This window comes from Clostridium budayi (assembly GCF_055396605.1).
On sequence record NZ_AP042456.1, the window covers coordinates 1,047,057 to 1,104,727 of the forward strand.

Sequence of the window (57,671 nt, forward strand, 5' to 3'; positions counted from 1 at the left end):
CACAATTATTATCCCAAGGGAAATTGTTTAGAAAAATTAAATCAGGATGAGCTAAAAATGAAAATAATTTAGTATCTAATGCTTCGCTTACTGCATTTGCATATATTAAATATTCATCTGTATTATTTAATTCAAAACTATTTATAAATGGATTAGTAGAGGTTTTACATACATGTTGACCTAAAACTAAATAATCAAATTTTTCTGAAAGTTTTTTATAGTAATCTATTTGATTTCTATCATATTCTATTTCTAATCCAATTTTTATATTTATTTTATCTTTATATTTTTCTTTTAATGAGTTTATAGAATTAAAATAGTCATCTAATTCATTATATTGCATTCTAAGTCCATATCTATTGTCTTCATAAGGTGCATGATCGCTAAAACCTAATGTATGTAATCCGTTTTCTATTGCGGAAACAACATAATCTTCATCCGTTCCTACTGCGTGCAAACATCTAGTTGTATGTGTATGATAATTTACTTTTTTCATAAAATCTCCCCCTTTTTAAAAAATGGATTTTATTATATGATATACCAAAAATAGTATAAAAACAATTAATATTTAAAATATATAACTTAAAAAAAAGACATATATATTTTATAAAATCATGAAAATATATAATGGAAGGTATTGAATTTATTAACATATAAGCATATAATATAGAAAATGATCAATGTAAATTGATGATTAGAAATAGTGTAGCCTTCATCCATTTGTGACTGAAGGTATTTTTGTACAAAAAATTAATAAACTTATGGTATATAGGAGGTATTAATATGGATGAGATTCTTAATGTATTAGAGAAAAATAGCAGATATAGTGACGAAGAAATTGCAGTAATGACAGGTAAGACAGTTGAAGAAGTTAGAGATGCAATAAGAGATTATGAAGAAAAAAATATAATTGCTGGATATACTACTTTAATAAATTGGGAAAATACAGGAAAAGAAACTGTTACAGCATTAATTGAAGTAAAAATTACGCCACAAAGAGGACAAGGGTTTGATAAGGTTGCTGAAAGAATATACAAATTTTCAAACGTTAAAGCATGCTATTTAATGAGTTCTGGTGGATTTGATTTAACTGTAATTGTAGAAGGTAAGACAATGAAAGAAGTTGCTATGTTTGTATCAGAGAAATTAGCAGTACAAGAGTATGTACAAGGAACTGCAACTCATTTTGTTCTAAAGAAATATAAAGATCATGGAACTGTTTTTAAAGATAAAAAGATACAAGATAGGGAGGCTATATTTATATGATAATGGAAAATATGATTTTAGATAAAGTAAAAAATATGCCTCCATCAGGAATAAGAAAATATTTTGATCTTATAAATGAAATGGAGAATGTTATATCTCTTGGAGTTGGAGAACCTGACTTTGTTACACCATGGAACGTTGTTGAAGCTGGAATATACTCCTTAGAAAAAGGACACACTCATTATTCTTCTAATGCAGGATTTATAGAGCTTAGAGAAGAGATTTCAAATTATTTATGTAGAAAAATACATATATCTTATGATGCAAAAGATGAAATTTTAGTAACTGTTGGGGGAAGTGAAGCAATAGATTTAGCACTTAGAGCTTTAGTTTCTGAAGGTGATGAAGTTATAATCCCAGAACCAAGCTTTGTAGCTTATAAAGGATGTACTGCATTTACTGGAGCAACACCTAAAATTATAAATCTTAAAGCAGAGGATGATTTTAAACTTATGCCAGAGGATTTAGAAAAGGCAATAACAGATAAAACAAAAGTTTTAATATTACCTTTCCCAAATAATCCAACTGGTGCAATAATGACTAAAGAAGAACTTCAAAAGATAGTTGATGTTGTAAAAGATAAAGATATAGTAATTTTATCTGATGAAATATATGGAGAATTATCTTATGATGAAGAACATGTTTCAATTGCATCATTTAAAGAAGTTAAAGATAAAACATTAATAATAAATGGATTTTCTAAAGCATACGCAATGACAGGATGGAGACTTGGATATGCTGCAGGAAATAAAGTTTTAATTGATGCTATGAAAAAAATACATCAATATGGAATTATGTGTTCACCAACAACTGCACAATACGCAGCAATAGAAGCACTTAAAAATGGTGATGATAGTGTTAAGGAAATGGCATCTGAGTATAATCGAAGAAGAAGAGTATTAGTTAATGGATTTAGAGAAATTGGTCTTGAGTGCTTTGAACCTTTAGGGGCGTTATACGTATTTCCATCAGTTAAATCAACAGGCATGACTTCAGATGAATTTTGCGAAAAACTTCTAATAGAAGAAAAGGTTTTAGCAGTTCCAGGTAATGCTTTTGGTGAATGTGGTGAAGGCTTTATAAGAGCATGTTATGCTGCATCTATGGAAGATTTAATTGAGGCTATTAAAAGAATTGGAAAATTTGTAGAAAGACATAAGAAAAATATTTAAATTTAAGAGACTTAAAATTAAGGAGTGAAATTTTGATATTATGAAAAATAAAGAGATAAATTTAGGGGAAGGAAAGGTTTCGAGCCTATTATTTAAACTAGCACTACCGGCAATTATAGCTCAGCTAGTTAATGTTTTATACAATATTGTAGATAGAATATTTATAGGTAGAATTCCAAATGGTGAAATTGCAATGGCAGGTGTTGGCGTTGCATTTCCTATTATAATGATAGTATCTGCGTTTAGTGCACTTATTGGAATGGGTGGTGCACCAATTGCTGCTATAAAGATGGGGGCTAAAGATAATGATGAAGCAGAAAAGATAATGAGTAATAGTTTCTCAATGCTTATTATTATAGGTGCTATATTAACGGTTATATTTTTAATATTTAAAGAGCCTATTTTATATGCTTTTGGTGCTAGTGATAAAACTATTAATTATGCAATAGATTATCTAACTCTTTATTTAATTGGTACAATTTTTGTTCAGATAGCCCTTGGAATGAATCCATTTGTAAATACTCAAGGATTTGCTAAAATTGGTATGTTAACTGTTATGATAGGAGCTGTTATAAATATAGTTTTAGATCCTATATTTATATTTGTATTTAATATGGGGGTTAAGGGAGCTGCTCTAGCAACTGTATGTGGACAGTTAGTTTCAGCACTTTGGGTATTAAAATTCTTATTTGGAAAAACAAGTGTTTTAAAAATAAGAAAGAAATATTTAGTTCCAAAATTAAATGTAATATTGCCTGTAATTGCTCTTGGAGTATCTCCTTTTATAATGCAAGGAACAGAGAGTCTTGTAATTATAATTATGAATAACCAGTTATCTACATATGGCGGGGATTTAGCAATTGGTGCTATGACTATAATGAGTAGTATAATGCAAATAGTTATGCTTCCTTTAATGGGGCTTTCACAAGGAGCACAACCTATTATTAGTTATAATTATGGAGCAAAGAAGATAGACAGAATAAAATCCACTTTTAAACTTCTTTTGATAAGTTGTTTAGTTTATACTGGAGTTATGTGGGCGCTTCTTATGATAGTTCCTAAAATGTTTGTATTAATATTTAATAGTAATCCTGATCTTGTAGAAATAACAGCTTGGAGTATAAAAATTTATTTTGCTGGAGTTATAATGTTTGGTGCACAAATTGCATGTCAGCAAACTTTCTTAGCATTAGGACAAGCAAAGACATCATTAATATTAGCTCTTTTAAGAAAGATAATATTATTAATTCCATTAGCATTTATACTTCCTAACTTATTTGAAGAAGGACTTAAAGGTGTTCTTATGGCAGAACCAGTTGCAGATATATTAGCAGCAACAATTACAGTAATATGCTTTATTATTTTCTATAAGAAGAAATTAAATATAAATGAAGCTTTAAATTAACGCATTATTAATTAAAGGGAAACTTTAAATAGTTTCTCTTTTTTTGTGGTAAAATATAAATATGTTTTTTATAGGAGGATTTTATATGAGAGAATTAATAGATTTACATACACATACAATATCAAGTGGTCATGCATATAGTACAATAAAAGAAAATATAGATAGTGGTAGTTATAGAGGATTAAAATATCTTGGAATATCAGACCACGCACCTAATATGCCAGGAGGCCCTCATGTATTTCATTTTCACAATTTAAGAATTGTACCAAAGATGGTAAATGGGGTTATAACATTAATAGGATCAGAAGTTAATATTATAGATTATGATGGTAGAGTAGACTTATCAGATGAAGATCTAGAATCACTAGATTATGCTATAGTGAGTCTTCATATGCCTTGTATAAAACCAGGAACAGTAGAAGAAAATACGAATGCAGTGATTAAAGCAATGGATAGACCAAAGGTTAAAATTATAGGACATTTAGATGATGATAGATATCCTGTTAATTATGAAAAAGTAGTACTTAAAGCTAAAGAAAAAAATATATTATTAGAACTTAACAATTCATCATTAAATCCAAATGGATTTAGAAAAGGTGCATTAGAAAATGATACAAAAATGCTAAAACTTTGTATGAAACATAATGTTAAAATAATTTTTGGAAGTGATGCTCATATATGTTATGATGTTGCAAACTTTGAAAATTGCAAAAAATTAGTTGAAGATTTAAATTTCCCAGTTGAATTAATAGTAAATTATAATGAAGAGGATATTAAAGAAATATTCTTTTAGTAGGGGATAGCTTTCATGGGGGAAAATAAAAAGATAAAAGTATTATATAATGGGAAAAATATAGATAAAATATTAGATAAGTTAGTAAATCTAGAAGAAGTAAATAAAGATTTTAAAATTTTTAATAATAAAAATGTAAGTAGTTTTTATTATAAGTATAAAATTAATTTAATTTTTATGATTATAGAGTTTATTAATATATCTAAAATAGATAATAGTATATTAGAGTATGTAATTAAAGAAGAACTTGAGAATAAAGATGAGTTATTAGTTTTAGTTAATTTAAATGATGATTTTCATTTAAAATTAAATGAAAATTCTTATATAAAGACGAATTTATCTAATGAACTATTAGAAAGAATAGAATGTGTGGATTCAAAAATTTTATTAAATTATATAATAAAAGATTATTTTAAAAATTTATATATAGAAAATAATGCTTTAAAATATAATATTTATATAACAGAAAAAATAAATATAAAAGATTTAGGTATAGGAATAATGCAAGTTTTAAAAGAATATAAAAACTTGGATATTCAAAAAGAAATACACTTAAATATAATAAGTGGTGAAAATTTGTATTTAGATACATTATCCCTTATAAGTGATCCGATTTTAGAATATACAGGGGAAGGATCTAAGGTTACTATTAATAATGTAATTCAAGAAAACTTAAAAGATGAATTTATGATAAATATATTAGGAGCTTTTTAAAGTTCCTAATTTTTTTATGTAAATATTGTCTAATATTTAACAAATAAATGGTTATTTAACTTATTTAAGTTTAAAAAATATAGGCAAAAGACTTAATTAAGTTAAATAACTCTTTAGAAATTTAAAAATGATTGAGTGGAATTCGTTAATGTTATAACATAACTGTGAAAGAAATAACGAAATATAAATACGAAAAAACGGAGGAGTTATAAGTGGATATTTTAAGCATTTTATTAAAAACTATAACAGATAATGCAATTATTGGCGCAATATTTTCATCAATAGCAATTATTTTCTTAGGATTTTATTTAAGAAAGAAAAACATAATAAAAGATGCAGCATCACAAATACTAACTAAGGTTGTATTATCAGTTGCAATTCCAGCGCTTGCTTTAAAATCATTCTTAGTAGATATAGACAAAAAAAGCATGCATGAAGGAATAAATCTTCTAATTTGGGGATTCGTAATATACATATTACTTATATTTATAACTAAATTACTTTATTCAAGATACAAAGGGGACAAGCAAGATGCTCTTAGAGTATTAACTGTATTTGGATCAACTACATTCTTTGGAACACCAATAGTACAAGCTGTTTACGGAGCAGTAGGAGTTATGTACTCATCAATATTTAACATTGCATATAGAGTATTCCTTTATTCATACGGATATGTAAAAATGTCTGGTATAAAAATGGACAAGGATAACTTCAAAGAAAAAGCAAAAGAAATGTTCTTAAACCCAGTTATTATTGCAACATTCTTAGGATTATTCATATGGTTATTCCAAGATTCAATGCCACAAGTTGCAGTTCAAACAAAAGAAGGTATTAAAAATTATGCTTTCTTAAGAATTGACCAAACAGTACCATGGCTTTACAAACCATTAACTTACTTAAGTTCATTATGTTCACCACTTGCATGGCTTGCAATAGGAGCTAAACTTGCAACAATTCCATTTAAGGAAGCAATGGCATCAAAAGATTCATGGTTATACAGTATACAAAAAGTAATATTAGTACCATTTATCAATATCGTATTACTATACATCTTAAATGTAACAGGAATATTACCAGTTTCATATGTAGGACTAGCTACAGTAGTAATAATGATGGCAACACCAACTGCAACAGTTGCAGCAGCTTATGCAATAAGTTTTGATAAAGAGTCATTACTTTCATCAAATTGTTCATTACTATCAACAATAGTAGCTGTAGTAGCTATGCCATGTTGGATAGTTGTATTAGAAGTAATTAAAAACTTAGGAATATTCGCATAAACTTTATATATAAGAGGGAGATGGCTAAATTATGTCAATCAAATTAGTTTGCTACGGAGTAAGAAAAACAGAAGTTGAATTTTTCAATAAACTAAACATATATGGTTATGATTTAAAACTTGTAGAAAAAGGATTAAATCATGAAAATGTTAAAGAAGCTATAGGGGCTGAGGCTATAATGGTTAGAGGTAACTGTATGGCTGACAGACAAAACTTAGAATTATTAAGTAAACATGGATTAAAATATGTTTTAACAAGAACAGTAGGATTTGATCATGTTGATTTAGAAGCAGTTAAAGAATTAGGATTAAAATCAGCTAGAGTTCCAGGATACTCACCAAATGCAATATCAGAACTTGCAGTTACTTTAGGAATGATGCTTTTAAGACATACTGCATATACAGTAAATAGAACTAGCAATGGAGACTTTACAATTGACGCTACTATGTTCAGTAAAGAAGTTAGAAATTGTACAGTTGGAATAATAGGAGCTGGAAAAATCGGTCTTACAACAGCTAAACTATTTAAAGGACTTGGTGCTAAAGTTATAGCTTATGATGTATTCCAAAGTGATGCAGCAAAAGAAGTTGTTGAATTTGTAAGTCAAGAAGAATTATTAAATAGATCAGATATAATATCAGTTCATATGCCTTACATAAAAGGAGTTAACTATCATTTCATAAACGATGATTTCATATCAAAGATGAAAGATGGAGCAATACTTATAAACACTGCTAGAGGAGAACTTCAAGATGTTGAAGCAATTGTTAGAGGTCTTGAAAGCGGAAAGATAGGAGGCTTTGGTGCTGACGTACTTGAAGGAGAAAAGAAATACTTCTTTAAGAATATAAGCGGTGAAGAAATTGAAGATAAAAATGTAGAAAAGCTTATGAACATGTACCCAAGAGTATTATTAACACCTCATATGGGATCATATACTGATGAAGCTTTAACAAACATGATAAGTATATCTTATGATAATATGAATGAATACTTAACAAAGAACGAATGTAAAAATGCAATAGCATAATAGATTAAAAGTATCCCACAAAGTTTTTACAATAAACTTTGTGGGATTATTTAAGTTAAAGGAGATTTTTAGAATTTATAAAATAGAATTGTAGAAAATAATATTTAAGATATAATATATATTTAACGGAGGTATTAATATGAGTTTTAAGAGAAGAATAAGAAAAAGAAGTATATTAATTGCCGCTATTCCATTAATATTATCTTGGACATTTTTCTTAAAGATAAGAGTTGATGATATAAATGATAGAATAAAACAAGATTTAAAACAAACATCATTTGTTGTATCAAGTACTCCAACTGTTCAAGAGAAACTTAAAGATAGAAAAAATGATTTTACAATTCAAAATTACGTAAAAAAATATATGAATACATTTGAAAATGTTGACATAGTAGTAGTTGGAGATATGACTGAAGAAAAATACTCACATCTTGATGAATCACAAATAGGCAAAAAATATGTAAATAGTGATGCTAAGAGAGTAGTTAAAACTGGTGAAAGCTATTATTCAACTATGAAAGGCTCAATGGGGGTTACTTTAAGGTATTTTGAACCTGTATATTATAAAGGCAAACAAGTCGGCTTTGTAATGGTCGGTAAATATTTAAAAGATGTTGAAGCTGTAACTAATAGAATTATATATATTGGACTATTTAGCCTTGTTGTAGTAATGATAATAACAATTTTTTTATCTGAAAGTTTTGCAAGAAAAATAAAAAAAGAGATGCTTGGAATGGAGCCAGATGAAATAGCAAGACTTTATAATGAAAAGAAAGTAATATTAAATACAATATCAGAAGGAATCATAGCTATAGATAAAAACAAAAAAATATTAGAAATAAATGATAATTGCTTAAAGATATTTGAAAACTTAAATATAGATGAGCTAATAGAAAAGCTTTCTTATTACATTGATAAAAAAGAATCTATTGACATGAAAGAATTTAATATATCAGGAGAAAAAACATTTATAACACTTGATTTTATAAAGGATGAAGATAGGGAACTTGGAGCTTTAATTACATTAGTTAAAAGTGAAGATATAAATAGAGTAGCTAGAGAAATTACTGGGATGGATGAACTTCTTAAAAATATAAGAGCAAACGTACATGAATTTAAAAACAAGCTTCATGTAATACTTGGTCTTATAAATATAGAAGAATATGAAGAAGCTAAAAAATATATAGCAGAGTGTCAAGAAGAAGTTTTAAAATCCTCAACTAGAGTAGCAAATATAAATGATAATTTTATAAGTGCAATGTTAATTAGTAAAAGACTTATAGCAAATGAAAATAATATATCATTTAAAATAAATGAAAAATCATATATGAAAGAAACTCACGGTAATATATCTTCAGTAGATTTAATAACTATACTTGGAAATCTTATTGAAAATGCATTTGATGCATGCCGAGAAAAACAAGGTCAAGGTCAAGTAGATGTATTTATTGATGAAGATGAAGAAAATGTAATAATCGAAGTGAGTGATAACGGAAAAAAGATAGATGAAGGAATTAAAGATGATATATTTAAAAATGGTGTAAGTTCTAAGGGGACAGGAAGAGGTATTGGTTTATCAACTATTAAAGGAAGAGTAGATTTATACGGAGGAAATATTGAGATAAAAGAATTTAGAAAACAAAAGAAATTTAGAATTACTATAAAAAGGAGAGAGTAGCTTATGAAAAAAGTTATTATAGTAGAAGACGACCCAATGGTAGCTCTAATAAATAAAAGATACGTTGAAATGATACAAGGGTTTAAAGTTATTAATACCGTATCAACTAAGGAAGATTTAATTAAAATTTTAAATGAAGAAGATATAGATCTTATATTGATGGATGTATATCTACCAAATGATAATGGAATAAATATATTAAAAGGAATTAGAGATCTTGGATTCGTTACAGAAGTAATAATGATGACAGCTGCTGATAGCTCTAATGATATAAGGAAAGCATTTGCATATGGAGCTATAGATTATTTAATAAAACCATTTGAATTTGAAAGATTTAAAGAAGCTATAGATAAATACATTAAGAAGATACAATTATTAGGTGCTGAAAAGATTGCCCAAACAGATTTAGATAAGCTTTATGTTAAAGAAGAAATAGTTCAAAGTAATACTGAACATTTACCTAAGGGCATAAATAAAAAGACGTTAAATAAAATTTATGAAGTTATAGAAAATGATAAAAGAGAATATTGGACTATAAGACAAATATCAGAAAAAACAGGTGTAAGTAATGTAACAATAAAAAAATATGTTGATTATTTAGAAAGTATAGATAAGGCTATAGTTACAATAGATTATGGCAATATTGGAAGACCTGAATATAAGTATACATTTAATTAACAATTAGGTAATACTTAGAAATTAATCCTAAATTTATATATAATATAAGTAAAGATATTTTTAGGAGGTATTTTCTATGGATTATCACAAGCGCAAATATATAGGACTTTTAGGTTTATTATCTTTAATTGGACTTAAAGGATTTACAGCTAATGAACCTATATATTATATATTTTTTATAAACATATTATGGTTTACTTATTTTTATGAAAATAGTATAGTATATAAAAAATTAAAGAATTCGTAATTATTTAATAAACAAATTAAAATATTATGCACAAATTTAGAATATTGAAATTTACTTTAGTCTAGATTTGTGCAATAATAATGTTTATTGTAAAAATTAAATTAAATAATTAAAGGAGTAGTTATGAAAGTAGGATTTGATCACAAAAAATATTTAGAAGAACAATCTAAATACATATTAGAAAGAGTTAACGATTATGATAAGTTATATTTAGAATTTGGAGGAAAGTTACTTCAAGATCTTCATGCTAAGAGAGTTTTACCAGGTTTTGATGAAAATGCAAAAATAAAATTATTACACAAGTTAAAAGAAAAAGTTGAAATGGTAATATGTGTTTATGCAGGGGATATAGAAAGAAATAAAATAAGAGGAGATTTTGGTATAACATATGATCTAGATGTTTTAAGATTAATAGATGAATTAAGATCATACGAATTAGATGTTAATAGTGTTGTTATAACAAGATACGATGATCAACCTGCTACAAATATATTTATAAACAAACTTGAAAGAAGAGGAATTAAAGTTTATAAACATAGAGCTACAAAAGGATATCCAACAGATGTTGATACAATAGTTAGTGATGAGGGGTATGGTAAGAACCCATACATTGAAACTACAAAACCAATAGTAGTAGTTACTGCACCAGGTCCAGGAAGTGGAAAACTTGCAACATGTTTAAGCCAACTTTATCATGAATATAAAAAAGGAAGAGTTGCAGGGTATTCAAAATTTGAAACATTCCCAGTTTGGAATGTTCCATTAAAGCATCCTCTTAATATAGCATATGAAGCAGCAACAGTAGATTTAAAGGACGTAAATATGATAGATTCATTCCATATGGATGCATATAATAAAGTGGCTGTAAATTATAATAGAGACATTGAAAGTTTCCCAGTTCTTAAGAGAATAATAGAAAAGATAACTGGTGAAGAATCAGTTTATAAATCACCAACAGACATGGGTGTTAATAGAGTAGGATTTGGAATAGTTGACGATGAAGTTGTAAAAGAAGCTTCAAGACAAGAAATTATTAGAAGATACTTTAAAACAGCAGTAGAATACAAAAAAGGATATGCTGATAAAGAAACATTCCAAAGAGTAAGTCTTATAATGAGTGAATTAAACCTTGAAGAAAAGGACAGAAAAGTAGTTACTAAAGCAAGAGAAAAAGCAGAAGCACTTAAAAATGAAAAAGATGATAATGAAATATGTTCAGCAGTAGCTATAGAATTAGAAGACGGAACAATACTTACAGGTAAAACTTCTAATTTAATGGATGGAACAGCAGCTGTTATAATAAATGCAATAAAGCATTTTGCAAATATTTCTGATGAAATGCATTTAATTTCTCCAGTAATATTAGAACCAATTATAAACTTAAAGGCAAAAACACTTGCTTCAAAGAGACCAGCGCTTAATTCAGAAGATGTACTTATGGCACTTAGCATATGTGCAGCAACAAATCCAATGGCACAAGTTGCATTAGAAAAGCTTCCTATGCTTAAAGGAGCTCAAGCTCACTCAACTACTATAATAAGTAATAATGATGAGCAAACATTCAGAAAGCTTGGAATAGATATAACTTCTGATGCAGAATATCCAACTCAAAATTTATATTACTAATATATATTTATTAGAGAAGATCAAATTTTATTTGGTCTTCTTTTTTATAAGAAAAATAAAAAAAATATTTTAAAAAGGGTTTACAATGGATAATTATTATTATATAATAATAAATGTAGACAGGAACAAAACAATAAAGCGACAAAATAATAAAAGAATTTAAATAAATGAATTAATAAATGTGTGTATAAATTAGGAGGAAATTAATTATGAAAAAATTTGTATGTCAAGTATGTGGATATGTATATGAAGGAGAAACTGCACCAGAAAAATGCCCAGTATGTGGAGTAGGTGCTGATAAATTTGTAGAACAAGTTGGAGAAATGGCTTGGGCTGACGAACATAGAATCGGAGTAGCTAAAGATGTAGATCCAAGAATCATAGAAGGATTACAAGCAAACTTCATGGGAGAATGTACAGAAGTTGGAATGTATCTTGCAATGTCAAGACAAGCTGATAGAGAAGGATTCCCAGAAGTTGCAGAAGCTTATAAGAGAATAGCATTTGAAGAAGCAGAACACGCTGCAAAATTTGCAGAACTTTTAGGAGAAGTTGTAGATGCTGATACAAAAGTAAACTTACAAAAGAGAGTAGACGCTGAATATGGAGCTTGCCAAGGAAAGAAAGATTTAGCAACTTTAGCTAAACAATTAAACTTAGATGCAATCCATGATACAGTACATGAAATGTGTAAAGATGAAGCTAGACATGGAAAAGCTTTCAAAGGATTATTAGACAGATACTTTGCTTAATATAAAACAAAAATCTCCCATAGCAATTAGCTATGGGAGATTTTTTTGTATAGTAATTTAAAAATATAGTAATACTTATAGAGTATAGAAAAATCGTGAAAATGTTTACAAGTTTTAAGAAAATTAACCTTGTATTAAATTTAGGTTAAAAATAATAACAATAAGTTAACAAAGTAAGTAAAGCATTTAAATAAAAAATTCTAGATATTATACTATTAAAGGAATGACATGTAATGTCGTAGTTGTTATTAAGGAGTGAAATAAATGTTCAATTTAAATCCAAAAGAAGATAAATTTTTTGTATTGTTTGTAGATGAAGCAAAGAACATTCATGAAGCAGCAAAGCTACTAAAGAAAGGATTTGTTGAATTACAAACCAAGGAGGAATGTTCTAAAGAGATAGGTCACTTAGAACATAAAGGGGATAAGATGGTTCATGATAGTATAGTTGAATTAGATAATGCCTTTATAACACCGCTAGATAGAGAGGACATATATAGTCTTATTAAAAAGATGGACAATATACTAGATCTAATTGACTCAGCAGGAAGTAGATTAATTATGTATGATTTAGTCGAAGTTAAAAAGGAAGCTACTGTTATGTGTGATATGATAGTAGAAGCTACTGAAGAAATTGTATTATTAATGGAAGAACTTAAAAAGATAGGTAAAAAGAATAATAGAATAATAGAAAAAATTAAGAAAATTAACTCTATAGAACATAAAGGGGACTTATTATATAGAGAAAATATTAGAGATTTATTTAAAAGTGGAGATGACGTTTTAGATATAATAAAATGGAAAGATGTTTTAATACTTTTAGAAAACACATTAGATGCTTGTGAACAAATTGCAACTATTGTTGAAGGAGTTGTAATGAAGAATGCATAGCGCAACACTTATAGTAACTATATTAATAGTAATATTATGTTTATCATTTGACTTTATTAATGGATTTCATGATACAGCAACAGCTGTTGCAACTACTATAACAACAAGAGCTCTACACCCTAAAACTGCAATATTACTTTGTGCAGTATTTAATTTTGTTGGAGCTTTTATGGGGACAGCAGTAGCAAAGACTGTTGGAGATAATATAGTTAGTCATGAATTTATACCACAATGGGCAATTGTAGGTGTTCTTATTTCATGTATAATATGGAATCTAATAACATGGTATTTTGGAATTCCAAGTAGTTCATCTCATGCTTTAATAGGAGCACTTATTGGAGGAGGTATAGCATGTAATCATACTATACATGTTGTACAATGGGCTAATGTATTTGATGATGTAATAGTTTGGCTTATAGTAGGACCATTAATTGGATTCGTATTAGGATATATAATAATGGTAGCTCTTAATTGGATATTAAAGCCGTTTAAACCAAGATTAGTACATAGAATATTCCAAAAACTACAAATAGTAGCTTCAGCATTTATGGCTCTTAACCATGGTGGTAATGATGCTCAAAAATCAATGGGGATTATTACAATGGCACTTTTAAGTGGTGGACTTATAAGTGAATTTGAAGTACCAACTTGGGTTATAGGAGCTTGTGCACTTGCTATGGCGCTTGGAACTTCAGTTGGAGGAAAGAAAATTATTAAAACAATGGGTAGTGGAATGGCAAAACTTACACCAGTTGGTGGTTTTGCAGCACAAATGGGTGCAGCTACATCAATACTTGGAGCAACATTATTTGATGCGCCTGTAAGCACAACTCAAGTTATTACAACTACAATAATGGGAGTTGGTGCTTCTAAGAATATTAAATCAGTAAAATGGGGCGTGGCTAAAAATATTATATGGGCTTGGGTATTAACAATTCCTTTAAGTGCATTAATATCAGGAGCTGTAATAGAAATAATGAGAATATTTATATAAATTATATTATAAAGATGGATGTGAATTTTTTTGCATCTTTCTTTTTTATATAAAATATACTAAATTTAACAAACAAAAGGTAGATTTTTTGTGGGAAAAATTATAAAATAGAGAATGTTACAAAAAGAATTATGTAATATAGAAGAGGAGAGATGTAATGTACATTATTAATTTTATAAGAGGGTTTTGTATGGCATTAGCAGATAGTGTCCCTGGAGTATCAGGAGGTACTATTGCATTTATTTTAGGTTTTTATGATAAATTCATAAATTCATTAAATAATGTAGTTGTTGGAAGTAAGGAAGAAAGAAAAGAAGCAATAAAATTCTTAATTAAATTAGGAATTGGTTGGGTAACTGGATTTATATTATCAGTTTTATTTATAACATCAGTTTTTGAGAGTCATATTTATGAAATAAGCTCAATGTTTTTAGGATTTATTATTGTTGCAATTCCAATAATATATAAAGAAGAAAAGGAAAGTATTTCTGGAAAATATAAAAATATTATTTTTTTAATTATAGGTATAGCAATTGTTGCAGGTATTACATATTTTAATCCAGCTACAGCGGGTGGTACTGGTGTTGATGTTTCAGTAGATAAGTTAACATTTAGTCTTGGAATATATGTATTTATTTCAGCTATGATTGCGATATCAGCTATGGTTTTACCAGGAATATCAGGATCAACAATACTTTTAATATTTGGACTTTATTCTCCAGTACTTAGTGCAATAAAAGAATTATTAAAGTTTAACTTTAAGTATCTTCCAGTAGTTATGATATTTGGTTTTGGAGTTTTAGCCGGAATAGCGATTACTATTAAAGGTGTTAAATATTCTCTTGCAAACTATAGATCACAAACTATATATTGCATATTAGGACTTATGATTGGTTCATTATATGCAGTTGTTATGGGACCTACATCATTAAAAACTGCTCAAGATCCAATGACATTTAATACTTTTAGTATTGTTTACTTTATAATAGGTGGGCTTATAATAATTGGTCTTGAAAGATTAAAAGTTCAACTTGAAAAAAGAAAATCAAATTAATTAAAGATTATTATAATCTCTAAAGTGAATTTTAAATTTACTTTAGGGATTTTTTATGTTAAAAATTAAAGGGAAAAATAAAGTAATAAAGAATATATTTAAATTAATAAGATTTATATTTAATAGTTAAATATAAGAATCTGTTAAGTTGTTATGAAAAAATAGCTTAATAAATCATAGATTTTCTCGTTCTTTGAAAATTATATAAGTTTGACTATATTTGCGCATGGCAAATAAACCTGCAAAATATAATTTTTCAAGCAGGTTAATCAAAGATATTCTTAATAAATTAAGCAGCTATAAACCAAGATTGCCTAGATAAATTATCACTAGAGAAGCCAGCGACTTCAGCGGGAGTAAGGTTATTTAACGACCCATGAATTCTTATAAAATTATAGTGAAATATAAACATAAAAATAAGATTATTAGCTTTTTCAAATGAGTTAAATCCTTTTTTGGACTTATACCAAGCTTTAAAAGTCTTATTAAAAGATTCTATAAGATTATTATTTATATCACTAGACATTGGCTTAACTGGTACATGTTTTGTTTCCGGTAATAGCGTAGCTATCGCTTCGTTATAAGCTGGCCATCTATCTGTAATTAGGTTAGAGGGTGAACCATATTTTTTAGCTTCATTGATCAGAGAAAAAGCAGAGCTTTCATTTCTATATCTACTTAAATGAAAAGATATTATAAATCGCGTTTCAGAGTCTATAACTAACCATAAATAATGTTTTACTCCGTTAATAAAAACAACAGTCTCATCAGCGTGCCAATCGTCAGATTGCAAATCTACTTGTTGTTTAAAGTTATCTGCTTTGAGTTTAAAGTATGGAGCAAATTTATTGCTCCAGTTAGCGATAGTTACATGAGACACTTTTATATTAAAGGTGTTCATAAGAAATTGAGATATAGCTCTAGTTGATGTATTGTTCAAGTAATATAATGTTAGTGCTGTAATAATAATTTGTAATGGGAATCGCATTCCTTTCATAGAAAGGGCCCCGGTAATAGCTTCGCTAGATGGTGAATCAATATTAAAATTATGATGTTGCACAATAATATGATTACATTTTTTATTATTACATTTATATCTATTATAGTGTTTGTAAGAATGATGTAAATAAGTTCCTTTATCACACTTTGGACACTTAGGATACTTCATTTTAGGAACTCCATCACCATCGCTAGCGATGAATTGGCGCTTACATTTTTTACATTGATATTTTTGATTAGCCTGTTTGTCAAAACCAAATTTATATAGTTTATTAGAGTGACAACGAGGGCATCTAATATTTGTTTTGTTCATTGTTTTCTCTCTCCTTTTCTAGGGGGTAATTTAGTCTTTGCAAACTTATTGTATTTCCTAAGGTTGAGAGAATCAATGTTCATATAACTTAACAGATCGAAATATAATATGGGGGGAATATTATGGGGATATATAAAGTAGGGATTAAACTAATGAAAGCCCAAAGGAAAGATAATATATTTTATATGATAACTATATTAGTATCCACTGCCTTAATATTTAATATGATAAATATATTAAATATTGAGGGAAGTGGATTTAATAATATTATTGAAAGAACAATATTATCTATGCCTATTTTAATTATAATTTTACTAATATGTTTTTTAATATTTTATACAAATAATTATTTAAGCAAATTAAAAGCTAAAGAAATAGCTATACAAATATTAAGTGGAGTTAATGTATTTAAGCTTGGTATTTCTTTAGCGATGCAAACTTCAATACTTACAGGTGTTTCATATGTTTTAGGTTTAATAATTGGACTTTTACTAGTTCCTATATTTTGTTTATTAGCAAAATCAGATGGAATTTACTTATTATCAAGGGAGGCATTTATTTATAGCTTATTGATTATGATTGTAGAATTTTTATTCATTAGTGTAATAAATATAGGCTATGGGTACAGAAATAGCATTACAGATCTTATAAATGATGAAGAAAGGGATTCTTATATTAGAGATAGTAGCAAGAAGAAAGGCTTATCTATAAAGGATTTTAGATTTTTTATATATACATTTCTTTCTTTAATATTTTTATTTATACCACAAGATAAAATGGAAGAGAACTCAACTTATGTACTACTTATATTTTTTATAACTATATATGGTTCGCTTCAAATAATAAATGTATTTATTCCAAAGTATGTAGATAAAATAAAAAATAAATATTTTAATAATAAAATAAAGATAATAGCAATTAATAATGTAAAAACAAAGATTATTAAGAATAAAATAATATCATTTCTAATTTTTTCAACATCAGTTTCAGTGATTTTTTCAATGCAAGTAGTTAGTAGTTTTGAAAAATTTAATTTATATAATAGAATAACTTTCATAATAAATATAGTCTTAATTGCTTTTATGATTATATATAGAGGGCTATATGATGCAACTAATGAAAAAAATACTTTAAATAGTTTAATATTAATTGGATATAAAAAAAGTGAAATAAAAGATATTATAAAAACTGAATTTAAATATTTTTATATTGCTTTTCTAGGTGTTCCTTTTTTTATGATATTTATGTATTTAATGATTCTTTTAATAAAAGGAATATTAGATATTATGTTTGTTTTTAGTTATATAGTGATATATATAGTCATAATGTCTATAACAGTATTCCTTACTTATTTTTTCACAATAAAAATAATTCAAAATAATAGTGTGGAGGGGTAAAAGAATGTATGCCATAGAAGCTAAAAATGTAACTAAAAAATATTATAGAAATTTTCAAGGAATAAAAATTCCTGCTATACATGATAAACAAGAGGAATATGTAACTACAGCATTAAATAGTGTTAGCTTAAATATTAAAGACGGAGAATTTGTTGTTATTATGGGGCCGTCTGGTGCAGGTAAGTCTACATTTTTAAATATGATATCTACAGTTGACTTTCAAACATCTGGGGTTGTTAAAATAAATGGTCAAAATATAAAAAAGATGAGTGAAAATTCAATAAGTGAATTTAGGTATAATAATTTAGGATTTATATTTCAAAATTGTAATACTTTAAGTAATTTAACAATCAAAGAAAATATAGTACTTCCTCTTACACTTGCAGGAACTTCTATAGAAGAGGCTAATAAAAGAGTTGAAAATATAAGCATAAGATTAGATATAAATGATATTTTAGAAAAATATCCAGATGAATGCTCTGGAGGACAAATACAAAGGGTTTCAGCTGCAAGAGCACTTATAAATAATCCAAGTATTATAATAGCAGATGAGCCTACTGGAAATTTAGATTCTAAAAATTCTTATGAATTATTATCATTTTTAAAAGAACTAAATGAGAAAGATAAAAAGACTATAGTAATGGTTACTCATGATGCTATGGTTGCAAGTTATAGCAATAGAATAATATATATTAGAGACGGAATTATAGAAAAAGAACTTATTAGAAATGATAAAGAACAAAAAGAATTTTTCTATGAAATTATCGAATATATTTCTAAAGAATCAGGATATTTTTTTAATAAATGAATAAATAAAAAGAGCCTATATTAGGTTCTTTTTTTATGTTAAAAAATAAAACTAGTAGAAAAACAGAGTTGCGACTATTAAATATATATATGAATTAGGTCTATTTTACTTATAAAGGCTAATAGTGCGGAAAATCCTATAACATGCCCGAAAATAGCGTTGATTTACCACAAAATGGGAGTATAATTCAATACATAATTTGTTTTGAAAGGGGAATTTGTTTATGGAGATAATAGCTATTTTATTATTAATTCTATTATTCATTATATCTACAATTTATATTGGAAAATATATGTATAGTATATTATTTAATACTAAATCATTTGTAGATCCGGTGATGGATAAGATTGATAATGGAATTTATAAAATATGTGGGGTAAAAGGAAAGGATATGAACTGGAAACAATACATAATAGCACTTTTAGTTACAAATGTAATTATGTTAGTTGTTGGGTTCATATTATTGATGACTCAAAATTATATTGTAGGATCAAGTAGTGAACTTTTAGATATGAATTGGCATACGGCATTTAATACTGCTATAAGTTTTATTACAAATACAAATCTTCAGGATTATGTAGGCGAATTGAATTTAACTAATATATCTCAAATGATTGTAATAACAATGTATATGTTCACTTCAGCTGCAACAGGGTTTGCTATATGTGGAGCATTTATTAAAGGCTTAACAGGACATAAATTTGGAAATTTCTATAGAGACTTAATAAGAATAATAACAAGGTTACTTTTACCAATATCAATAATTGCAGCAATAATCTTAATATCAGAAGGAGTCCCACAGACATTAGAATCCCATAGGGTTGTACAAACACTTGAGGGAGAAGCACAAACCTTAAGTTATGGACCAGTTGCTTCTTTAGAAAGTATAAAGCATTTAGGAACAAACGGAGGAGGGTTTTTTGGAGCAAATTCAAGCCATCCTTTTGAAAATCCGACGCCTTTAACTAATTTTATAGAAATGCTTCTAATGATGTTAACTCCAGGTGCATATTGTTATGTTTTTGGAAAAGCCTGTAGGAATAAAAAACAAGGACGAGCTATTTTTATAGCTGCATTACTTCTATTCTTAGTAGTAATTCCAGTTATATATTTTGCAGAAGCAAAAGGAAATCCTGTAATGAATGAGCTAGGTATAACTAATACTATTGGGAATATGGAAGGTAAGGAAGTTAGGAATGGAATATTTGATTCATCCTTATTTTCAGTAATTACAACATCATTTACAACAGGATCAGTAAATAATATGCATGATTCGCTAACTCCTATAGGTGGAGCCGTACCAATGTGGAATATGATGCTTAATTGTGTTTTTGGAGGTAAAGGTGTAGGATTTATTAATTTGTTATTGTATGCAATGCTTGGAGTATTTATATGTGGGCTTATGGTTGGAAGAACTCCAGAGTTTTTAAGAAAAAAAATAGAAGGAAAAGAAATGAAATTAATAGCCATAGTTATATTAATTCATCCAATATTAATTTTAATTCCATCTGCAATAGCAACAATGTTTGGACAAGAATCCTTAAGTGGATATCATGGTTTATCAGAGATAATATATCAATTTACTACATCAGCTGCAAATAATGGTTCTGGATTTGAAGGACTTAATGACACTACGGTATTTTGGAATGTATCAACAGGTATAGTAATGCTAATTGGAAGATATTTATCAATGATACTATTATTAAAACTTGCATCATTAATGAAGGAAAAAGCTCTTGTCCCTGAAAGTTCAGTGGCGTTTAGAACAGACACACCATTATTTGTTGGTGTATTAATAGTTACAATAATAATAATTGGTGCACTAACATTTATGCCAGTGTTAGTTCTTGGACCTGGGGCTGAATTCTTAAGCTTATAAATTTACAGTGGGGGATTTTAAAATGAAAGAAAAAAATAATGGAATAATTACTAAAAAGATAGCAAAAGAAGCTATATTACAATCATTTAAAAAATTAAATCCAAAAGATATGATAAAAAATCCTGTTATGTTTGTAGCATATGTTGGGATGATTATAACTGCAATTTTAACTGTAATACCCAATAGTAGTACATCTTATGAGGGAAGAATATACAATGGAATAGTTACTATTATTTTATTTTTCACTATATTATTTGCTAATTTTGCTGAAAGTATTGCAGAAGGAAGAGGAAAGGCTCAAGCGGATTCTTTAAAATCTAGTAAAAGAGATACTAAGGCAAAATTATTATTAAGCAATGGGAAATATAAAATAGTAGATGCAGTAGAACTAAAAAAAGGAGATATTGTTTTAGTTGAATGTGGAGATATGATTCCAAATGATGGTGAGGTTATTGATGGAATAGCATCTGTAAATGAATCTGCAATTACTGGTGAATCTGCACCTGTAATTAAAGAAAAAGGAGGAGATTTCTCTTCAGTTACTGGAGGAACTACTGTAGTTTCTGACTGGATAAAAATAAAGATAACTTCAGAACCTGGAGAATCATTTTTGGATAAGATGATTTCATTAGTAGAAGGAGCTTCAAGACAAAAAACACCAAATGAAGTAGCACTATCAACTCTTTTAATAGCACTTACTGTAATATTTTTAGTAGTTATAGTAACTCTATATCCCATAGCTAGTTTTGTTGGAGTAAAATTAGAGATTTCAACATTAATAGCATTACTAGTATGTTTAATACCAACTACTATTGGAGGGCTTCTGTCTTCAATTGGAATTGCAGGAATGGATAGAGTTACAAGATTTAATGTAATTGCAATGAGTGGAAAAGCTGTTGAGGCGTGTGGTGATGTTGATGTAATGATACTAGATAAAACTGGTACGATAACATTTGGAAATAGACTTGCAGCAGATTTTAGAGAAGTAGAAGGAGTTTCAAAAGAAGAGTTAATTAAATATGCATTAATTACATCTATAAATGATACTACTCCAGAGGGAAAATCTACAGTTGAACTTTGCGAAAAGCTTGGAATGAAAATAGAAAAAGAAAATTATAAAGATGCTGAATTTATAGAATTTAAGGCTCAAACAAAGAGTAGTGGTGTAAATTTAAAGGATGGAACGAGAATAAGAAAAGGAGCATTCTCTGCAATTACTGAGTTTGTTAAAGAGAATGGAGGAAAAGTTCCAAAAGATTTAGAAGAGATTGTAAATGGTATTTCTAAAATAGGAGGAACACCTTTAGTGGTTGCAAAAGAGGATAAAATATATGGAGCTATTTACCTTAAAGACACAGTTAAACCTGGCTTAGTAGAGAGATTTAGGAAATTACGAGAAATGGGTATAAAAACAATTATGTGTACAGGAGATAATGAGCTTACAGCTAAAACTATAGCAGAGGAAGCTGGTGTAGATGGATTTATCGCAGAATGTAAACCAGAAGATAAAATAGAAGCAATAAAAAATGAACAATTACAAGGAAAGATAGTTGCTATGACAGGTGATGGAACAAATGATGCACCGGCTCTTGCTCAAGCAAATGTAGGACTTGCTATGAATTCTGGTACAATTGCAGCAAAAGAGGCAGCTAATATGGTCGATTTAGATTCAGATCCAACTAAAATTTTAGATGTTGTAGGGATAGGAAAGCAACTTTTAATTACTAGAGGAGCACTTACTACTTTTTCGATAGCTAATGATATAGCTAAATATTTTGCTATAATTCCAGCTATGTTTACAATAGCAATTCCTCAAATGGAAATACTTAATATTATGGGACTTGGTAGTCCAAAATCAGCAATAATATCAGCACTTGTATTTAATGCTATTATAATTCCACTTCTAATTCCAATAGCACTTAAGGGGGTTAAATACACTCCTATGAGTCCAGAAAAAATTTTAAAAAGAAATATAACTATATACGGGATAGGTGGAATAATAGCTCCATTTATAGGTATAAAAATTATAGATGTTTTTATATCAAAATTATTGCTTATAGTTGGTATATAAGGGGAGAGAATAAATATATGGAATATTTAAAAAAGGGATTAAAAATAACTGTTAGTATGATTATTATTTGTGGAATAATGTATCCACTATTGATTACAGGAATAGGTCAATTATTTTTTAATTATGAAGCAAACGGAAGTGTTATGAAAGTAGACGGAAAAGAAGTAGGGTCAGAATTAATAGGTCAAAATTATACTGATGAGAAGTATTTTAATGGAAGAATATCAGCAGTTAATTATAACATTTCAGATAATGGAAAAGAAATAGATTCAACATCAGGATCACAAAATTTAGGTCCAACAAGTGATGTATTAAGAGAAAGGGCAAATAAAGATATAGAAAACTTTTTAAAGAAAAATCCTACTGTATCAAAGGATGAAATAACTGAAGAGCTTATATCACAATCAGGCTCAGGATTAGATCCACATATAACAGTTAGAGGTGCTGAAATTCAAATAGATAGAATATCTAAAGCTACAGGAATATCAAAAGATAAATTGAAAACATTAATAGAAGAAAATAAAGAAGGAAAGTTGCTTGGACTTTATGGAAGTGAAAGAGTTAATGTTTTAAAATTAAACATTGGAGTAGATAAACTATTAAAGGAAAAATAAAATATTAGATATTAAAAAATAGGATAAGCAAAATTACTTATCCTATTTTTAATCATATGGTACAACTATAATTTCAATATTCTTAGAACCTTCAAGTAATTTATTGACAGTCGATCCTCTGAAAAACTTTTGAAGTCTTGTACGTTTTGAATGTCCGATTATAAGTTTAGTAATATTTTTTTCTTTAGAAAATTTAATAAGCTCACTAGAAATAGATTTACCTTTAAGAGTTACAATTGTTGCATCAAATTTTTTAGCAAGAGTAATATTTTCATCTAATGTTTTTAAGATTTCTGGATTATCTTTTGGATAAATACTATGTGTACAATTAACATAAACTACATATAGAGGACATTTATACTTTTTTGCAATCCTAGCACCAAATCTAATTAATCTTTTACTTTTAGGATTAGAAGAAATTGATACCATAACTTTTTCAGCAGTGTGCCAGTTATCATGTATATTATGAATTTCTTTATATTCGTTTAAAGTACAATCAACTTCGTCTGCAATTTGTCTTAATGTAAGTTCTCTAAGAGCATTAAGATTTCCAATTCTAAAAAAATTTTTTAATGCTCTTTGAATTAAATCAGTTTTATATACATTTCCTCTTTTTAGTCTCTTTCTTAAAGAATCTGGTGGAATATCAATAACTACAACTTCAGCAGTAGCTATTATACTATCAGGTATAGTTTCTTGTACTATTACTCCAGTTATTTGACTTATAACATCATTTAAACTTTCTAGGTGTTGAATATTAACTGTTGCATATACATTAATACCAGCATTTAATATTTCTATAACATCTTCATAACGTTTTTTATTTTTAGATCCAGGAGCATTTGTATGCGCTAATTCATCCACAAGAACTAGTTTGGGATTTCTTTCAATTATTAATGGGACGTTAAGTTCTTTGAAAGTAATAGAATTATAAGAAATCTCCTTTAAAGGAAGTTCTGGAAGTGATTTAATTTGATTAATTGTATCTAATCTTCCATGACTTTCAAAATATCCAATTACAACATCTTCTCCACGATTATATCTTCTATTTGCTTCATTTAACATAGTATAAGTTTTTCCAACACCAGGAGCATACCCTAAAAATATTTTTAGTTTTCCTTTTTCTTCTGTAGCACAAATTTTTAATGCATCATCTGGACTTATTCTATCTTTAATCATAACATCACCTAACTTAGATTAATTTATGTTAGAAAGATCTTTTGAGAATTTTTTAAATAATATACCTTTCTCTGTGTCACCTAATTGAATTAATATATCTCCAAGTTCATTATATGTTTCTGGAATCATTGGATCTTTAAAAAGTTTTTCTTTTATTTCTTCAATAGGAAAATCAATAGAAACATTATTTTCAATTTTTTTAACATATGAAGATTTATCTTCAAAAAATAATTCAGTTAAGGTCTTCTTTATAGTATTTGCAGTAAATGGTTTTTGAAGATAAGCCTTTGCACCTAGTTTAGTTGTAGTTACTGCATTATTAACAGTACCAAATGCAGTCATTATAACAACTGGAAATGAGTAACCTTTAGAGCGGATAGTTTTAAGAAGTGATGTTCCGCTCATATTTGGCATTTTTATATCTATAAAAGCTATATCAAAGCTATTATTGTAGATTAAATCTAAAGCATCCATAGCATTGGAAGCTTGAATAACATTAAAATTTTCTTTTTCTAAACATTTTGATAATAGTAATCTTATATTCTTAGTGTCATCAACAACTAAAGCTTGTCTCATCTAAAATTCTCCTTTTTATAATAAAAATCTATATTTAACAATATTAACTCATATTAACTAAAATGACAATTTTATATACTTAAAGAATACAAGATTATTATTTATTAATTGTAAGAAAAAAGGAGAAGAATTAATGTAATTGGTTTTAATAGAAAGGATAATTTTTCTAAAAGGATAGTAATAGATTAGCTTAAATATATCACATATATTATAATTTTGTTAATAAATAGGATGGGGTGAAGTATGGGTGATAAAAACTATAAAAACAAAGATATTTCTTATTCTCTCGGTATTTTTGATATTTACTACGCTTAATTGTTTAGTATCTATAAATTATTTTAAAAAGCTTCAGAATTCAATTGATTCTATTATGAATGCAAATTACGATAGTGTAGTTGTAGCTCAGAATATGATAGAAGTTTTAGAGAGACAAGATAGTTTAGCATTATCAGTTATATTTAATGAGAATTTTGTATTTGAAAAATCTTTTGAGGAAAATAATATAAAATTTTTAGAATGGTTATATAAGGGAAAGGGGAATATAACTGAAATAGGTGAAAAAGATGTATTAACTAACATTGAAAAAATATATATAGATTATAAAAATAAAATTCAAATATTTCAACGAGTTAAAGATAAAGAGGGTAGTGAAAAGGTAAAAAGTTATTACTATAATGAGATACTTCCGTTATTTACAAAACTTAAAGAAGAATGTACTAATCTTTTAAATATCAATCAAGATTCTATGGTTAGTATGAAAGAAGAATCAAAAACTCTTGCCAATAATGCAAAAAATTATGTGCTTATTACTTCATTAATTGTATTACTTATAGGATTAAGCATAATAGGATATTTACTAAGGAAAATAATTCATCCTATAGAAGATTTAACGGTTGGAATAAAGAAAGTATCAGAAGGAGATTATGATTATAAAATACCGTTAAATAGGGAAAAAGAAATAAATTATGTTTTAGAAGAATTTAATCATATGGTAATGGAACTTAAAGACTATGAACGACTTAATATTAATGAGATATTAATGCAAAAACAAAAAACAGAAGCAATAATAGAAAGTATAAACTCTCCAATTATTGTTACTGATTATAACAATAAGGTTAATATGATTAACAAGTCAGCTGAAAGAATATTAGATGTAAAAGAGAAGAATGTAATTGATAGACACTTTTTAGAAATAATAGAAGAAAGAAAAATATTCAATATAATAAATAAATGTAAGGAGCGAGGATTCGGTTTTAGAAAATGTGAAGATATAGAATTAAATCAAAATAATGAAAAAGTTTATTATAGAGTTACTTCAACGCCTATAATATTTCATCATAGTGAAAATATAGGTACAGTAACAATTCTTCAAGACATAACTAAATTTAAAGAAGTAGAAAAAATGAAATCCGAATTTATTGCAGCTATATCGCATGAGCTTAGGACACCATTAACATCTATATCAATGGCTGTTTCAATGCTTATCGAAAATCAAAATAATTTTAAAGAAGATGATATAGAACTTATAGATATTATTAAAAGTGATAGTGAAAGACTAAATAGTCTTGTATTAGAATTACTAGATTTAAACAGAATAGAATCTGGAAAAATGAAAATGGAAATTAATGAAGTTAATATTAAGGATATAATAGATAAAATAAGCAATATGTTTAAAATACAATTAAATCAAAAAAATGCTAATTTAATAGTAGATATAAGTGGAGTATATAGAACAGTAAAGGCAGATATAACGAAAATATCATGGGTAATAGTAAATCTTATATCAAATGCTATAAGATATATTAAGGATGATGGAAATGGAATAATAGAAATAAAAGCTAGGGAAGTAAATAATGAAATGCTAATTTCTATTAAAGATAATGGAGAAGGAATATCAATAGAGAATCAAGATAAAATATTTGAAAAATTTGTTCAATTAAAAGATGAAAATGGACAGATAACTGGAACATCTGGACTTGGACTTGCTATATGTAAGGAAATCGTTAAAGAACATTGTGGTAACATATGGGTAAATAGCACGGTAGGGGAGGGAAGCATATTTTACTTTACCTTGAAATTAGGAGGTGTAATAAATGGGAAAAATATTAATAGTTGATGATGAAAAGAATATAAGGATAGCTTTGTGTAGATGTTTAAAAAATGAAGGATATAATATTACTTTAGCTAAAGATGGCCTTGAAGCACTTAATACAATTGAAAAACAAGATTTTGATTTAATATTAATAGATTATCAAATGCCAAAGAAAAATGGTATCGAAGTATTAAGAGAACTTAGGGAAAAAAATATAAAAACTAATGCTATAATTATGACTGCGTATGGTACTATTGATATAGCAGTTGATACAATGAAATTAGGAGCTGTTGATTTTATAAGTAAGCCTTTTGAATTAGAAAAAATAAAAATTATAGTTAAAAATAATATAAATAATTCAACTAAAAATAATAAAACATTAGATGAATATATATTAGAAGCTAAAGATTTAATAAAAAAAGGAGAATTAGAAAAGGCTAGAAACTGCTTAAAGGAAGCAATTTTAATAGATACAAGTAGTGCGAAAATCCAAAATCTTTTAGGAGTAGTTGAAGAAAAGATGCATAATAAGTTATTAGCACAAAAGTATTATAGAGCAGCTCTTTCACTAGATGCAACTTATACTCCAGCAGATAACAATTTAAAGAGAACTGTTCTATACTCATACAGTTTAAAAAATATAGATTTAGGATAAATAAAAAATAAGTACCAACTCACTTTAGCTGGTACTTATTTTTTTTATTTATGAGAAGTGATCATTTTATTACGACCTAATTTTTTGGCTGAATACAGATTACTATCAGCTGAGTGAACTATATTTTCCATAGTACTAGTTTTACAATCTTTAGCAGTAACTGTATATACTCCTAAACTACAAGTTAATTTAAGTGAAATATCATCATATTTAAATAAGTGATTTTCAACACTAGTTAGTATAGTCTTTCCAAGAGTTTTTATTTTATCTATATCATCATGTTTTAAAATAAGTATAAATTCTTCACCACCAAAACGACCAAACAATGCATTTTCATCTTTGATGCATGAAGATATGATTTTAACAAAGTCTTTAAGAACTTTATCACCTAATAAATGTCCATATGTATCATTAATTCTTTTAAAGAAATCTATATCAATCATCATTACTGAAAGAAATGAATAAGATTTATATGTAGTAGCAAGTTCTTTAGTTAAGGAGTCATACATAAATTTTTTCGTATAAACTCCAGTTAAATCATCTTTATGTAATAAATCACTAATTATATTAAACATATTTTTTAATGAATCATCATAATCATTATCTTTAAAGTATCCACTTTTAGTAATGTTTTTAATAAGTTCTACAACGTAAGTAGTATCATTAATTTCAAATGGTGATGATATAACCATATAAAGTTCATTATCCTTTACTTCAACTTTATAAAATGTATTATTTTCTATGTATGCATTTAAAGAAGTACAGTTTTCACATGGTTCATCTTTACTCCAAAATTTATAACAGGTTAGACTTTTATTATCTTCAATTAAATTATTTGGATAACTATTTATAACTTTGTTGTTTATTGGGTCTACAAGTCGTATTACATCGTATAAATTTTTAAATGGAAATAGTCTCTCGCTAATATCTTTTAGTATATTCATAAATCTCATCACCTTAATTCTTAAACCGTTATTATATTTAATATATTATAAAAAGTAATTTAGGTAAACATATATTTTAATTTTGATATTTATTAATAAAATTTATAATATAAAACTAATTAATAGACAAGGTTTTTTTAACCGACTATAATAAAGTTAAACGAGTGATATAAAGGAGAAAAATATGATTATAGAATTAAAAGATAAGAAAATAGAAGAATCATTAAAGCACTTAAGAAAAGCAATTGAAATAGTTGGAGGAAATGAATATTTAGAAAATATAACAAGTGATGAACAATTAATTGAAGAGCTTTTAAGATATGTTTTTTATAAAGGAGAAGCTACTATAACTATAGATGGAAGAAATTATACAGTTATGGAGTTATGTACATTAAAAACTGAGTTTGAAAAATACTTCTTAAAAAATAAATTAAAAGTAATAAATAGAATAGTTACTAAGATTAAAAAATATAATACTGAACTAGAAGGAAAAATAAGAAAGTTTAAGAAAAGTAATTCAATAGAAGAGTTTAAAGAAATTGTAGAAGAAATAGAAGAAAGATATAAATGGGAATTCGATAATTTCTTATTAAATTATATAGATAATATGGATGATGATAAAAATTACTATGGAGAATATTTAAAAGAAAAGAGAAAACAAATTATAGATAGCATTTTAATGAAATTAGGTATATAAAATTTCGGCAAAATATATTATAATTGGAAGGTAAGTTCAATTTTAAAGAGAGATATCTTTTTAAATTTGTTCATTTAAGCACTTTATAAATAATCTAACAGAAAAGAGTAATCTAACCTGGAAGAAAGTTAATTTAATAATGTATATTAGAAGTATTTTAGATATTTTAAATACTTTATTTTGTCGTACATATTAGACTGATTTTCTTTGAGATTATAAGAAAATCAGTCTTTTTTATATTACTAAAATTTCGAAAAATCTATAAAAAAGACTAATAAATTTTTTGGAGGTTTTTATGAAAAAAATAGCAGTTATAAGCGCTATACTTGAATATCCACAGGAATGTCAAGAGGAGTTTAACAAAGTTGTATCAAATTTTAGGGGAAGTGTAAGGGGGAGAATGGGAATACCTTTTGAAGAAGGTATTTCGGTAATTTCTTTAACTGTAATAGGGGAACTTAATGAAATAAATAGTTTAACTGGTAAGCTTGGTAATATAAATGGTGTTACTGTTAAAACAGCAATAGCAAAAAAAGAAATTTAAAATTAGAAAGGGTCATGTATGAAAATAAAAAATATTATAGATAAATTATATGAAGAACATAACGCGACAAGAGAAGAACTCTTATATATTTTAGATAATATTACAGATGAAGAATGTGAGTATCTAAGAGAAAAAGCCAATGACATAAGAATGCAGAATTATGGTAATAAAGTTTATATGAGAGGACTTATAGAATTTACAAATTACTGTAAAAGAGACTGTATGTATTGTGGAATTAGAAAAAGCAATAAAAATGCTGATAGATACAGATTAACTTTCGATGAAATAATACAATGTGCTGATATTGGAGATAAACTTGGATATAAGACATATGTACTTCAAGGTGGTGAAGACGCTTATTTTACTGATGAGAGAATGATTGAAATTATTAAGGAAATAAAAAAGAGACATCCGAGTAATGCAATAACACTTTCACTTGGAGAAAGAAGCTATGAATCATATAAAAAGCTATTTGAAGCAGGTGCAGATAGATATCTTTTAAGACATGAAACTGCAACTAAAGAGCTTTATGAAAAACTTCATCCAGGTGCATCTTATGATGAAAGAATGGAATGTTTAAGAAATCTAAAGGAAATAGGATATCAAGTTGGGGCTGGATTTATGGTTGGACTTCCAGGACAAACAAATGAAGATTTAGTAAATGATTTAATGTTTGTAAAGGAATTTGAACCAGATATGTGTGGAATAGGACCATTTATACCTCAATCTGAAACACCACTTGGAAATGAAAAGGGTGGTACATTAGAGCAAACTGTAATATTACTTTCATTAATAAGATTACTACTTCCACATGTATTACTTCCAGCATCAACAGCGCTGGGAAGCGTTGATCCACTTGGACGTGAAAAAGGTATTAAAGCAGGAGGAAATGTTGTTATGCCAAATCTTTCACCAACAGAAGTAAGAGATAAGTATGCTTTATATGATGGTAAGATATGTACAGGTGATGAAGCAGCAGAATGTAGAATGTGCATAGAAGGTAGAATGAGAAAATTCGGATATGAAGTAGAAGTAAATAGAGGAGATAATGTAAAGTGGCTTAAAAAGAACAATTAAGAGGACATCATTTAGGAGGAATAAGTATGTTTATAAACCACGAATTAATTAACGGTATTTTAGAAGAAACAAAAAATCCAACTAGAGAAGAAGCAAGAGAAGTCATAGAAAAGGCAAAAAGAAGGGAAACATTAGACTATAGAGATATTGCTATACTTTTAGCTACTAAGGATAAAGAAATTGAAAAAGAAATCTTTAAGCTTGCTGGAGAAATAAAGGAAAGTATATATGGTAAGAGAATAGTTATATTTGCCCCACTATATGTAAGTGATTATTGTGTAAATAATTGTGTTTATTGCGGATATCAAAGATGTAACTCATTTGAAAGAAAAAAATTAACTCAAGAAGAAATAGCAGAAGAAGTTAAGCTATTAGAAAAGATGGGACATAAAAGATTAACATTAGAACTTGGAGAAGATCCAGTAAATGCCCCAATAGAATATGTTTTAGAATGTTTAGATACAATGTATAAAACTCAAAATGATAATGGGGAAATAAGAAGAATTAATGTAAATATAGCTGCAACATCAGTTGAAAACTTTAAAAAACTTAAAGATAAAGAAATTGGTACATACGTATTATTTCAGGAAACTTATCATAAACCAACATATGAAAGAATGCATCCAAAGTCATTAAAGAGTGATTATGAGTATCACTTAACTGCTTTTGATAGAGCAATGGAAGCTGGAATAGAGGATGTTGGTGCTGGGGTTTTATTTGGACTTGCAGATCCAAGATTTGAAGTTTTAGGACTTATGATGCATAATGCTCATCTAGAAGAAAAATTTGGAGTTGGATTCCATACTATTTCAGTTCCAAGAATAAGAAAAGCAAAGGGAGTTGCAATGGATAACTTACCAAATCTTTTAACAGATGAAATGTTTAAAAGAGTAGTTGCAGTAATTAGAATAGCTGTTCCATTTACAGGAATGATGATTACTGAAAGAGAACCTGCAGAAATAAGAAGAGAAGCTCTTAAATATGGAGTATCTCAAATATCAGCAGGATCAAGTACCGTTGTTGGTGGATATAAAAAGAGAGAAATGAATCAAGAAAATGATGAACAATTTAAGCTTTTTGATGAAGTTAGACCTCTAGAAGTTATAAGAGAATTATTAGAAGATGGATATATACCAAGCTATTGTACTGCATGTTATAGAAAAGGAAGAACAGGAGATAGATTTATGTCTCTTGCAAAGAGTGGAGAAATACAAAATGTGTGTGAACCAAATGCTATATCTACACTTGTAGAATTTGCTTTAGATTATGGAGATGAAGACTTTAAAGAAAAAGCATTAAAGACAGCAGAAAAAATAGCAAATGAAATGAAAAATGAAAAAACTAAGGAAATAACTTTAGAAAATATTAAAAGATTAAAAAACGGAGAAAGAGATCTTTTCTTATAAAGATAGGATTATATGTAGGAGGAGTAAATATGTTTATAGATCACGAATTAATTAATGGAATTTTAGAGGAAACAAAAAACCCTACGAGAGAAGAAGCACTAGACGTATTAGAAAGAGCTAAAAAGAAGGAAAAGTTAAGCTATAAAGATATTGCTATTCTTTTATCAGTTGAAGATGAAGATGTTGTAAAAGAAATGTACAAATTAGCTGGAGAAATAAAGAGAAGCATCTATGGTAAAAGAATAGTTATGTTTGCTCCACTTTATGTAAGTGATTATTGTGTTAATAATTGTGTTTACTGTGGATATCAAAGATGTAACAATTTTAGTAGAAGAAAACTTACTCAAGAAGAAGTTGCACAAGAAGTTAGAATTTTAGAAAAAATGGGTCATAAAAGACTTGCATTAGAACTTGGAGAAGATCCAGTTAATGCGCCTATAGAATATGTTTTAGAATGTTTAAAAACAATTTATAACACTCAAAATGAAAATGGAGAAATAAGAAGAGTTAATGTAAATATTGCTGCAACAACTGTAGAAGAATATAAAATGCTAAAAGAAGCAGGAATTGGAACATATATATTATTCCAAGAAACTTATCATAAGCCAACATATGATTTAATGCATCCAAAGTCATTAAAGAGTGATTATGAATACCACTTAACTGCCTTTGATAGAGCTATGGAAGCTGGAATTGATGATGTTGGTGGTGGTGCGTTATTTGGACTTGCAGATCCTAAGTTTGAAGTTTTAGGACTTATGATGCATAATGCTCACTTAGAAGAAAAGTTTGGAGTTGGATTCCATACAATATCAGTTCCAAGACTTAGAAAGGCTAAGGGAGTTACAATGGATGAGTTCCCACATCTTTTAACTGATGAAATGTTTAAAAGAGTAGTTGCTGTACTTAGAATAGCTGTACCATTTACAGGAATAATTCTTTCAACTAGAGAAACAGCAGAAATGAGAAGAGAAGTATTAAGATATGGAGTATCTCAAGTATCAGCTGGATCAAGTACAGGAGTTGGTGGATACAAAGAAAGAGAAGAAAAAGGATACGATGATAAACAATTTGAAACATCTGATGAACGTACACCACTTGAAATTATTAAAGAATTGTTAGATGATGGTTATATACCAAGTTATTGTACAGCTTGTTATAGAAAAGGTAGAACAGGCGATAGATTTATGTCTCTTGCAAAGTCAGGAGAAATACAAAATGTATGTGAGCCTAATGCTATAACAACTCTTGTAGAATATGCTTTAGATTATGGTGATGAAGAATTTAGAGAAAAGGCTCTAGTTACAGCTGAAAAAGTAGCAAATGAAATTGAAAATGAAAAAACAAAAAATATTGTGTTAAATAATATTAAGAAGCTAAAAGAAGGAACAAGAGACCTTTTCCTATAATATAGGAGATGATTTGTATGAATAATACACCAAATTCAAATAGAAAACATATTGCTATTTTTGGTAATACAAATAGTGGTAAGTCTTCTTTAATGAACAAAATATTAGGACAAGAAATGTCACTAGTATCAGAAGTTGAAGGAACAACAACAGATCCAGTACAAAAAGCAATGGAACTTATTCCTGTAGGTCCTGTGCTTTTAATAGATACAGCAGGGCTTGAAGATAAGACAGAACTTGGAGAGCTTAGACTTAAAAAGACTATGGAAGTTCTAAAAAAGACTGATGTAGCTATTTTTGTAATTGATGCCTCAAGTCCAGATTTTGAATCTTTTAATAACTGGAAAATAGAAGCTTTAAAATATAATATACCTTTTATTGTGGCAGCAAATAAAGCAGAGGTTGCAAATAAGGAAATTGTAGAAACTTTAAAAGATAAATATTCAGATGTTATATGTACATCAACAGTAACTGATATTGGAATAGATAATATTAAAGAAGCTTTAGTTAAAATATTAGATAGAGAAGATGATGAAAAATCATTAATAGGTGATTTAGTACCTTATGGTGGAACTGTAGTATTAGTAGTTCCTATTGATTCAGAAGCTCCAAAAGGTAGATTAATTCTTCCACAAGTACAAGTTATAAGAGATTGCTTAGATAATGGTATAAAAAGTTATGTAGTTAGGGATACAGAACTTGAAGATGCTCTAAAAGATTTAAAAAATGTAGATCTAGTTGTAACAGATTCACAAGCTTTTAAAAATGTAAGCAAAATAGTTCCAGAAAATATTAGACTTACTAGTTTTTCAATACTTTTTGCAAGACAAAAAGGAGACTTAAAGACTTTTGTTGATGGTGTTAATAAAATAAGGACTCTAGTTCCTGGGGATAATATATTAATCTCAGAAAGCTGTACTCACAATGTATCTCATGAAGATATAGGAAGAGTTAAAATTCCAAAACTTTTAGAAAAGTTTGTTGGAGGTAAATTAAATTTCACTTATAGAGTAGGACATGATTTCCCAGATGATATTAAAAAGTATGATTTAATAATTCATTGTGGAGCATGTATGATAAATAGAAAAACTGTATTAAATAGAGTTAACCTATGTAATGAAAAAAATATTCCTATAACTAATTATGGGGTAGTACTTGCCTTTTTAACAGGAATACTTGATAGATCAATTGAAAACTTAATATAAAAAGAATTGTAAATTATATTTTACAGTTGTATAATAAAAGTAAAATTAAATAAGCTAGGGGTGCTTTTATAAAAGCTGAGAGATAGTTATTATAGACTATTAACCCTTTAACCTGATATGGATAATGCCAACGGAGGGAAGCGTACTATTTTATATAAATTACTATTTATATTGTAATTTATGGCTTTCTGTGTATTTTTACATAGAAAGCCTTTTTTAGTTAGATTAAAGAAGATTATATTCCTAAGTATGTGTATATCATAGGGAGATAATCTTCTTTTTTTATAAAAAATAAAAAAGGAGTGTAAAATATGAAATTTACAGATTATTTATTTGAAGAAAGTAAGGAAATTTTTGATGCTTATTTAGAGCATCCATTTTTAAAGGAGCTAGGAGAGGGAACTTTAGATAAGAATAAGTTTAGAGAGTATCTTATTCAGGATTATCTATACTTAAAAGATTACGCTAAAGTTTTTTGTCAAGGTGTTATTAAGTCTAATAGCATGGAAGAGATGAAATTTTTCTATGGCTCAATTAAAGGAACAATGGAAGATGAAACAGCAGTACATATAAAGTACTTACAAGGTTTTGGTATAAGCCCTAAAGATGCAGAAAAGAAAGAAACTAAATTGACTAATAAAAGTTATACAAGTTATATGTTAGGACAAGCTTTAACAGGAGATGTATATGATATTATAGCAGCAGTGCTTCCTTGCACATGGAGTTATTATTACATAGGTAAAAAATTATTAGAAAAGTATCAAGATAAGCTAGAAAATAATTTTTATAAAGCTTGGATAGAAATGTATTCATGTAAAGAGTATGAGGATTTTACTAATGATTGGATCAACTTTACGAATGATAAATGCAATAATTTAAGCAAAGAGAAGAAGGAATATCTTAAAAATATATTTATAACATCAAGTATATACGAGATGAAGTTTTGGGATATGGCATATGAAAAGGAAGAGATATAAAAATGATAATTAACATAATAATAGTTTTAGTAACAACTTTGATATTTATTTTTTATTTATATAACTTAAGAAAACATCCACTTACAACAAAAAATTTAGTAGCAGTAGGAATGTATTCATCAGTAGCTTTTTTACTATATTTAATACACTTTATAACCTATCCACAAGGTGGAGGTATAACTTTGTTTTCAATGCTTCCTATAATGCTTCTATCAATATTTTATGGAACTACAGTTGGAGTTACTGGAGGGCTTATATTTGGGTTCTTAAAATTATTAAATGGAGCATTTATAGTTCATCCTGTACAATTTTTATTAGATTATATTTTAGCAAATATGGCACTTGGACTTACAGGTGTATTTAAAGGAGATAAAAGACTAAATATTAATTTAGGGGCTATTATCTCGGTAGCTTTAAGTGTATTTATATCAATATTATCAGGAGTAATATTTTTTGGGCAATATGCACCTAAAGGAATGAATGTATGGTTATATTCATGTATTTATAATATAAGCAGTGCAGGAGTTGAGGGGATTTTAACGATAATAGTTATGAATTTACTTCCAATTAAGAAACTTAAAAATATGGCAAATAGAGGAAAATAAAATCTAAATTTTTTTACTAAAGCTTTTTATGTTATATTAATTATATAAAATAAAAAGCTTTAGGAGAAAGAAATGAAAAACGGATTTGAAAAATTTAATTTAAGCAAGGAAATTATTAATTCATTAAATGATTTATCATATACTAAACCTACAGAGGTTCAAGATCTTGTAATAAAAGAAGCATTGTTAAACAAAGATCTAATAGTAAAATCTCAAACAGGAAGTGGAAAAACAGCAGCTTTTGGTATTCCATTATGTGAAAAGATTATATGGGATGAAAATGTGCCAAGAGTTCTTATACTTGCACCAACAAGAGAACTTGCAATACAAATAAAAGATGATATCCTAAATATAGGAAGATATAAAAGGATAAATGCGGTAGCTTTAGTTGGAAAAGAATCTTTTAAAGAACAAGAAAAGAAATTAAAAGGAAAGGTTCACTTTGTAATAGGAACTCCAGGAAGGGTTTTAGATCATTTAGATAATAAAACTTTAGATGGTAAAGCTTTTAAATATTTAGTAATTGATGAAGCTGATGAAATGTTTAATATGGGATTTATAGGTCAAGTTGAAGGAGTATGTAGAAGAATTACAAGAAAAAGAACTACAATGCTATTTTCAGCAACTATGCCTGATAAAATTACAGAATTAAGTGAAAAGCATATGGATAGACCAGTTCTATTAAAGGTTAAAGAACAAAAATTAATTACAGACAGAATAACTCATGGACTTGTTAGGCTTTTAAATGGAAAAGATAAACTTTCAAAGGTTAATGAAATACTTTTAAAAGAAGTACCTGAAACTGCTATAATGTTTTGCAAAACTAAAGAGAATGTTGAAACTGCATTTAATTATTTTAAAAATAAAGGTTATTCTGTAGATAAGATTCACGGGGATATGCTTCAAAAAGATAGAACAAAGAAAATGGAAGAATTTAAAGAGGGTAATTTTAGAATTCTAATTGCAACAGATGTTGCATCTAGGGGAATAGATGTAGATAACATAACACATGTAATAAATATAGATATTCCAGTTGAAAAAGAAGCCTATGTGCACAGAATAGGAAGAACAGGAAGAGCAAAAAATACTGGTAAGTCTATAACTTTAATGACTCCATATGAAGATAAATATTTAGAAAGAATTGAAGAATATATAGGATTTAATATAGAAGACTATAAAGAAAATAATAGTGAATTAAGTGAAAAAGATAGAGAAACTATTTTAAAAAGAAAACCAGAAACTAAGAAGAAAACTAAAAAAGTAAATAAAAATATAATGAAAATTTACTTAAATGGTGGAAAGAAAAAGAAAATAAGAGTATTGGATATTGTAGGAACTATTTCTAATATAGAAGGAATTAATAAAGAAGATATTGGAATAATTGAAGTTAAGGATATGGGATCAACAGTGGAAATTTTAAATGGTAAAGGAAATAAGGTACTTAAAGAACTTCAAACTAAAACAATAAAGGGTAAAAAATTAAGAGTTGAAAAAGCTAAAAATTAATTAGTTTATTTTAGAGCGGAATATTAAAAATGTTAATATTCCACTTTTTTTACTGAAAATATATTGAAATTAACTAAAATACTTGTATAATTATGGAATGAGTGAAAATAATTGATTAAATTAATCATATAAGATTTAATTTAAAATAATATTATATATGAAGGGTATAATATATATTTTATGTATATTGGGTGTATATAGGAAATAGAGGGGGATAAATTATGGATTTTAATTTAAATGTACCAACAGAAATAATATTTGGTGAAGATGTAGTAAAGAATAATTATATAAAATTTAAAGATGAAGGTGATATTGCACTTATAGTTACAGGAAATAAATCTTCTAAATTAAATGGAGCTTTAAAGGATGTATTAGATGCTTTAGATAGATTAAATAAAGATTATTATATTTTTGACAAGGTTGAAGAAAACCCATCTTTAGAAACAATAGAGAAGGGAAGTAGTTTAGGTAGAGTAGTTAATGCTGATTTTGTTATAGGAATTGGAGGAGGATCCTCATTAGATGCTGCAAAGGCAATTGCTATGATGATAAAGAATAAAAACGTTACAAAAGAAAATATATTTGACTTTAAAGATTTAGAAGCACTACCTGTCATTGCAATTCCAACTACATCTGGGACAGGAAGTGAAGTTACACAATATTCAATAGTTACAGATAATAAAAAGCATACTAAAAGAAATTTAGGGCAAACTATATATCCTAATATTGCATTTTTAGATCCTAAATATACAGAAAATTTAAGCGTACAAATAACTAGAAATACAGCTATGGATGCTTTTTCTCATATAGTTGAAGGTTATTTAAATAGTAATTCAACTGAATATACAGATAAATTATCTATAGAAGCTTTAAAATATTTCAGTGAAGCATTAGATTCATTACTTAAAGGTAATTTTTCTAAAAAAGATAGAGAAAATATGATGATAGCTTCAACTATTGCTGGAGGAATAATTGCACATAATGGAACATCAATACCACATGGAATGGGATATGCATTAACTTATAATAAAGGCATACCACATGGACTTTCTAATTGCTGTCTGTATCCTGAATATTTAAAGACATTTAAGGATCACAAAAAATTAAATAATATAATCAGTATATTAGGTTTCTCATCTCTTAAAGATTTAAATAAAAATATAAAGAGATTATCTACAGTTAATGTGAAAATTTCAGAAGATGAGATAAAAGAATATACAGATAGTATATGGAATAATAAAGATAAGCTTAAAAATCATCCAGAAGAGATTACTTATGATGAACTTTACAAAATTTATTATAATAGCTTAGTTGAAAGTGATATTTAAAATATTATTTATGATATAATAAGAAAAAAATAGAAAAGAGGAATGCAAAGATGAATTATATTTTTAAATATGAAGATAAAGAGATTAAGCTTTCTAAAGATAATCTTATAGAAATAATAAATGATGAAGAAATGCCTATAGAAGATATAAATATAGAAACTATTATAAAGCTTTTAAATGAAGGAGAAGATGTTAAGTTTGAAAAAGCTTATTATAGCACTCCTTGTGAAAAATGTGATAGTAATTTTAAAGAAAAAAGAAATATAAGTGAGTATTTAGAATATTATTTTTACATTTATACAAAGGATAACAAGTTTGTAATAAGTGATATATCAAAAGAGTATGAAAATTTAACATACAATAGATTAGAACTTGAAGGAAAAGTTGATAATAGTTATATTGTAACTGTAATTGTTTGTGCAAATTGTAATGAATATTTAGTTCAAATAGAAGAGATAGAAGTTTAATTATAAAAAGCTTACTAAAATCGTATTTTAGTAAGCTTTTTTTATATGCAATTAAAAATCATAGTTTTAAAAATGCAATTACTAGAAGACATATTCCAGATACCCAAGATAAGTTGTTATTTGAAGAAGAGATCATATTTTTGCCAATATATGAACCGATTTTTATTGAGGCAATTCCAAATATGAAGCATGTCATAATCATAAACAATGAATTTACATTAATAAAGCTAGCACCAAAACCAACTGCTAGACTATCTATAGATAAAGCTATAGCCAAATAGATAGATTCTTTTAAAGAAATATTTTTTGATCTATCAAAGTCGGCCTTTTTTTCATCTAAATAAACTTCAAGAGCAAATTTAAAGTCAAATAGTTTAAAAGTAAGAGGCTTTGTAGTATTAGTGTATTTATTCATAAATTTTTTAAACACACCTTCAAATAACTTATAAATCCCAAGAATGGTGAAAATCGAAAAGCTTATAAATTTAGGTAAATAACTTGGTAGTATATCTTCTATATAATTACCTAACAAGAGAGAGATAGCTAGTATTCCTGCTGAAATTATATTCATTACAATAATATAAGTATTTGGAATTTTTATTTTATCAGCACCATAAGCTATACTAGCTACAAATGAATCTATTACTAAAGAGAAGACTAATATTATAGTTTCCATATATTCACCTCAAAGACATTTAATCTACTAGTTATTTTATGATGAAATTAGTCGAAAAGTGAAAAAATATTTTTTTGTAACAAATAAATAAAATTTATAATTTATAATAAGACATATATTATAAAGGGTAGAGAAAGGGAATTTATATGTTTAGTGTTAACGATATAGTTAATTTTTTTAATAATTATAGTGAAATAGCTATTATATTAAGTTTATTTATTAGTATTATAATTGCTATTTTAGGGGTTATTCCTTCTGTATTTGTTACAGGAGCAAACATTTTATTTTTTGGACCCGTATTTGGATTTTTCATATCTATTATGGGTGAAGTTATAGGTGGTTGGATTACTTTTAGACTATATAGAAAGGGTTTTAAGAAAGGCTTTGATAGTCTTACAAAAAAACATAAATTATTAGAGAATATAGCGAAAAGTAAAGGTAATAAATGTGCCTTTTTAATATTACAAGGTAGAATAATACCTTTTATACCATCAGGTGTTGTAACTTTAGCAGCATCTATTAGTGAAATAGATGATATTAGGTACACGGTAGCAACATTTATTGGAAAGATTCCTTCAATATTAATAGAAGTATTAATAAGTTATGGAGTTTTAATGCAAGGTCAAAAATTTATACAAATTGCTCTTGCAATTATAGGGTGTTATTTTATTTATAAGACTATAAGAAAAATGTGATATAATTAAAAAAATGACTTATTTAATTGGAGGCAGGATTATTATGTATAAGTTAATAGCACTTGATATGGATGGAACTTTATTAAATTCTAAGAAAGAAATATCAGAAAAAAACAGAGAAGCAATAAAAAAAGCAAAAGAAATTGGGGTGTATGTTGTACTAGCTTCAGGAAGACCTATTGATGGTTTAGTTAATTTTTTAGAAGAATTAGACTTAATAGGTGATGATGACTATGTTTTAAGTTACAATGGCTGTTTAGTACAAAAGACTAAAAGCAGAGATATAGTATGCGACGTTACAATTACAGGAAAGGATTTTAAATACTTACTTGGTTTAGCTAAAGAAGCTGGAGTAAATATACATGCCTTTTCTAAAGAAAAAGGATTAATAACACCTCAGACTAGTAAGTATACTGAATTTGAAGCAAGTCAAAATGGAATAGACTTCTATGAAATTGACTGTAATACTGTAAGAGACGATGAAGAAATAATTAAGGTAATGATGATTGATGAACCTGAAATATTAGAAAAGGGTATAGCAAAATTACCTAAGGAAGTTTATGAAAAGTATAGTGTTGCAAGAAGTACACAATTTTTCTTAGAATTCTTTAATAAGAATGCTAATAAGGGAGAAGGTCTTAGTCTTTTAGCTAAGCATTTAGGAATAAAGAAAGAAGAAATAATTACTATGGGAGATGAAATGAATGATTTCCCTATGATTGAATATGCAGGTCTTGGAGTTGCAATGGGTAATGCGTGCGACAAAATAAAAGAAATTGCAAATTACATAACAGATAGCAATGACGAAGATGGAGTTGCAAAAGTTATAGAAGAATTTATTGTAAAAGAGAGAATATAAATTAAATACATAAAAGGACTTTTTCAATTTTGAAAAGGTCCTTTTAATATTTAAATCTATATAGTTTTATTAGTAAATATTACACAAGTAGGTTCTGGCACATTAATTTCATCTGATAAAGAAAGAATAGAACCACTTGATAAATCAATCTCATATGATGTAAGTTTATTTTTTAAAAGACTTGCAATTATAATCCATTTACCATCTGGAGTAAATGTAAAATCTCTTGGACTAGATATATCAAGATAATACGTATCAACTAGAGATAATGTACCATCTTTTAATATTTTATAGCATGATACACTATTTCTTTTTCTTTCAGAAACATATATATATTTATTTGATGGATGTATATGAATTGCAGCACCTTCAAAATCTTCGCTAGAGTCTTTATAGATTGGGAAGTTATCAATAATATTAAAACCCCAGTCATCAAATTCAAGAGTGAATATTTCTGCAGTTAGTTCAGTTAAAACATATGCTATATTAAGTGAACTATGAAACACCAAATGTCTTGGTCCAGAATTATTTTTTAATTTTATTGAATATAATTTGGTAAAGTCTGTAGTATTATACATAGAAATTTTATTTAAAGCTAGATTGCAAGTTGCTAAAAATTTATTATTAGGGCTTAAACCTGCAAAATGCATCTTTGAAGACTCTTTTAGTTTAGTATTTAAACTTCTAACTGGTTTAAAACTAAGATCATTTAATATCTCATATATATTTACAATTCCCTCATGATAATTTGCACTAAATAAGAACTTATCATTATTAGAAATATAACATGGAGGTTTTAATGAATCTGAAGTCATATAGATCTTATCTAAATTCAAATTATTTATTTTAAATGAGCAAATACCTCCCTCTAAGTTATCTCCTTGTATAGAAAATAAAACATTAGATTCACTATTTAAAGAAATATAAGTTGGATTTTTTATACTAAAAGCTAAATCAACTTTTAAAAATTTTCCAATATTACTATCAAATAAAAATTTATATAAACCATTACTATCTTTTTTTGTGTATGTACCTATAAAACCTAAAAATATATTTCTCATACTAATACCCCCCTTAGATTGAATATAAAAATATTATAACATAAAGTTAATTACATTTAAGGAAAAATATGTTTTAATAAAATAAGGGGGTGAATTTATGCCGATTAGAATACCATGTGAGTTACCAGCTTTTAAAGTTTTAAGTGATGAAAACATATTTGTAATGAATAATAAAAGAGCAAATACTCAAGATATTAGGCCACTTAAAATATGTATATTAAATTTAATGCCTATGAAAATAGAGGCAGAAAATCAACTTTTGAGGTATCTTTCAAATACACCATTACAAGTAGAAATAACGTTGCTTCAAACTAAAAGCTATAAATCAAATAATACATCTAAAGAACATTTAGAAAAGTTCTACTGTTTTTTTGAAGATATTAAAAATGAAAAATTCGATGGGATGATAATAACTGGGGCGCCTGTTGAAAAATTAGAATTCGAAGAAGTGATATATTGGGAAGAACTTAAAAAAATAATGAAATGGAGTAAAAGTAATGTACATTCAACACTTCATATATGTTGGGGTGCACAGGCTGGTTTATATTATCATTATGGAGTTAGAAAAAGAGAGCTTAATAAAAAGATGTTTGGAATCTTTAAGCATTATGTAAATGATAAAAAAGACGAGCTTGTAAGAGGATTAGATGATATATATTATGCACCACATTCTAGGCATAGCGAAGTTATTAAGGAGGATATTTTAAAAATTAATGAACTTAAGATATTATCTGAATCTGATGAAGCAGGAGTATTTATTATTGCAACAAAGAATTTAAGACAAATTTTTATAACGGGTCATTTAGAGTATGAGAGAGATACTTTAAAAAATGAATACTTTAGGGATATTAAAAAGGGTTTAAATATAGAAATTCCTAAAAATTATTTTTTAGATGACGATATATATAGTGAGCCAGTAGTAAGATGGAGAGGGAGTGCTAATATAGTCTTTGGAAACTGGCTTAATTACTGCGTTTATCAAAATACTCCATATGATATAAATTCAATTAAATAGATATTTTATACTGCAATATGGAAAAGATTGCAGTATTTTTTTTGCAGTATATGGAATAGAAATAAAAAGTTTTTTAAAAGTGTAAAAAAATATGACAAAATGATTGAAAATATGACATATAGGCGTGTATAATCAACTAGTAATAAATTTGACGTAATGGAGTGAAGAAAATGGAAGAAAATAGAGAGAAGTTTTCATCAGGACTGTCAGTATTTTTTGCTACATTAAGCTCAGCAGTAGGAATAGGTAACATATGGATGTTCCCTTACATTGTTGGAGAAAATGGTGGAGCGACATTTATTATAATGTATTTAATATGTGTACTTGTAATAGCTATCCCAATATTAATTAGTGAATTTGTATTAGGTAGAAATACAAGAAAAAATATATATGGTGCTGTAGAAAGTATAACTGATAAAAAATTCTTTAAACTTATTGGAATAATAGGTGTTATGGCATCTTTTTCTATGTTATTTTTCTATACTGTAGTTTCAGGATGGGTATATTCTTATGTATTTAAAGCATTAAGCGGTGCATTTAATGGTGCAGATGCTAGTTCTTTAGAAGCTATGTTTAATACTGCAAGTTCTGGAGTTTTTGGCCCAATTATTTGGCAAATAGTTGCTTTAGTAGTAGCAGGTGTTATACTTGCAATGGGTGTTAAAAGCGGTATTGAAAAAATGACTAAAACATTAATGCCAGTTCTTATAGTTTTATTAGTACTTTGTGCTTTAAGAAGTGTTACATTACCTAATTCATTAGGAGGGGTAGAGTTCTTATTTAAACCAGACTTAAGTAAAATAACTTTTGAAGTATTTATATCAGCACTAGGATTAGCATTCTTTAAGTTATCAGTTGGTACTGGTTCAATGGTTACATATAGTAGTTATTTTACAGATGATAATAATTTAGTAAAAACAGGAGCATCTGTAGCAATTGCAGATACATTTGTTTCATTAATTGCAGGGGTTGCAATATTCCCAGCAGTATTTTCTTTTGGACAGGCACCAGGTAGCGGACCAGGACTATTATTTAATACAGTTCCTTTAATATTTTCAAAAATGCCAGGAGGAACAATACTTGGAGTAGTATTCTTCTTATTAACTGCAATGGCAGCAACAATGGCAACTATTTCTATACTTGAAGTATTAACAGCTACATTATCAGAACAATTTAAAATTGAAAGAAAAAAAGCAATAATAATAAATATAATTATAATAGCAATATTTGGTTCATTAGCAGCATTATCTGCAAATGCTAATTCACCACTTGCAGGGGTAACTATATTTGGCTTAACATTCTTTGATTTCTTTAATGCGCTTATATCTAAAGTATTACTACCTATAAATGGTTTATTAGTAACAATACTTATGGGACATGTAGTAAGTAATAAAATTTATATTTCACAAATAACTAATAACGGAACATTAAAGAATGAGGTACTAGCTAAATTCTTAATATTCTTAGTAAAATACATAACTCCAGCACTTGTGCTAGTTGTATTTATTAAAACTTTTATATAAGTTTTGGGAACCGTTTTATACGGTCCCTTTTTTTATATTTATAAATTAACCACCAAGGGTAATATCTTGCTCATTATACCAATTTAGGGCTTCAAATAGATGGTTTTCTTTAAAGTCTGGCCATAAATCATCAATTATATAAAAGTCAGAATAAACAGACTGAACAGGTAAAAATCCACTAAGCCTCCTTCTACCTCCCCATCGAATTATTAAATCTACACGAGATACATCATTAGATTGTATAGAGGATGGTATATTTTTGTTTAAATCTTTACTTTCTTTAAGAGAATAAAGATCCCATTGCCAACCATAATTAACTAGAAAATTAACTTTCATTCCGCCTTTACCAAATTTTTTTCGAGTTGTATAAGGTAAAAGTTCTTTAGGAAAGTTTTTAGAATCTTTATTTCCTATAACTAGGATCTCAGCATCTTCTTTAGAAAGTAATTTAACTGATTCTATACATGCGTCTATAAATGCATTTTTTTGAACAGCTGGTCTTTTAGTATTATCTACTGTAAAACCATAAAAAGTTAATTCCTTTACACCTATCTTTTGACATTGTTTAAATAAAATAAGACCAGGAAGTATTCCTAAAGAATATCCTTTGTCTTTAGATAAACCTAGTGAAGATGCATAACGTCTATTGCCATCCGGAATAATTCCTATATGATTTGGAATTCTCATACTTTTTCCCTCCTAAAACTTTGAATATTTTTATTATTTACAAATAAACAAAAATTATCCAATAGAAAATGAGAAAAATGGTTGAACTCTATATAGAATGTAAAGTATAGTATAGAAGAATTAAAAAAGTAAGGTGATAGTATTGATAAATTTAGAAGACTTAAAGAAAGTAAAATTATTTGATTATATAGGGAATGATACATTACTTAAATTATCAGAGATAGGAAATAAAGTAGCCTTTAAAAAAGGAGAACATATATTTAGAGATAAAGATACAATAAGTAGTATTTATATTATCTTAAGCGGAAAAGTAGCTCTTTATAAACTTAATGAAGCTGCTCATAAAAAAGTAATTTTTATTCTTGGAGAAGGAGTAATAAATGAAGTTATATTAGAAGATATGAAATCTTCGATTAATTGTGAAATCTTTGAAAGTGCAGAAATACTGACTTTTGATAAAAAGAGATTTATAAATATTATGAGTGAAGATTTCGAACTAACAAAAATAATATTAAATTCGATGGCATTAAAAATTAGAAGACTTTATAGACAAATGAAAAATGCAACTCCACTAAAAATAGAAAAAAGGCTTGCAGCAAAGCTTTGGAAATTATCTAAAGATTATGGAGTTAAACAAAATGATGAAGTAGTAATAGATTTAAATATAAGTGTTGCATATCTGTCAGATATGTTTGGAATGCCAAGAGAAACTATATCTAGAGCGCTTAAAATTTTGGAAAAGGAAAATCTTATAAGAAAAGAAAGAAAAAAGATAATTATTAAAGATAGAGATAAACTAGCTAGTTATTTTAAGGGATTGTGATAATTATCACAGAATCAATAAAAAAAGGAGAATATACTTAGGTAGTAATAACAATGTATGGAGAAGATTTTAGTAAAGTATTAGCAGAATTAATTGGAAGAAAAAACTTCCTTTAATAGCAGTTAAAGTGCATAACTACCTAAGTTGCTATGCTTACAGATCTTTTGATGGGATCTGGGATAATACTTATATTTATAGTTAAAAGGTTATTGAATTAAATGTTATCTTATAAACAAGATTGTTATAGGATTGTCATTTGATGTTATATATAACCTTATATAACGTTTCAGAATAAGTATTATTTAGTGCAGTCCCATATTATTTAATTTCAAAAAACAGATAGGTTAACTAGAAAGGAGTTAATTATGGGATTCAAAATTAGAACTAAAGATTTAAACAGCGTTTTTGAAAAACTAAACGGAAGTTACAAGATAGTAGCACCTAAAGTAGTAGAAGGCGCTGGAAGATGTTCAGAAACAGATGTTGTAAGATACGAAGAAGTTAAAACAGTAGAAGAAATAGAATTTAACAAAAAATCAGATTATTCATATAAGGAGGCATTACTTCCTGTAACTCAAACTTTATTATTCTTTACAGAAGATGAATATAAAGAACCAAAAACAGATGAAAAGCCTCAAATTATTTTCTTAAGAAGCTGTGATTTACATGGTGTTAAGAGATTTGATGATATTTATTTAAGAAATGGATTTGAAGATCCTTACTACAAAAAGATTAGAGAAAAGGCTAAATTCGTTCTTATCGGATGTAATAAGAGCTTTGAAAGCTGTTATTGTGTATCAATGGAAACTAATAAGACAGATGAGTATGATGCTTATTTAAAAGTTTCTGATGGATATGCTTACTTAGATGTAAAAGACGAAGAATTAAAAGAATACTTTAATGATGTAGCTAAAATGGAAATGGAAGTAACTCCAGAGTTCGTAGAAGAAAATGAAGTTAGTGTTAATATACCAGACAATTTAACTATTGATGTATTTAAATCAAAGATGTGGGATGAATATTCAGAAAGATGTATAGCTTGTGGAAGATGTAACTTTGCATGTCCAACATGTACATGCTATACAATGCAAGATATTTACTACAGCGACAACAAAAATGTTGGAGAAAGAAGAAGAGTTTGGGCTTCATGTCAAGTACCTGGATATACAACTATGGCAGGTGGCCATGAATTTAGAAGAGCTAACGGAGAAAAGATGAGATTCAAAGTTATGCATAAAGTTTATGACTACAAGAAGAGATTCGGATATCATATGTGCGTTGGTTGCGGAAGATGTGACGACATATGTCCAGAATACATAAGTGTAGCAGGTTGTATAAACAAATTAAAAGACGCTATGGACGAGGTGAATTCAAATGATAAATAATGATTATATACCATTTCCTTCAAAAATATTAGAAGTAATAGAACATACTGATATAGAATATACTTTCAGAATGGAATTTAAAGGTGACGTAAAACCTGGACAATTCTTTGAAGTTTCAATACCAAGATTTGGTGAAGCACCAATTTCAGTTAGTGGTATTGGAGAAAATTTTGTTGACTTAACAATAAGAAGAGTTGGTAAAGTTACAAACGAAATATTCAAAAACTACGTTGGAGATAAATTATTTATGAGAGGACCATACGGAAATGGTTTCGATGTAAATAATTATAGAGGTAAAGAATTAATAGTTGTAGCTGGGGGAACAGGTCTTTCACCAGTTAGAGGAGTAGTAAATCACTTTGCTAAAAACTCAGATGAAACTAAGGGATTAACATTAATCACAGGATTCAAGAGCCCTAAAGATATGTTATTTAAAGAAGATTTAAAAGCATGGAAAAATGAATGTAACCTTATAGTAACTGTAGACTCAGCAGAAGAAGGTTATGAAGGAAACGTAGGACTTGTTACTAAGTACATACCAGATGTTAAGATAGAAGATATGGAAAATGTTCAAGTTATAGTTGTAGGACCACCTATGATGATGAAGTTTGCTGTTTTAGAATTCTTAAAACGTGGAATTAAAGAAGAAAACATATGGATTTCACAAGAAAGAAAAATGTGTTGCGGACTTGGAAAATGTGGACACTGTAAGATAGATGACACTTATATTTGTTTAGATGGACCAGTTTTCAATTATACAAAAGGTAAACTTTTAATAGATTAGGAAGGTGAATTTAATGGATATAAATACTAAAAAACTTAAGAAAAATGCCTTCAGAGTAACTAAAAAAAGAGGATATACTGCCTCAAGAGTTAGAGTTCCTGGTGGACATTTAGATGCAAAATATTTAGGAATGATTCAAGAAATAGCTGATAAATATGGTAACGGAACTGTTCATATAACAACTAGACAAGGATTTGAAATTCCAGACATAAAAATGGAATGCATAGCTGAAGTTAACGAAATGCTTCAACCAATTATAGAAGGTTTAGAAATAAATCAAGAAGTACCAGGTGAAGGATACTCAGCTGCTGGAACAAGAAACGTCGCAGCTTGTATAGGTAATAATGTTTGTCCTTTTGCAAATTACAATACAACAAAATTTGCAAAGAGAATAGAAGATGCAATATTCCCAAATGATTTACACTTTAAAATTGCATTAACAGGATGTCCAAATGACTGTATAAAAGCAAGAATGCATGACTTTGGAATAATCGGTATGACAAGAACTGAATATGACCCATATAGATGCGTAAGCTGTATGGCTTGTGTTAAGGCTTGTAAAAAGAAAGCAACTGGTGCATTAAGTGTTGAAAATTATAAGATTAAAAAAGATAAGAGCAAGTGTATCGGTTGTGGAGAATGCGTTATGGCATGTCCTACAAGAGCATGGACTAGAAGTAAGAAGAAATACTATAGACTTGCTATCATGGGTAGAACAGGTAAGAAGAACCCAAGAATAGGAGAAGACTTCTTAATATGGGTTGATGAAGATAGTATAGTTAAAATAATAGAAAACACTTATAAATACGTTAAAGAATATATAGCAAAAGATGCTCCAGGCGGAAAAGAGCACATTGGATATATTATAGATAGAACAGGATTCATGGAATGGAAGAAATGGGCTTTAGATGGAGTTGAACTTCCAGAAGATGTTATCATGAAAAACAATGTATATTGGAGTGGAATTAAGTATCCAAACACTCAAGATTACTAAAATTTTATATTAGGTTTTATATAATTATAAATATATAATTTATATAAAATAATAGTATTTGAATATCACCAAAGTTTGCGTTAAAATTAAAAAAGCAAATACTTTGGTGATATTTTATTAATTAAAAATATATTATTCTCCAAAATGATGTATAATAGTATTGAAAATTATATAGGTAAATTTAGTATATATTTTTAAAGAATATATATTAAAATTAAAAACTTTGAAGTTTTAATGGAGTGAGAAGATGATATCAGTTTTAGGAGTACAAAAGAATATTCCATTAGATATAAGAGAAAAATTCTCTATAAAGCCTACTAAAAGAGAAAAAGCTATGATTAAGTTAAAAGAAGATTTCAAAGAAGTTGTAATTTTAAGTACATGCAATAGAACAGAAATTTATTTTAATCATGACTTAAATGAAGAAGAAGCAGTTAGAAAAATTTTTGATGTGTTAGAGTGGGAAGAAGATTTAAGGGAATATATATTTTGTATAAGTGAGGAAAGAGCGGAAGAACATTTACTTAAAGTTATATGTGGATTTCATTCAAAGATTTTAGGTGAAGATCAAATTTTAGGTCAAGTTAAAGAGGCATACTTTAATGCTTTAGACCTTAAAACTGTAAATTTAGAATTACAAAGGTTATTTCAAGAAGCAGTAACTTGTGGAAAGAAGTTTAGAAATGAAGCAAAGCTTTATGAAATACCAGTTTCATCTGCATCTATTGCAGTAAATAAAGGAATAAGAAATAATTGCAGAAGATTTATGGTGTTAGGACATGGTGATGTTGGAAAGCTTGTTGTTAAGCATCTAATTTCACACAATGTAGATGAAATAATAATTGCGGTTAGAAATAAAGATTCTTTAGATTATGAAGATCAAGAAAATATTAAAGTAATTAGTTTTAATGAAAGAGCAAAATATATAAATGATATGGAGGCTGTAATATCTTGTACATCAGCACCTCATACAGTTATAACAAAGGAAGAAATAAATGAGTATGGAAGAAATATTATTATATTTGATTTAGCTCTTCCACGTGATGTTGAAGAAAGTATAGCTAATTATGAAAGAGTCACTATCTACAATATAGATGAAATAAGTAAAGTAGATGATGAAAATAAAGATTTAAGAAAAGAGAGAATGTACGAATTCTATTATTTAATAGAGGAATATTTACATAATTATAGAAATTGGAGAAAACTTAGAGAAATAACTCCTTACATAAAAGAGTTTAAAAAGCATAGTAAAAGTATATATGAAAAAAGATATGAAACATTTAAAAATAAAGAGGGTAAGGACGATAGACTTGTAAATACTCTTATGAAAAGTGTTTCTGATGCATATGTAAATAGAGCTATTGATGTCTTAAAGGAAGAGACAGTAAAAGGATGTGGAGAGGAATGTATAAGGATTCTGGAGAAAATATTCATAGAGAAGAACAATTAGAATATATTATGCTCTCTTTATTATCTAATAAAATAAATGTATTAATAATTGGTGGAGGAGAAGCATCACTTATTAAGACAAAAACATTTTTAAATGGTGGTTGCAATGTAACTATTGTGGCTAAGGAATTTTTAGAAGATTTTAATAACCTACAATCTAATAGATTACATATTATTAAAGGTGAATATGATGAAAGTTTACTAAATGATTGTCATATAGTAATTCTTGCTATAGATGATAGTGAAAAAATAAACGAAGTCAAAAAACATTGTGATAAAAGATGTAAGATTTATATAAATTGCAAAGACTATAAGGATGGAATGGGGGCAGTTCCCATAAACATTAAAAGTGAAGAAGGAATAATGGGGATTAATACTTTAAAAGGAAATCCTAAAGCATTAAAGATGATGTCTAATGACTTTAAAGATAGACTTAAATCTTATGATAAATTTATTGAAACTACATCGATTATAAGAAATAACGCAAAAAAGTTTAAAGAGAAGAAAAAAGAAATACTTAATTTTATAGTATGTGATGATTTTAAAGATGTAATAGAAAAAGGCATGGGAAAAACTCTTTTAAAAATGTTTTATGAAGAGGAATTAGTTGATGAACTATTTAAAGATTAAGTGATGAGGTGAAATGATGAAATTTGTTATAGCGACTAGAAAATCTAAATTAGCACAGGTGCAAGCTGAGAGAGTTATGGAGCTACTTAAGACAAGAGAAGTAGATTCAGAAAAGTTACTTGTAGTAACAGAAGGTGATAGAAGACTTGATGTAACATTGGATAAAATAGGTGGTAAGGGTCTTTTTGTTAAAGAAATAGAACAAAAAATGTTAGATGGAAAAGCTGATATTGCAGTTCATAGTATGAAAGATGTACCTCATGAACTTCCAGAAGGATTTGAACTTGTATCAGTTCCAGAGAGGGAAGATGTAAGAGACGTATTTATTTCAAGAGATGGTACACATTTTAATGATCTAAAAGAAGGCGCAACAATTGGAACTAGTAGTTTAAGAAGAGTATGTATGCTTAAGGAATTAAGACCAGACCTTAATATAGTACCAATTAGAGGGAATGTTCAAACAAGACTTAGAAAGATGGAAGAAGAAAATATGGATGGAATAATACTTGCAGCTGCAGGTCTTAAGAGATTAAATATGGAACATATAATAACTGATTATTTTGATCCTAAAATATTTATTCCAGCAGTTGGTCAAGGAGCACTTGGAATAGAATGTCTTGAAAACTTTAAATATAAATATGTATTAGAAGAACTTAATAATGATATTGTAAAGTGTGAAGTACTTGGAGAAAGAAGTTTCATGAGAGCTTTAAATGGAGACTGTCATAGTATGATAGGAGTTTATTCAGAAACTAAAGATGATGATCTTTATATGATAGGAACGTTTTTAGTTGATGGAAAGGTTGTAAAAGCAGAGGTTTCAGGAAATAGATTCGAAAGTGAAAAATTAGGAAAGAAACTAGCAGATAAAATATTAAACAAGTAATTTTGGAGGGATAAAATGAGCAAAGCTTATATAATAGGTACTGGACCTGGGGATGAAGAATTATTAACTTTAAAAGGTAAAAGAGTTTTAAAAGAATGTACAGCTGTACTTTATGATAGACTAGTATCAAACAATATACTTAACTATTTAAATGATGATTGTGAAATTTACTACTGTGGAAAAGAGCCAGGTGCACATTATAAGACTCAAGAAGAGATAAATAAGAGTATAGTGGAACTTGCTAAAAAGGGACACATAGTTGGTAGAATTAAAGGTGGAGACCCTTACGTATTTGGAAGAGGCGGAGAAGAGGTATTAGCTCTTAGAGAAGAAAATATAGAATTTGAAGTAATACCAGGAGTAACATCTCCAATTGCAGTATTAAATTATGCAGGTATTCCAATAACTCATAGAGGTATAGCACAAAGCTTTCATATAGTTACTGGAATGTCAGCTAAGGATTTAAATGTTAACTTTAATGCATTAGCTAAAGAACATGGAACATTAGTATTTATGATGGCTCTTTCTAATATTGATTCAATATGTGAGGAACTTATAAAAAACGGAAAAGATATAAATACTCCAGCAGCTGTTGTAATGAGAGGAACTTCAAGTAAACAAAAGAAAGTGATTGGAACATTAGAAAATATAAGTGATAAAGCAAGGGAAGCTAAGCTTAAATCTCCATGTATAATAGTTATAGGTGATGTTGTAAAACTTTCAGAATCACTTTCATGGTATGAAAATAAACCTTTATTCGGTAAAAATATATGCATAACTCGTTCTAAAGAACAATCAAAAGGAATTAAAGAAAAATTAAAAAATTTAGGAGCAGAAGTTACTGAAATAAATTCAATTAAAGTAGAAAATAAGAGTGCAGCTTTAGATTTATATAAAGATAAATTAGAAACTTATGATCACATTATTTTAAGTTCAGTAAATGGAGTTAATATATTCTTTGATTATTTAATTCAAAATGAAATAGATATAAGAAATATTAAAGCAGACTTCTCAGTAGTTGGTAAAGCAACTAAAAAGGCTCTTAAAAATAGAGGTATTATCGCAGCAAAAATGGGAAAAGAATTTGTTGCTGAAGGTTTATTTAAAGAAATAAAAGATGATATTAAAGAAAATGATAAAGTACTTATCTTATCTTCAGAAAAAGGTAGAAATTTCTTAAAGGATGAAATTTCAAAAATTACACAAAATGTTGATAGAGTAAATATATACGATGTAGTAGAAGGCACTCTAAAAAATGAAAAAGCTTTTGAGGAAGTAGATATAATATTATTTACTAGTCCATCAACGGTTAATAATATGATAGAGATGGTTTCATTAGATAAATTAAAACAAAAACAATGTGTTGCTATAGGACCTATAACTTTAAAAGCTCTTAATGATAAAGGCATTGATGCCTTAGTTTGCAAAGAACATTCAGAAGATGGTTTTATAAGTGAAGTTTTAGAAATGTTAAAGGAAGTGTAACTTAAGTTATGAGAAGAGGAAGAAGATTAAGAACAAATGAATGTGTAAGGGATTTAGTTAGAGAAACAGTACTGACTCCGTCAGACTTCATTTTACCTATATTTGTTGTTGAAGGTGAAGGAATAAAACGTGAAATAGAATCATTACCAGGAGTATATCATTATTCAGTAGATATGCTTGATGAAATAATAGAAGAAACTGTTAGTCTTGGCATTAAAGGAATAATGTTATTTGGTATTCCAGATCATAAAGACTGCTGTGGAAGCGAAGCTTATGCAGATAACGGAATAGTTCAAAGAGCTACTAGAAGAATAAGAGAAATAACAGATAAATTAATAGTAAGTACAGATGTATGTATGTGTGAATATACAGATCATGGTCATTGTGGAATAATCCATGATGGAGATGTTGATAATGATGAAACATTAGATTACTTATGTAAGATAGCGGTTTCTCATGCAAAAGCTGGATCACAAATGATAGCACCATCAGATATGATGGATGGTAGAGTTTTAAGAATAAGAGAAGCTCTTGATAATGCAGGATATAAAAATGTATCAATTATGAGTTATTCTGCAAAATACTGTTCTGCATATTACGGACCATTTAGAGCAGCTGCAAATTCAGCTCCTTCATTTGGAGATAGAAAGACATATCAAATGGATCCTGCAAATAGAAGAGAAGCAATTAGAGAAGTTATGTATGATATAGAAGAAGGTGCTGATATAGTTATGGTAAAACCTGCACTTTCATATCTTGATATAGTAAGAGATGTTAGAAATGAAGTTAATCTTCCAGTTGCAGCTTACAATGTAAGTGGTGAATATGCAATGATAAAGGCAGCCGGAAAAATGGGTCTTATAGATGAAGAAAGAACAATAATTGAAACTTTAACTTCAATGAAAAGAGCTGGAGCTGATATAATAATAACTTATCATGCACTTGAAGCTTCAAAACTTTTAAGAAAGTAATAGGGGGTATTTATATGAGAAACGAGGAAATCTTTAATGAATCAAAAAAATATATGCCAGGTGGTGTAAATAGCCCAGTTAGATCATATGGATCAATGGGAATAAATCCTCCAATAATTAAAAGTGGAAAAGGTGTAATAATAAAGGATGAAGAAGGCAAAGAATATATAGATTTTGTATTAGCATGGGGACCATTAATACTTGGACACTGTGATGAAGATGTAGTAAAAGCTATAAAAGATGAAACAGAAATCGCTTTAGCCTTTGGTGCACCAACTGAATTAGAACTTAAAATGAGTAAATTTATGTGTGAAAACTTAGATACAGTAGATATGGTGAGAATGGTTAACTCAGGTACGGAAGCTACAATGAGTGCTATAAAACTTGCAAGAGGATATACTAAGAGAAATAAAATAGTTAAATTTGCAGGATGTTATCATGGACATTTCGATGGTTTCTTAGTAGAAGCAGGTTCAGGTGTATTAACAGAAGGAATACCAGGTTCACTTGGAGTTCCAGAAGAAGCAATAAAGAATACTTTAGTTGGAATATATAATGACGAAGAAAACATGGAAAAGTTATTTAAAGAACATGGAAATGATATAGCAGCAGTTATTATAGAACCAGTTGCAGGTAATATGGGTGTTATAAAAGCTAAAGATAGTTTCATAAAGACTTTAAGAAGATTATGTGATGAATATGGTTCACTTTTAATATTTGATGAAGTTATGAGTGGATTTAGAGTTGCATTTAAAGGAGCTCAAAGTTTATTTGACGAAAAGCCAGATTTAGTTACTTATGCAAAGATAATGGGTGGAGGACTTCCATGCGGTGCATATGGTGGTAAGAAAGAAATTATGGAATGTTTATCACCACTTGGTGGAGTATATCAAGCTGGAACAATGTCAGGAAACCCAATAGTTATGGCAGCTGGATATAAAACATTAACTAAGCTTAAAGAAGATTTAAGTGTTTATGACCATATAGAAACTTTAGGTAAAAAACTAGAAGATGGAGTTTATGAATTATCTAATAAGTACGGAGTACATGTTGTATTAAATAGAGTAGGCGGAATGATGACAATATTCTTTACAGATGGAAACAAAATAGATTGCTATGATGACGTTAAAAAGTGTGATGAAAAGAGATTTAAAAGATATTTCTTACACATGTTAGATGCTGGATTTAACTTACCACCATCACAATTTGAAGCATTATTCTTATCAACTAAGCATACTACTAATCATATCGATAAATTCTTAGAAGCTTTCGAAGAATTCTTAAAAAAGGAAAGTAAATAATGAAAAAGGCTATTGTATTTGTAGCTTTTGGAACAGCAAAGGAAGAAGATTTTAAAAAATATCTTCTTCCTTTTAAAGAAGATGCTGAAAAAAAGTATGGAAAAGAATTTGATTATTAT

The 57,671-nt window shown here is 27.7% G+C and carries 56 protein-coding genes and 1 riboswitch (2 of these 57 cut by a window edge); of the genes, 48 read left to right on the top strand and 8 right to left on the bottom strand.

Going from position 1 to position 57,671, the window contains the following annotated elements:
* On the bottom strand, positions 1 to 496 hold the 5' portion of the coding sequence (locus ACZ5TJ_RS04870) for a histidinol-phosphatase (protein WP_464201682.1). 275 nt of this gene lie to the left of the window's left edge; 496 of the gene's 771 nt are visible here — the first part of the coding sequence; its start codon is at positions 494 to 496; its stop codon lies off the left edge, out of view.
* 287 nt (positions 497 to 783) lie between these two features.
* Here ACZ5TJ_RS04870 and ACZ5TJ_RS04875 point away from each other — a divergent pair, with 287 nt between their 5' ends.
* The 15 genes from ACZ5TJ_RS04875 to ACZ5TJ_RS04945 all read left to right on the top strand — a co-directional run bounded on the left by ACZ5TJ_RS04875 (position 784) and on the right by ACZ5TJ_RS04945 (position 15,580).
* Positions 784 to 1,266, top strand: a complete 483-nt coding sequence (locus ACZ5TJ_RS04875) for an Lrp/AsnC family transcriptional regulator (protein WP_464201684.1) — start codon at positions 784 to 786, stop codon at positions 1,264 to 1,266.
* Positions 1,263 to 2,438 carry an aminotransferase class I/II-fold pyridoxal phosphate-dependent enzyme gene (locus ACZ5TJ_RS04880; protein WP_464201686.1) on the top strand — a complete coding sequence of 392 codons (1,176 nt, stop codon included), beginning with the start codon at positions 1,263 to 1,265 and terminating at the stop codon, positions 2,436 to 2,438. Before ACZ5TJ_RS04875 ends, ACZ5TJ_RS04880 begins: the two co-directional genes overlap by 4 nt.
* A gap of 40 nt (positions 2,439 to 2,478) precedes the next feature.
* Positions 2,479 to 3,843 (top strand): MATE family efflux transporter, encoded by a 1,365-nt coding sequence (locus ACZ5TJ_RS04885; RefSeq protein ID WP_464201687.1) that lies wholly within the window; start codon positions 2,479 to 2,481, stop codon positions 3,841 to 3,843.
* An 85-nt stretch (positions 3,844 to 3,928) separates the two neighbouring features.
* Positions 3,929 to 4,636, top strand: coding sequence for a phosphatase (locus ACZ5TJ_RS04890; RefSeq protein WP_464201688.1), 708 nt, complete (start codon positions 3,929 to 3,931; stop codon positions 4,634 to 4,636).
* A gap of 15 nt (positions 4,637 to 4,651) precedes the next feature.
* Positions 4,652 to 5,350, top strand: coding sequence for a hypothetical protein (locus tag ACZ5TJ_RS04895; RefSeq protein WP_464201689.1), 699 nt, complete (start codon positions 4,652 to 4,654; stop codon positions 5,348 to 5,350).
* Positions 5,351 to 5,562: 212 nt separating this feature from the next.
* Complete coding sequence (locus ACZ5TJ_RS04900) at positions 5,563 to 6,630, top strand: AEC family transporter (protein ID WP_464201691.1); 1,068 nt, start codon at positions 5,563 to 5,565, stop codon at positions 6,628 to 6,630.
* A gap of 31 nt (positions 6,631 to 6,661) precedes the next feature.
* Positions 6,662 to 7,660: a 2-hydroxyacid dehydrogenase gene (locus ACZ5TJ_RS04905; RefSeq protein WP_464201692.1), complete on the top strand. Its 999-nt coding sequence runs from the start codon at positions 6,662 to 6,664 to the stop codon at positions 7,658 to 7,660.
* Between the two features lie 139 nt (positions 7,661 to 7,799).
* Positions 7,800 to 9,338: an ATP-binding protein gene (locus ACZ5TJ_RS04910; protein WP_464201693.1), complete on the top strand. Its 1,539-nt coding sequence runs from the start codon at positions 7,800 to 7,802 to the stop codon at positions 9,336 to 9,338.
* 3 nt (positions 9,339 to 9,341) lie between these two features.
* The gene (locus ACZ5TJ_RS04915) at positions 9,342 to 10,016 is read left to right on the top strand and encodes a response regulator (RefSeq protein WP_464201694.1); all 675 of its coding nucleotides are present in this window, start codon (positions 9,342 to 9,344) and stop codon (positions 10,014 to 10,016) included.
* A 76-nt stretch (positions 10,017 to 10,092) separates the two neighbouring features.
* Positions 10,093 to 10,263 carry a hypothetical protein gene (locus ACZ5TJ_RS04920; RefSeq protein WP_464201695.1) on the top strand — a complete coding sequence of 57 codons (171 nt, stop codon included), beginning with the start codon at positions 10,093 to 10,095 and terminating at the stop codon, positions 10,261 to 10,263.
* A gap of 123 nt (positions 10,264 to 10,386) precedes the next feature.
* Complete coding sequence (locus tag ACZ5TJ_RS04925; protein WP_464201696.1) at positions 10,387 to 11,889, top strand: DUF1846 domain-containing protein; 1,503 nt, start codon at positions 10,387 to 10,389, stop codon at positions 11,887 to 11,889.
* A gap of 209 nt (positions 11,890 to 12,098) precedes the next feature.
* A complete protein-coding gene (locus ACZ5TJ_RS04930; protein ID WP_079286033.1) occupies positions 12,099 to 12,641 on the top strand; it encodes an NADH peroxidase in 543 nt (180 codons plus the stop codon).
* Positions 12,642 to 12,905: 264 nt separating this feature from the next.
* Complete coding sequence (locus ACZ5TJ_RS04935; RefSeq protein WP_464201697.1) at positions 12,906 to 13,532, top strand: DUF47 domain-containing protein; 627 nt, start codon at positions 12,906 to 12,908, stop codon at positions 13,530 to 13,532.
* Positions 13,525 to 14,526, top strand: coding sequence for an anion permease (locus ACZ5TJ_RS04940; protein WP_464201698.1), 1,002 nt, complete (start codon positions 13,525 to 13,527; stop codon positions 14,524 to 14,526). Before ACZ5TJ_RS04935 ends, ACZ5TJ_RS04940 begins: the two co-directional genes overlap by 8 nt.
* A 157-nt stretch (positions 14,527 to 14,683) precedes the next feature.
* Positions 14,684 to 15,580, top strand: coding sequence for a DUF368 domain-containing protein (locus ACZ5TJ_RS04945; protein WP_464201699.1), 897 nt, complete (start codon positions 14,684 to 14,686; stop codon positions 15,578 to 15,580).
* 289 nt (positions 15,581 to 15,869) lie between these two features.
* Here ACZ5TJ_RS04945 and ACZ5TJ_RS04950 read toward each other — a convergent pair whose 3' ends face one another.
* Positions 15,870 to 16,892 carry an IS6 family transposase gene (locus tag ACZ5TJ_RS04950; protein WP_464198879.1) on the bottom strand — a complete coding sequence of 341 codons (1,023 nt, stop codon included), beginning with the start codon at positions 16,890 to 16,892 and terminating at the stop codon, positions 15,870 to 15,872.
* A 122-nt stretch (positions 16,893 to 17,014) separates the two neighbouring features.
* Here ACZ5TJ_RS04950 and ACZ5TJ_RS04955 point away from each other — a divergent pair, with 122 nt between their 5' ends.
* The 5 genes from ACZ5TJ_RS04955 (at position 17,015) to kdpC (ending at position 23,661) form a co-directional block, all read left to right on the top strand.
* The gene (locus ACZ5TJ_RS04955) at positions 17,015 to 18,289 is read left to right on the top strand and encodes a hypothetical protein (RefSeq protein WP_464201701.1); all 1,275 of its coding nucleotides are present in this window, start codon (positions 17,015 to 17,017) and stop codon (positions 18,287 to 18,289) included.
* 4 nt (positions 18,290 to 18,293) lie between these two features.
* Positions 18,294 to 19,097, top strand: a complete 804-nt coding sequence (locus ACZ5TJ_RS04960) for an ABC transporter ATP-binding protein (RefSeq protein ID WP_464201702.1) — start codon at positions 18,294 to 18,296, stop codon at positions 19,095 to 19,097.
* Positions 19,098 to 19,320: 223 nt separating this feature from the next.
* Positions 19,321 to 20,976 (top strand): potassium-transporting ATPase subunit KdpA, encoded by a 1,656-nt coding sequence (kdpA, locus tag ACZ5TJ_RS04965; RefSeq protein ID WP_464201703.1) that lies wholly within the window; start codon positions 19,321 to 19,323, stop codon positions 20,974 to 20,976.
* Between the two features lie 22 nt (positions 20,977 to 20,998).
* Positions 20,999 to 23,047 carry a potassium-transporting ATPase subunit KdpB gene (kdpB, locus tag ACZ5TJ_RS04970; protein WP_464201704.1) on the top strand — a complete coding sequence of 683 codons (2,049 nt, stop codon included), beginning with the start codon at positions 20,999 to 21,001 and terminating at the stop codon, positions 23,045 to 23,047.
* 17 nt (positions 23,048 to 23,064) lie between these two features.
* Entirely contained in the window at positions 23,065 to 23,661 is a 597-nt protein-coding gene (kdpC, locus tag ACZ5TJ_RS04975) for a potassium-transporting ATPase subunit KdpC (RefSeq protein ID WP_464201706.1), read from the top strand.
* A 48-nt stretch (positions 23,662 to 23,709) separates the two neighbouring features.
* On the opposite strand, the gene ACZ5TJ_RS04980 is transcribed toward kdpC, so the two are convergent.
* Positions 23,710 to 24,840: a sensor protein KdpD gene (locus ACZ5TJ_RS04980; RefSeq protein ID WP_464201707.1), complete on the bottom strand. Its 1,131-nt coding sequence runs from the start codon at positions 24,838 to 24,840 to the stop codon at positions 23,710 to 23,712.
* A gap of 18 nt (positions 24,841 to 24,858) precedes the next feature.
* Positions 24,859 to 25,416, bottom strand: a complete 558-nt coding sequence (locus ACZ5TJ_RS04985; protein WP_464201708.1) for a response regulator — start codon at positions 25,414 to 25,416, stop codon at positions 24,859 to 24,861.
* Positions 25,417 to 25,663: 247 nt separating this feature from the next.
* On the opposite strand from ACZ5TJ_RS04985, the gene ACZ5TJ_RS04990 reads away from it, so the two are divergent.
* Together ACZ5TJ_RS04990 and ACZ5TJ_RS04995 are read left to right on the top strand one after the other, a co-directional pair.
* On the top strand, positions 25,664 to 27,532 hold the full coding sequence (locus ACZ5TJ_RS04990; protein WP_464201709.1) for a sensor histidine kinase: 1,869 nt from the start codon (positions 25,664 to 25,666) through the stop codon (positions 27,530 to 27,532).
* Positions 27,510 to 28,163, top strand: coding sequence for a response regulator (locus ACZ5TJ_RS04995; RefSeq protein WP_464201711.1), 654 nt, complete (start codon positions 27,510 to 27,512; stop codon positions 28,161 to 28,163). The genes ACZ5TJ_RS04990 and ACZ5TJ_RS04995 overlap by 23 nt, the downstream gene beginning before the upstream one ends.
* 44 nt (positions 28,164 to 28,207) lie before the next feature.
* On the opposite strand, the gene ACZ5TJ_RS05000 is transcribed toward ACZ5TJ_RS04995, so the two are convergent.
* On the bottom strand, positions 28,208 to 29,107 hold the full coding sequence (locus ACZ5TJ_RS05000; protein WP_464201713.1) for a GGDEF domain-containing protein: 900 nt from the start codon (positions 29,105 to 29,107) through the stop codon (positions 28,208 to 28,210).
* Between the two features lie 184 nt (positions 29,108 to 29,291).
* Here ACZ5TJ_RS05000 and ACZ5TJ_RS05005 point away from each other — a divergent pair, with 184 nt between their 5' ends.
* From ACZ5TJ_RS05005 to ACZ5TJ_RS05055, 11 genes are all read left to right on the top strand, one after another.
* The gene (locus ACZ5TJ_RS05005; RefSeq protein ID WP_039310851.1) at positions 29,292 to 29,804 is read left to right on the top strand and encodes a hypothetical protein; all 513 of its coding nucleotides are present in this window, start codon (positions 29,292 to 29,294) and stop codon (positions 29,802 to 29,804) included.
* A 295-nt stretch (positions 29,805 to 30,099) separates the two neighbouring features.
* Positions 30,100 to 30,348 carry a TM1266 family iron-only hydrogenase system putative regulator gene (locus tag ACZ5TJ_RS05010; protein ID WP_055205766.1) on the top strand — a complete coding sequence of 83 codons (249 nt, stop codon included), beginning with the start codon at positions 30,100 to 30,102 and terminating at the stop codon, positions 30,346 to 30,348.
* A 24-nt stretch (positions 30,349 to 30,372) separates the two neighbouring features.
* Positions 30,373 to 31,425 (top strand): [FeFe] hydrogenase H-cluster radical SAM maturase HydE, encoded by a 1,053-nt coding sequence (gene hydE / locus ACZ5TJ_RS05015; protein WP_464202277.1) that lies wholly within the window; start codon positions 30,373 to 30,375, stop codon positions 31,423 to 31,425.
* 26 nt (positions 31,426 to 31,451) lie between these two features.
* On the top strand, positions 31,452 to 32,831 hold the full coding sequence (hydG, locus tag ACZ5TJ_RS05020; RefSeq protein WP_464201714.1) for a [FeFe] hydrogenase H-cluster radical SAM maturase HydG: 1,380 nt from the start codon (positions 31,452 to 31,454) through the stop codon (positions 32,829 to 32,831).
* A 29-nt stretch (positions 32,832 to 32,860) separates the two neighbouring features.
* Positions 32,861 to 34,240 (top strand): [FeFe] hydrogenase H-cluster radical SAM maturase HydG, encoded by a 1,380-nt coding sequence (hydG, locus tag ACZ5TJ_RS05025; protein ID WP_464201716.1) that lies wholly within the window; start codon positions 32,861 to 32,863, stop codon positions 34,238 to 34,240.
* A 17-nt stretch (positions 34,241 to 34,257) separates the two neighbouring features.
* Positions 34,258 to 35,445 (top strand): [FeFe] hydrogenase H-cluster maturation GTPase HydF, encoded by a 1,188-nt coding sequence (gene hydF / locus ACZ5TJ_RS05030; protein ID WP_464201718.1) that lies wholly within the window; start codon positions 34,258 to 34,260, stop codon positions 35,443 to 35,445.
* Positions 35,446 to 35,491: 46 nt separating this feature from the next.
* Positions 35,492 to 35,601, top strand: a riboswitch (TPP riboswitch).
* Positions 35,602 to 35,756: 155 nt separating this feature from the next.
* A complete protein-coding gene (gene tenA, locus ACZ5TJ_RS05035) occupies positions 35,757 to 36,422 on the top strand; it encodes a thiaminase II (RefSeq protein ID WP_464201720.1) in 666 nt (221 codons plus the stop codon).
* Positions 36,423 to 36,424: 2 nt separating this feature from the next.
* Positions 36,425 to 37,027 carry an energy-coupled thiamine transporter ThiT gene (thiT, locus tag ACZ5TJ_RS05040; protein ID WP_464201721.1) on the top strand — a complete coding sequence of 201 codons (603 nt, stop codon included), beginning with the start codon at positions 36,425 to 36,427 and terminating at the stop codon, positions 37,025 to 37,027.
* Between the two features lie 72 nt (positions 37,028 to 37,099).
* The gene (locus tag ACZ5TJ_RS05045; protein ID WP_464201723.1) at positions 37,100 to 38,533 is read left to right on the top strand and encodes a DEAD/DEAH box helicase; all 1,434 of its coding nucleotides are present in this window, start codon (positions 37,100 to 37,102) and stop codon (positions 38,531 to 38,533) included.
* 221 nt (positions 38,534 to 38,754) lie between these two features.
* Positions 38,755 to 39,861, top strand: coding sequence for an iron-containing alcohol dehydrogenase family protein (locus ACZ5TJ_RS05050; protein ID WP_464201725.1), 1,107 nt, complete (start codon positions 38,755 to 38,757; stop codon positions 39,859 to 39,861).
* 50 nt (positions 39,862 to 39,911) lie between these two features.
* Positions 39,912 to 40,328 (top strand): DUF3785 family protein, encoded by a 417-nt coding sequence (locus ACZ5TJ_RS05055; RefSeq protein WP_464201727.1) that lies wholly within the window; start codon positions 39,912 to 39,914, stop codon positions 40,326 to 40,328.
* 58 nt (positions 40,329 to 40,386) lie between these two features.
* Here ACZ5TJ_RS05055 and ytaF read toward each other — a convergent pair whose 3' ends face one another.
* A complete protein-coding gene (gene ytaF / locus ACZ5TJ_RS05060) occupies positions 40,387 to 41,004 on the bottom strand; it encodes a sporulation membrane protein YtaF (protein ID WP_464201729.1) in 618 nt (205 codons plus the stop codon).
* Between the two features lie 146 nt (positions 41,005 to 41,150).
* On the opposite strand from ytaF, the gene ACZ5TJ_RS05065 reads away from it, so the two are divergent.
* Together ACZ5TJ_RS05065 and yidA are read left to right on the top strand one after the other, a co-directional pair.
* Positions 41,151 to 41,699: a TVP38/TMEM64 family protein gene (locus ACZ5TJ_RS05065; protein ID WP_464201731.1), complete on the top strand. Its 549-nt coding sequence runs from the start codon at positions 41,151 to 41,153 to the stop codon at positions 41,697 to 41,699.
* A 43-nt stretch (positions 41,700 to 41,742) separates the two neighbouring features.
* A complete protein-coding gene (gene yidA / locus ACZ5TJ_RS05070) occupies positions 41,743 to 42,558 on the top strand; it encodes a sugar-phosphatase (RefSeq protein ID WP_464201732.1) in 816 nt (271 codons plus the stop codon).
* Between the two features lie 56 nt (positions 42,559 to 42,614).
* Here the strand turns inward: yidA and ACZ5TJ_RS05075 are convergent, their stop codons facing one another.
* Entirely contained in the window at positions 42,615 to 43,619 is a 1,005-nt protein-coding gene (locus tag ACZ5TJ_RS05075; RefSeq protein ID WP_464201733.1) for a lactonase family protein, read from the bottom strand.
* Positions 43,620 to 43,716: 97 nt separating this feature from the next.
* On the opposite strand from ACZ5TJ_RS05075, the gene metA reads away from it, so the two are divergent.
* Positions 43,717 to 44,634 carry a homoserine O-acetyltransferase MetA gene (gene metA, locus ACZ5TJ_RS05080; protein ID WP_464201734.1) on the top strand — a complete coding sequence of 306 codons (918 nt, stop codon included), beginning with the start codon at positions 43,717 to 43,719 and terminating at the stop codon, positions 44,632 to 44,634.
* Positions 44,635 to 44,804: 170 nt separating this feature from the next.
* Positions 44,805 to 46,157, top strand: a complete 1,353-nt coding sequence (locus ACZ5TJ_RS05085; RefSeq protein WP_464201735.1) for a sodium-dependent transporter — start codon at positions 44,805 to 44,807, stop codon at positions 46,155 to 46,157.
* Between the two features lie 45 nt (positions 46,158 to 46,202).
* Here ACZ5TJ_RS05085 and ACZ5TJ_RS05090 read toward each other — a convergent pair whose 3' ends face one another.
* Entirely contained in the window at positions 46,203 to 46,844 is a 642-nt protein-coding gene (locus tag ACZ5TJ_RS05090) for an undecaprenyl diphosphate synthase family protein (RefSeq protein WP_464201736.1), read from the bottom strand.
* 136 nt (positions 46,845 to 46,980) lie between these two features.
* On the opposite strand from ACZ5TJ_RS05090, the gene ACZ5TJ_RS05095 reads away from it, so the two are divergent.
* The 11 genes from ACZ5TJ_RS05095 to ACZ5TJ_RS05145 all read left to right on the top strand — a co-directional run.
* Entirely contained in the window at positions 46,981 to 47,667 is a 687-nt protein-coding gene (locus ACZ5TJ_RS05095; RefSeq protein ID WP_039316523.1) for a Crp/Fnr family transcriptional regulator, read from the top strand.
* Positions 47,668 to 48,032: 365 nt separating this feature from the next.
* Entirely contained in the window at positions 48,033 to 49,052 is a 1,020-nt protein-coding gene (gene asrA, locus ACZ5TJ_RS05100; protein ID WP_054199371.1) for an anaerobic sulfite reductase subunit AsrA, read from the top strand.
* The gene (asrB, locus tag ACZ5TJ_RS05105) at positions 49,042 to 49,836 is read left to right on the top strand and encodes an anaerobic sulfite reductase subunit AsrB (RefSeq protein ID WP_039310808.1); all 795 of its coding nucleotides are present in this window, start codon (positions 49,042 to 49,044) and stop codon (positions 49,834 to 49,836) included. The genes asrA and asrB overlap by 11 nt, the downstream gene beginning before the upstream one ends.
* A 13-nt stretch (positions 49,837 to 49,849) precedes the next feature.
* A complete protein-coding gene (gene asrC / locus ACZ5TJ_RS05110; RefSeq protein WP_464201738.1) occupies positions 49,850 to 50,830 on the top strand; it encodes a sulfite reductase subunit C in 981 nt (326 codons plus the stop codon).
* 247 nt (positions 50,831 to 51,077) lie between these two features.
* Positions 51,078 to 52,280 (top strand): glutamyl-tRNA reductase, encoded by a 1,203-nt coding sequence (hemA, locus tag ACZ5TJ_RS05115; RefSeq protein ID WP_464201739.1) that lies wholly within the window; start codon positions 51,078 to 51,080, stop codon positions 52,278 to 52,280.
* On the top strand, positions 52,235 to 52,909 hold the full coding sequence (locus ACZ5TJ_RS05120; protein ID WP_464201740.1) for an NAD(P)-dependent oxidoreductase: 675 nt from the start codon (positions 52,235 to 52,237) through the stop codon (positions 52,907 to 52,909). The genes hemA and ACZ5TJ_RS05120 overlap by 46 nt, the downstream gene beginning before the upstream one ends.
* 16 nt (positions 52,910 to 52,925) lie before the next feature.
* Positions 52,926 to 53,795 (top strand): hydroxymethylbilane synthase, encoded by an 870-nt coding sequence (gene hemC / locus ACZ5TJ_RS05125; RefSeq protein ID WP_081006170.1) that lies wholly within the window; start codon positions 52,926 to 52,928, stop codon positions 53,793 to 53,795.
* 15 nt (positions 53,796 to 53,810) lie between these two features.
* Positions 53,811 to 55,280: a uroporphyrinogen-III C-methyltransferase gene (cobA, locus tag ACZ5TJ_RS05130; protein ID WP_464201741.1), complete on the top strand. Its 1,470-nt coding sequence runs from the start codon at positions 53,811 to 53,813 to the stop codon at positions 55,278 to 55,280.
* A gap of 8 nt (positions 55,281 to 55,288) precedes the next feature.
* A complete protein-coding gene (gene hemB / locus ACZ5TJ_RS05135; RefSeq protein ID WP_039310792.1) occupies positions 55,289 to 56,251 on the top strand; it encodes a porphobilinogen synthase in 963 nt (320 codons plus the stop codon).
* 14 nt (positions 56,252 to 56,265) lie between these two features.
* Entirely contained in the window at positions 56,266 to 57,552 is a 1,287-nt protein-coding gene (gene hemL, locus ACZ5TJ_RS05140; RefSeq protein WP_464201742.1) for a glutamate-1-semialdehyde 2,1-aminomutase, read from the top strand.
* Positions 57,552 to 57,671, top strand: partial view of a sirohydrochlorin cobaltochelatase gene (locus ACZ5TJ_RS05145; protein ID WP_464201743.1) — the beginning only. 624 nt of this gene lie beyond the right edge of the window; the window shows 120 of its 744 coding nt (coding positions 1-120); the start codon lies at positions 57,552 to 57,554; its stop codon lies off the right edge, out of view. The genes hemL and ACZ5TJ_RS05145 overlap by 1 nt, the downstream gene beginning before the upstream one ends.

Coding starts and splice junctions, on each gene's coding strand:
- ACZ5TJ_RS04875 (WP_464201684.1), top strand. CDS start 784: ATGGATGAGATTCTTAATGTATTAGAGAAAAATAGCAGATATAGTGAC.
- ACZ5TJ_RS04880 (WP_464201686.1), top strand. CDS start 1,263: ATGATAATGGAAAATATGATTTTAGATAAAGTAAAAAATATGCCTCCA.
- ACZ5TJ_RS04885 (WP_464201687.1), top strand. CDS start 2,479: ATGAAAAATAAAGAGATAAATTTAGGGGAAGGAAAGGTTTCGAGCCTA.
- ACZ5TJ_RS04890 (WP_464201688.1), top strand. CDS start 3,929: ATGAGAGAATTAATAGATTTACATACACATACAATATCAAGTGGTCAT.
- ACZ5TJ_RS04895 (WP_464201689.1), top strand. CDS start 4,652: ATGGGGGAAAATAAAAAGATAAAAGTATTATATAATGGGAAAAATATA.
- ACZ5TJ_RS04905 (WP_464201692.1), top strand. CDS start 6,662: ATGTCAATCAAATTAGTTTGCTACGGAGTAAGAAAAACAGAAGTTGAA.
- ACZ5TJ_RS04910 (WP_464201693.1), top strand. CDS start 7,800: ATGAGTTTTAAGAGAAGAATAAGAAAAAGAAGTATATTAATTGCCGCT.
- ACZ5TJ_RS04915 (WP_464201694.1), top strand. CDS start 9,342: ATGAAAAAAGTTATTATAGTAGAAGACGACCCAATGGTAGCTCTAATA.
- ACZ5TJ_RS04920 (WP_464201695.1), top strand. CDS start 10,093: ATGGATTATCACAAGCGCAAATATATAGGACTTTTAGGTTTATTATCT.
- ACZ5TJ_RS04925 (WP_464201696.1), top strand. CDS start 10,387: ATGAAAGTAGGATTTGATCACAAAAAATATTTAGAAGAACAATCTAAA.
- ACZ5TJ_RS04930 (WP_079286033.1), top strand. CDS start 12,099: ATGAAAAAATTTGTATGTCAAGTATGTGGATATGTATATGAAGGAGAA.
- ACZ5TJ_RS04935 (WP_464201697.1), top strand. CDS start 12,906: ATGTTCAATTTAAATCCAAAAGAAGATAAATTTTTTGTATTGTTTGTA.
- ACZ5TJ_RS04940 (WP_464201698.1), top strand. CDS start 13,525: ATGCATAGCGCAACACTTATAGTAACTATATTAATAGTAATATTATGT.
- ACZ5TJ_RS04945 (WP_464201699.1), top strand. CDS start 14,684: ATGTACATTATTAATTTTATAAGAGGGTTTTGTATGGCATTAGCAGAT.
- ACZ5TJ_RS04950 (WP_464198879.1), bottom strand. CDS start 16,892: ATGAACAAAACAAATATTAGATGCCCTCGTTGTCACTCTAATAAACTA.
- ACZ5TJ_RS04955 (WP_464201701.1), top strand. CDS start 17,015: ATGGGGATATATAAAGTAGGGATTAAACTAATGAAAGCCCAAAGGAAA.
- ACZ5TJ_RS04960 (WP_464201702.1), top strand. CDS start 18,294: ATGTATGCCATAGAAGCTAAAAATGTAACTAAAAAATATTATAGAAAT.
- kdpA (WP_464201703.1), top strand. CDS start 19,321: ATGGAGATAATAGCTATTTTATTATTAATTCTATTATTCATTATATCT.
- kdpB (WP_464201704.1), top strand. CDS start 20,999: ATGAAAGAAAAAAATAATGGAATAATTACTAAAAAGATAGCAAAAGAA.
- kdpC (WP_464201706.1), top strand. CDS start 23,065: ATGGAATATTTAAAAAAGGGATTAAAAATAACTGTTAGTATGATTATT.
- ACZ5TJ_RS04980 (WP_464201707.1), bottom strand. CDS start 24,840: ATGATTAAAGATAGAATAAGTCCAGATGATGCATTAAAAATTTGTGCT.
- ACZ5TJ_RS04985 (WP_464201708.1), bottom strand. CDS start 25,416: ATGAGACAAGCTTTAGTTGTTGATGACACTAAGAATATAAGATTACTA.
- ACZ5TJ_RS04995 (WP_464201711.1), top strand. CDS start 27,510: ATGGGAAAAATATTAATAGTTGATGATGAAAAGAATATAAGGATAGCT.
- ACZ5TJ_RS05000 (WP_464201713.1), bottom strand. CDS start 29,107: ATGAATATACTAAAAGATATTAGCGAGAGACTATTTCCATTTAAAAAT.
- ACZ5TJ_RS05005 (WP_039310851.1), top strand. CDS start 29,292: ATGATTATAGAATTAAAAGATAAGAAAATAGAAGAATCATTAAAGCAC.
- ACZ5TJ_RS05010 (WP_055205766.1), top strand. CDS start 30,100: ATGAAAAAAATAGCAGTTATAAGCGCTATACTTGAATATCCACAGGAA.
- hydG (WP_464201714.1), top strand. CDS start 31,452: ATGTTTATAAACCACGAATTAATTAACGGTATTTTAGAAGAAACAAAA.
- hydG (WP_464201716.1), top strand. CDS start 32,861: ATGTTTATAGATCACGAATTAATTAATGGAATTTTAGAGGAAACAAAA.
- hydF (WP_464201718.1), top strand. CDS start 34,258: ATGAATAATACACCAAATTCAAATAGAAAACATATTGCTATTTTTGGT.
- tenA (WP_464201720.1), top strand. CDS start 35,757: ATGAAATTTACAGATTATTTATTTGAAGAAAGTAAGGAAATTTTTGAT.
- thiT (WP_464201721.1), top strand. CDS start 36,425: ATGATAATTAACATAATAATAGTTTTAGTAACAACTTTGATATTTATT.
- ACZ5TJ_RS05045 (WP_464201723.1), top strand. CDS start 37,100: ATGAAAAACGGATTTGAAAAATTTAATTTAAGCAAGGAAATTATTAAT.
- ACZ5TJ_RS05050 (WP_464201725.1), top strand. CDS start 38,755: ATGGATTTTAATTTAAATGTACCAACAGAAATAATATTTGGTGAAGAT.
- ACZ5TJ_RS05055 (WP_464201727.1), top strand. CDS start 39,912: ATGAATTATATTTTTAAATATGAAGATAAAGAGATTAAGCTTTCTAAA.
- ytaF (WP_464201729.1), bottom strand. CDS start 41,004: ATGGAAACTATAATATTAGTCTTCTCTTTAGTAATAGATTCATTTGTA.
- ACZ5TJ_RS05065 (WP_464201731.1), top strand. CDS start 41,151: ATGTTTAGTGTTAACGATATAGTTAATTTTTTTAATAATTATAGTGAA.
- yidA (WP_464201732.1), top strand. CDS start 41,743: ATGTATAAGTTAATAGCACTTGATATGGATGGAACTTTATTAAATTCT.
- ACZ5TJ_RS05075 (WP_464201733.1), bottom strand. CDS start 43,619: ATGAGAAATATATTTTTAGGTTTTATAGGTACATACACAAAAAAAGAT.
- metA (WP_464201734.1), top strand. CDS start 43,717: ATGCCGATTAGAATACCATGTGAGTTACCAGCTTTTAAAGTTTTAAGT.
- ACZ5TJ_RS05085 (WP_464201735.1), top strand. CDS start 44,805: ATGGAAGAAAATAGAGAGAAGTTTTCATCAGGACTGTCAGTATTTTTT.
- ACZ5TJ_RS05090 (WP_464201736.1), bottom strand. CDS start 46,844: ATGAGAATTCCAAATCATATAGGAATTATTCCGGATGGCAATAGACGT.
- asrA (WP_054199371.1), top strand. CDS start 48,033: ATGGGATTCAAAATTAGAACTAAAGATTTAAACAGCGTTTTTGAAAAA.
- asrB (WP_039310808.1), top strand. CDS start 49,042: ATGATAAATAATGATTATATACCATTTCCTTCAAAAATATTAGAAGTA.
- asrC (WP_464201738.1), top strand. CDS start 49,850: ATGGATATAAATACTAAAAAACTTAAGAAAAATGCCTTCAGAGTAACT.
- hemA (WP_464201739.1), top strand. CDS start 51,078: ATGATATCAGTTTTAGGAGTACAAAAGAATATTCCATTAGATATAAGA.
- ACZ5TJ_RS05120 (WP_464201740.1), top strand. CDS start 52,235: ATGTATAAGGATTCTGGAGAAAATATTCATAGAGAAGAACAATTAGAA.
- hemC (WP_081006170.1), top strand. CDS start 52,926: ATGAAATTTGTTATAGCGACTAGAAAATCTAAATTAGCACAGGTGCAA.
- cobA (WP_464201741.1), top strand. CDS start 53,811: ATGAGCAAAGCTTATATAATAGGTACTGGACCTGGGGATGAAGAATTA.
- hemB (WP_039310792.1), top strand. CDS start 55,289: ATGAGAAGAGGAAGAAGATTAAGAACAAATGAATGTGTAAGGGATTTA.
- hemL (WP_464201742.1), top strand. CDS start 56,266: ATGAGAAACGAGGAAATCTTTAATGAATCAAAAAAATATATGCCAGGT.